This window comes from Leptolyngbya sp. GGD (genome assembly GCF_026735145.1).
GTDB classification, from domain to species: Bacteria; Cyanobacteriota; Cyanobacteriia; order Leptolyngbyales; family Leptolyngbyaceae; genus Leptolyngbya; species Leptolyngbya boryana.
Map to the genome: position 1 here is coordinate 113,259 of NZ_JAPQKE010000008.1, position 57,671 is coordinate 170,929.

Sequence of the window (57,671 nt, forward strand, 5' to 3'; positions counted from 1 at the left end):
ATTGACTTGTATAAATACTCCCCTGCTTTTCGTTACGTGTGCTCCAGTTAAAACTTCAATTTATTTTGCGGTCTCAACAACAAGGAGACTTAGACGGATCAAGCTTACTCTCTACCTGTGTTGCCCCAACAACGGAGCATTATGGCGTACAAAATTTCTGGTGACTGTATGGGATGTGATGTCTGTCGTCCTCAATGCCCGACCGGAGCTATTTGCATTGAGGACACTGGCGCTCTGTGGATTAATCCAGTGCTCTGTAATGACTGCGAAGGATATTTTGACGAGCCTCAATGTTTGTCGGTGTGCACTCAGAATTCGGTGCTTCCTTACCAAGCAATGAAAGGTCGATCGAGAATTGTAGAGACAAGACCGATTACTAGCCCTGAATTGTTTACAAATGGTAAGAATAGCCCGTTTGCTTCTGCGATCGTCATTTGGGAAGCGTGTAATCTACTCGCTCAGCGCAAATCTTTACCCTGGAAAGTTCAAAACGGAACAGTCGAATATCAGCGATCGATTCATCACGGTCAAGGCTTGATCACGCTCAAATTAGCAAATGATCTGGGGGATTCTCCCATCCCTGCGACTAAGCAGGATGCTTTAGAAATTTTAGATGAGATGGATATTCGAGCCGCTTGTTTGCATCTGCTGTATGCCGCTTATGCAACCACTTTAGAGAAGCCTTGGGAAGAAGAATTTGTGATCAGTGATCAACAGATTGAAGCTTATCTAGGGTTAGACAAGCGAAAGGATTTGAGTAAGCCTGTCAAACTGAATTTGATCAAAGATTTAGTCGAAACGCCTTGTTGGTTAACTGCCTCGATCGATTTTCCAAAGCAAGGTAAAGTTCCAGCATTTTCGCTGTCTGATAGTCGCTTATGGCATTTACTCGAAATTCAGCATCACTTTCAAGAAGATGATTTGAAGTGTAAGCATTTAGTTGGCTTGACGTTTAGGATCAAAGCGGGTGCGTGGGCGAAGTACTTTCTGAACAAGCAAGAGTGTAAAGAGCAATCCGCATTTTATCAATACGGTAATCTCCCGAAATCTTTGATTTTTCTGATTATGAGCATTTGGCAGCAGCATGAAGGTGCAGCTCGGATGCTGTTGTGGTTGCTATTTAAGGTGCGAATTGGAAGAGAGCAAAGGGTTACAGTGCCGACCTTGATGCGGATTGCGTATGGCGAAGAAAAAGTTATGCTTGCCAATGCTCAACGGGAGGAACGAAAGCGGATTGTCAGAGCGTTTGAGAATGATTTGTCTGTGTTGGATAACTATGGGTTAAAGCCTGAGTTTGATCCAGTGACTTATCCGCCTGAGATTCGACCGTTATGGTCGAAGTTAGCAGGTTTGCCAGATGATGCGGAAGAAGCGCTTGAGTTCTGGATGAATGATGGCAGCGGAGATTCACGATTAACGGATGCGGCTCCTCGCGGGAAGTGGAATCTATTGATGAATGCTCGAATTTTGTCGTTTGCTTTGCCCGTGGACTGGGAACAGTCTTCAGGGTTGCAGAAGAAGAAAAAGCGGCAGAGTGGGAAACAGCAGAAGTCTAAAAATCGAAGTTCGCAGTCAATGCTATCAAGTGACGAGATTGTGAATGCGAGAAAGAGTATTGGGTTGAGTCAGAGACAGCTTGCTGAGCGGGCTGGAAAGAGCCAGAGTTGGATTCGGGATATTGAGAATGGGCGATTTCAGATTAAAGCTCAGGATCAAGCAGTGTTGAAGAAAGTCTTGGGATTGTGATGTCTGATGGACTGATTATCTGGATGATAGGGTTTTGAGGAGATCTGCGATCGCGTTTGGTTCCATCCCACTGAGTCGCTTTTTCCCAGGCATGAGCATAATGTTGGGAGCCATTGAGCATTTGCCTAAGCAGTCAGATCGTTCAATGGTGGCGACGGTGTGCAGTTCGCGATCGCGGATTGCTGTTTCGAGTTCGCGATGCTGTTTTCGTCCCCCTTTGCGTTGGCATTTAGAGTTTTGACAAACTAAGACCCGGTAGCAAGGTTTATCAGAGCAGGGTTTGTCAGGGCAGGATTTCTCGGACTTGAATTCAATGAGCTTTTCGCCCTTAAATTCAATGAGCTTTTCGCTAGTTGGATGCGATCGCAAAATTTGCTGAGCGGTCAGTTTGACGCTGCCAGATTTGGGGTCAATGCTTTGTTTACCCGTGACTTGAATTGGATCTAGAGGGCGGAGAGGGGAGGAGTGCTCGATCGAGCGAAACAATGCAGCTCGAACCTGTTTTGAGAGTTTGATTTGAATCTCTTCGTTTGCGGAAGACATCCGGAGATATTTGAGTTTTCCACTTTCGACAACGAAAGCTAAAAATTGTCCATCTAAGCAAAATTCGCGGGATTGAGCATCTTCAATGAGCATAATAGGACTCTCGGTGAAGGATACAAGGTAGACAGGTCTTGAACATTAAAGCACGTGCATTTTGAGAGTTAGTTTCAGGACAAGACGAACCTGGAGAAAGAGTTTGAATAGCTTCGTGTTCTTGGTTCAGCGCTAGCAACCCCGGAACACCGATAGTAGTGGAGAATAATAGCTGAGAATCATTGTCAAATTAAAAGCAGTATTTCTCAATAAGGGATTTAAACTAATTAGAGCAAGATAAGTTACAACAACGCAAAGCCCTATCTAAAAGGATGTTTGAAACGTATCGTTCACCGCTTTTATCTGTCCCGGAATGAATTCGGGGCTAGTTGAACGAAGTCCCGTTCACGGGACTAATCACGGGACTAACAGCCAATCAAAATCAGGTCTTCAGTCCCTTTAGTGGACTTCGCACTGTTAGCCCGAAATTTCATTTCAGGGCGAGATAGAACGGAGCGAGGACACTGTTGATATGTTTCAAGTTGATATGTTTCAAACCCCATCTAAGAGAGGCATATCCGCAAGCAGCACAATCAACAGCCTATGATCAAGGGAGACGAAGAGTAACAACTCTCTGTCTCCCCACTCCCTACCCTAAATCCGCCGAGCCTCAACCGTCTGCGGCAACTTCATCGGCTCCTCCATCACGGGCATTGCTAGCTCCCAACCATTCGCCAACGTGTAAATCTTACCGTCCGCAGTTTCCGCTTCACTGACAACTTCTTCTTCTAAATCCTTCTTCGGCACATAAACAACCAAATGCCCGATCGCATTCTTCCGTAACATTACTTTCATAGCACTTCCTCTGCGGATTCTAGTTCTTTACTCCGGCAACCGACTACAAAACCGGACTGCATAAAATGAACAGCGTAAATGTAATAGGTCTGTAGAAACGTTCCAATACTCACGACGTAGCCAGTGTCCCCTTTTTTAGCAAGAGTTACACCGATATCTTGTCCTGGAAAAGTGCCATCATTGCGAATCAAGCGGCGGGTTTTTACTTTATGACCAATTTCATAAAGCGGTTGATCATCAATTTCTACTTCATCGGGTCGCATCGTATCACTCCTATCGAGGGACTAAACTTAAGAGTTCTTCAGTCGTCAAACTTCGCTTCAACTGCATCGACAAATCCCGAACCGAATTCAAAACGGATTGTGTTTCTTCAAGTTCTAGAATGATGCCGTGCTGTGCTAGCAGATTTGCAACGAGATGTTTACCTGAATGTTTACCAGCAACGAGACGACGCTGCCAACCGACTTCTTCAGGCGAGAAAGGCTCATAGGTTTTTGGATTTTTTAGAACGCCATCCCCATGAATTCCAGCTTCGTGAGCAAATGCATTTGATCCGACGATCGCTTTCCAGGGTGGAACTGTACTACCGGATGCTTTGGAAACAACTCGTGACAGGGAAAGCAGTTGTGATGTATCGATTCCAACAGGCGTATGATAGACCTGCTTCAAACCCATGACCACTTCCTCAAGCGCAGCGTTTCCGGCTCTTTCACCTAAACCATTGACGGTTGTATTGACCGAAGTTGCACCTGCTTTGATGCCTGCTAGAGCATTGGCAGTCGCAAGTCCTAGATCATTGTGAGTATGCATTTCGATCGCGATGTCAGACCGATCAACTAAAGCTTTCACTTTGTTAAATGTACTAAATGGATCGAGAATCCCAACCGTATCGCAGAAGCGAAATCGAGAAGCACCCCAATCCTGGGCGTAGAGTGCAACATCGAGCAGGAAGGTTTCATCGGCTCTAGAAGCATCCTCGCCACCGACTGAAACATACAATCCATGATCCACTGCAAAGCAAATGGTATCCCGCAAGCGTTCTAACATCGATCGCCAACGTCCTTGAAACTTGGCAGCAATTTGAATTTCTGAAACGGGAACTGAGATATGAACTCGGCTCAAGCCGCAAGAGAGTGAGGCCGCAATGTCAGAAATGGTGGCGCGATTCCACCCAAGAAGCTTTGCATTTAAGCCAAGTTGGTTAATTGCAGAGATTGCTTCTGTCTCTTGCCTTCCCATTGCGGGGATGCCAATTTCCAGCTCTTGTACACCGATGTCGTCGAGGAATTTTGCGATCGCAATTTTTTCATCGATTGTAAATGCAACGCCTGCTGCTTGCTCTCCGTCTCTCAAGGTCGTGTCATTGATTTGGATCTGGTTCATCGCCTTTGTCCCCCAGGAATGCACAAAAGAAATGCACAAAAGAAATGCACAAAGCAAGAAAGGTGGTGGAAAGACAATCCCACCACCTGAGATCGGCTTTATCGGATCAAGTCATACGAGATGTCGGTCTTCGATGGAATGATTGTGTTGCGATCGAGTTCATCTAACAACGTATTGACGATCCAGTTCAGCAGGTTGATCGTTCCCTTGTACCCGAAGGTTTCGTAGCGGTGTAAGTGGTGACGATCAAAGATGGGATATCCAATCCGAACCATCGGTGTTTTGGTATCGCGCCAGAGATACTTTCCATAGGAGTTTCCAATGAAGAGATCAACAGGCTCAGTGAAGAGTAGTGATCTCATGTGCCACAGGTCTTTTCCACCCCAGATCTTGCCATTGGCACCAAAAGGACTGGAATCAAGTAAGGCTTGCAGTTCTGCTTCAAACTCAGCATTGCTATTGGTGACAACAATGTGAGTCGGTTCTGCACCCAGTTCAAGCAAGAAGCTGACTAAGCCAATGACGAGATCCGGATCGCCGTACATTGCGATCTTCTTGCCGTGAAGCCAAGCTTGTGAATCGGTGATTGCATCAACTGCGCGTCCCCGTTCGTCTTCTAACTCCTTGGGAATGGGCTTGCCTGTGAGTTCAGAGAGTTTCACCAAGAAAGCATCTGTGCCACGAATCCCAATCGGGCGAACAACAGAAATAGGCTGTTTCCAATCCTTGGCGATGTACTCACGGGTTTTGGTGGTGGAGTAGGCTTGTAATGCGATCGTGGCTTCTGCATTGATCGAATCTGCTGCGACATCGAGCGGAGTTCCACCGGGGTACATATTGTACTCGCCGTTGTTGGGTGAATCTAGATAGTCCGAGTTGTCTGCTAAGAGCGTATAGTCAACACCCATGACCTCAGCCAAGCGCTTCACTTCACGCAGGTTGCCAACATAGGTTTCAAACCCTGGAATAAAGTTAATCTTGCCGTTCGTCGTTTCTGCCTTCTTGCCTTCGGTGAGGGTCGTCAAAATGCCCTTCATCATGTTGTCGTAGCCCGTGATGTGGGAGCCGACAAAGCTTGGAGTGTGAGCATAAGGAACTGGGAATTCTTCAGGAACAGAGCCTCTTTCTTTCGAGGTTTTGATGAAGGCTTGTAGGTCATCCCCGATGACTTCTGCCATGCACGTTGTACACATGGCGATCATTTTAGGCTTGTAGAGGCTGTAGGAGTTTGCTAAGCCTTCAACCATATTGTTCAGTCCGCCAAAGACAGCTGCATCTTCTGTCATTGAAGAGGAAACAGCAGAGAAGGGTTCTTTGAAGTGGCGGGTGAAGTGGCTACGGAAGTAAGCTACACACCCTTGGGAGCCGTGTACGAAAGGAAGAGTCTGCTCAAATCCGACTGCTGCGAGAATTGCGCCTAGAGGTTGGCAAGCTTTTGCAGGGTTAACAGTCAGGGCTTCCCGCTCGAAATTTTTCTCGCGGTATTCCCAGGTTTTTGTCCAGTCTGCAATGCGTTGAACTTCTTCGACGGAGTGACCACCTTCGTATTGTTTCTTGTCTGCAAACAACTCCTGATATTCGGGTTGTTGGAATAGTGTTGCGTGGTCTTGGATCTTATCAATGTTGTTCTGAGCCATGAGAGAGTTCTCCAGAGAGAGGATGGAGGGTGAATTTTGAAGAGGGAAAGGTTTGCTGCGATTGGGGATGATTTGCCCCCTAAATCCCCCAAAATGTGGAACTTTGAAGAGTTAAAACTGGATTGATTGAAGAAATAAGCTTGTAGAAAGCTTTCTCACGAAGCGTGCTCACGAAATCGAATCAGTTACTGTTCTCAAAGTCCCCCATACATGGGGGATTTAGGGAGCAGAAGTTGCTCCAAACGCAGCAAAAGACTATTTGCTCCAGGGAGCGCCGATTAAGCTCCAGGTTGGGCTATTCAGCGCCATATCCATATCGCGAGCAAAGATCGCGAAACCATCGTAACCGTGATATGGGCCAGAGTAGTCCCAGGAGTGCATTTGACGGAAAGGAAGTGCCATCTTTTGGAAGACATACTTCTCTTTAATTCCAGAAGCAACCAAGTCAGGCTTCATTTCCTTGATGAATTCCTCAAACTCAAAGGCAGAAACGTCATCATAGATCAGTGTGCCATCTTCGATATAGTGCGTCGTGCGTTTGTAGTCATCGTTGTGACCAAACTCATATCCAGTTCCGATCAATCTCATTCCGAGATCATAGAAAGCAGGAACAACGTGACGAGGACGCAGACCGCCGACCATCAGAGCAACTGTTTTACCTTGTAAACGAGGAAGGAACTTCGCGATTACTTCGTCCGTTTGGGCTTGGTATTTCGCGATCACTTCTTCTGCTTTGGCTTGAATATTTTCGTCAAACTTAGCAGCAATTTCGCGCAACGATTTTGCAATCTGAGTCGGCCCGAAGAAGTTGTACTCCAACCAAGGAATACCATACGTTTCTTCCATGTGCCGACTGATGTAGTTCATCGATCGATAACAGTGAACCAAATTTAATTTCACAGTCGGCGTATTGATCAACTCGTTGATAGTGCCATCGCCTGACCATTGTGCAACGACTCGCAAGCCAATTTCTTCCAGCAGAATCCGGCTCGACCAAGCATCTCCACCAATGTTGTAGTCCCCAATGATTGCTACATCATATTGAGTGGGATCAACATCGATCGTGCCATCTTTTTTCGCTTTATCGGTTCTGGGGAAAATCCAGTCCCGCACCGCATCGTTTGCAATGTGGTGACCCAAGGATTGAGAAACGCCTCGGAAGCCTTCGCATCGAACGGGAACAACTGCTTTATTAATTTCTTTTGCGGATTTCTTAGCAACCGCTTCAATATCATCTCCAATCAAACCAATTGGACATTCAGATTGAATGGAAATCCCGCGATTGAGAGGGAACAGTTCTTCGAGTTCTGTGATCAGTTTTGCTAGCTTTTTGTCACCACCGAATACGATGTCGCGTTCTTGGAAGTCGGAGGTAAATTGCATGGTTCCGAAAGTATCAATTCCGGTTGTACCAATGTAGTAGTTCCGACGACCAGACCAGGAATAGTAGCCGCAACCAACCGGGCCGTGGCTAATGTGAATCATGTCCTTGATTGGGCCCCAAACCACACCCTTCGAGCCTGCATATGCACACCCACGGGTGGTCATGGAACCAGGTAAGGATTTGATGTTGGATTTAACGCCGCAATCGGGTTTGCCTTCTTGGTAGACGTTGAGGTGTTTTTCCCGTTTTTTGCGTCCTTTTTCAGGGTATGCCTCTAGAACGTCTTTGATTAGTTCTTTGGGGTCAACAGCAGGAGCTTCGTTTTCTAGGGTTACAGATTCCGGAGGAGTCATAGGTGTGCCTCGCTGAGAGTGCTGAAGGTTGTGGAATGGGTGAGAGAGAGTAGGGAGTGGGGAGGTGGGGGAGTGAGGGAGTGGGGAGTAGGGGAAGTTTCCCCAATTCCCCTACTTCTAAGTCCTACGCGCCAGCTTTCGCTAGGTCTTGCTTGATCGCTTTTTCGTACTCTTCGTCGCCGCCTAACAGACCGAATTCGACCAAGAGGTCTTCTAATTCGTCCATCGAGATCGGAGTCGGAATCGTGAGATTCGTGTTGTCTTTGATCTTGCGAGCTAGGGTTGCGTATTCTTGTGCTTGAGCGCTGTCAGGAGCGTACTCGTTCACGGTCATCCGGCGCAGTTCTGCGTGTTGGACGATGTTGTCGCGAGGGACAAAGTGAATCATTTGAGTGTTCAGACGTTGTGCCAAGGTTTCGATCAATTCGATTTCTCGATCGACCTTACGGCTGTTACAGATCAAGCCGCCCAAACGGACACCACCGGAGTGAGCATACTTCAGAATGCCTCGTGCAATGTTGTTTGCAGCATACATTGCCATCATTTCACCGGAAGTCACAATGTAGATTTCTTGTGCTTTACCTTCGCGAATTGGCATTGCGAAACCGCCGCATACAACGTCACCTAGTACGTCATACGATACGAAGTCGAGATCTTCATAAGCACCGTTTTCTTCGAGGAAGTTGATGGCAGTGATGATGCCTCGACCTGCACAGCCGACACCAGGTTCTGGACCACCGGACTCAACGCACTTCACATCGCGATAGCCAGTCAATAGCACTTCTTCGAGTTCGAGGTCTTCAACTGCGCCGCGTTCTGCTGCTAAGTGCAGAATGGTGGTTTGTGCTTTACTGTGCAACATCAAGCGGGTGGAATCTGCTTTTGGGTCGCATCCTACAATCATGATGCGTTCGCCCATTTCTGCTAAAGCTGCGATCGTGTTCTGCGAAGTGGTGGATTTACCGATACCGCCTTTGCCGTAGAACGCTATCTGTCTAATATTTTCGTCAGACATGAGAATGGATCTCCTTTGAATTAGGGTGTGTGGTTTGTCAATTCAGGTTGTCGGTGGGGGGTAGAGACGTTCCAATCAAAACTGTTGAATCGAAACGTCTCACTCTCTCGTTTACGGAGGTGGCGATCGTTCGCCCCAAGGCAGAGATTTTTTTAAATTCATTAGGACATTAGGTAGGAACGTTACACCGCTTGGACAACAAGGGTGGGAAGGACTCGAAGCCGCAACTTAGCTTCGACGGCATCTTTGAGTGTGGCAGTACTGCTTGCACAAGATCCACAGGCTCCTTTGAGCGTTACTTTGACGAAATCGCCATCGACATCGTAAAGTTCAACATCGCCGCCATCTGCAATCAAGACGGGTCGAACTTCTTCGTCTAGCACTTTTTGAATCAGTGCAATTTTCTGAACATTGGTCAGAGGTTTACGGGTCTGTGCCTCGGAGATTTCAGCCGCAATTCTGGCAGCCGTGGTTTCTTTCTCATCGATCACCGCAGTGATGATATCTTCAATATCTGCAAGACAAGAACCACAGCCGCCGCCTGCTTTGACATAGCTTGTGACCTGTTCTACTGTCGTCAGTCCGTTCTCAATTACGACTCGACGAATCTTCGGTTCGCTAATGCCAAAGCAACTACAAATCAATGCGCCTTCATCTTCTTCGTGGTGTTCGACTTCGATGCCTCGATATTTGAAGATGGCAGCTTCTAATGCTTCTTGTCCCATAACAGAACAATGCATTTTAGCCTCTGGTAGTCCACCTAAGAATGCTGCAATATCTTGATTACTGACATTCAAAGCTTCATCTAAGGTAAGACCTTTGACCATTTCGGTTAGGGCAGAAGAAGAAGCGATCGCGCTAGTACATCCAAAGGTTTGAAACCGCGAATCGAGAATCTTATCGCTTTCGACTTCGATTTTGAGGTGAAGTCTCAATGCATCGCCACAAGCAATGCTGCCAACTTCGCCATAGACTACAGCAATTCCTTCTTGATTCGGGTCTTCGATCGTGCCTTGATTTTGTGGATTGTAGAACAGATCCAGAACTTTGTCGGTGTATTCCCACATAGCTTTATCTCACTGAAAGGGTTATTTACTGGTAGCAACTGCTTCTTCTCTACCTTGGAGCCATTCTGCTTGGTCGCTATTGAATGGGGAGAGGGCACGAAGTCGATCGACGATTTGGGGCATGAGTTCGAGAACGCGATCGACATCTGCATCTGTATTGAAGCGAGACAGACTAAAACGAATCGAACCATGCAGAATGGTGTAAGGTAAGCCCATTGCTCTGAGAACGTGCGAGGGTTCGAGTGAACCAGAAGTACAGGCAGACCCAGAAGATGCACAAATCCCGTATTGATCCAGTGAGAGGAGAATCGCTTCACCTTCGATATACTTGAAGCCAATGTTGGTTGTATTGGGCAATCGCTCTGTACCACCGCCATTGACTTCGATTTCTGGAATCGTTTTGAGCAAAGTTTTCTCTAAGCGATCGCGCAATTTTTTCTCTTGTTTGACATTCGGCAAATGTTCAAGGGCGAGTTCTGCTGCTTTACCCAAGGCAATTAAACCCGGAACGTTTTCAGTTCCGGCTCTGCGTCCGCGCTCTTGGTGTCCGCCGAGTAGGAAAGGACGGAATCGGAAACCTTTGCGGATGTACAATGCGCCGATGCCTTTTGGAGCATGGAGCTTGTGACCGGAGATTGTGAGCAGATCAATCGTGCTGTCCTGCATGTTGAGTGGAATTTTTCCAGCCACTTGAACCGCATCGACATGCATCGTCGCACCATATTCTTTGGCGATCGCTCCTGCTTGTTCGACGGGGAAGATCACTCCGGTTTCATTGTTCGCATACATCATGGACACGAGCGCAGTATTGCCCGTCATGGATGCTTCTAACTCCATCATGTCCACTTGACCTTTGCGGCTGACAGAGAGATAAGTAACCGTGTAACCTTGTTTTTCGAGTTGCTTGTAAACGTTAAGGACGGCGGGATGTTCAACTTGAGTCGTAATGATATGTTTGCGATCTGGTTGAGCCGCAAGTGCTGCACGAATTGCCGTATTGTTTCCTTCAGTGCCGCAGCTATTAAACACAACTTCAGATTCTTCTGAGTTAAAGAGTGCTGCAACTTGAGCGCGGGCAGTTTTGACAGCTTTTCCGACTTGCCCTCCAAAGCGGTGCATCGAAGAGGGATTGCCGTAGTACTGAGTTAGATAAGGCAGCATTGCCTCAACAACCTGTGGATCAACCTGGGTGGTTGCGTTGTTATCTAGATAAATGCAGGTTTGCATTGCGAGTCCCCGAATGATGAGAGAGCAAGGTGGAAAGTCTTTCTGAATAGCGATCGAACCAGTTTTGCCAGTAAGGGCTATGATTCGGGTCATGGAGATGACAGACTAAACGTTCATACGTTGCGAACCATTTTCTCCAGTACTCATCTGAGTGAAAGAGCGCTCTATGAGTGACTACGGAAGTCGTACCAGGAACACATCCGTAATTAGTCGGGCAGGTTGCTGCACATTGGGCGACGGAGTATGAGTCAGCGCAATTGTTACAGCGATTAGGATCGATCCAATGATGCGTTCCATCATATTGAATGGCTCCTGTCGAGCAAACTGGTAAACAATGATTGCATCCGATACATTGGCTGGTAATCGTGTAGCTCATGGCTTGACTCCCGATTTGCGATAGGCGGATCACCCGATGCTGAGCGAATGAATTCGGGACTCGATAGACAAAGTGTGTGTCTGTACACGGGCAGGAGAAAAGTAGGAGCTAGTCTGCCTGCGTGAGTTTTGTCTGTACAAGGCGCGACTTCATTCGCTCACCTCGTTCGTCTGCTAACTAACCTGTGCCGTCATGAACTCGTCGTAAAACTCTCTCGCAACTTTTTCAATTACGTCGTAAGCTTCTACAACTTGCAGTCCTGCTTTCTTTAACTCTTCTTGAGGACAGCCTCCAATTTTTGATGCGAGAACTGCCTTACAATCTGCGATAGCTTGAATCACATGATCCAAAGTTGCTTCTTCGCCGTATCCACCTTGGCAATACTGATCGATCTTACGGTGTCCAACAAACTTAGCTTCGTTTGCATCCACTTCAAAGATCTGAAACTCTTTCGCATGACCAAAGTGTTGATTCACAATGCCGCCACCTTTAGTCGCAACCGCAACCAAGATTTTCGGGCTGTTCTTCACTCGCTCACTCGGCTTCACTTTCGCTTTTGCAAGCTTGATCTCTTCTTTGAACTGAGCAATGCCTGCATGGACTTCCTGCCGGGTCTCTAAGTCATACTCAGATTCCATTTCCATGAACTTATCTTTGGTGAATTCCTGCGATCGATCTTCACCGAGTAAGCCGACTGCATCTGCGCGACATTGGCGGCAGTGACGCATCATTTTCATGTTGCTATCTGCACATTCATCTTGCAGGGCTTTTAGCTCTTTAGGGTTCGGCCCACGTTGACCTGTTAAGCCAAAGTGTGTGCCATGCTCTGGAGCTGAAATCAGAGGCATGATGTTGTGTAAGAAAGCTCCATTCTGGCGGATCACTTGATCAACTTCAACTAAATGTTTGTCATTGATTCCAGGGATCATAACCGAGTTGACTTTGCAGAGAATGTCCGCTTCTCTCAGCGCTTGTAAGCCTTCCATTTGCCGCTCATGCAGGATACGAGCAGCTTCTAAACCTTTGTAGCGTCTGCGGCGATAGTGAACCCAGGGATAGATTTTCGTGCCAATCTCAGGATCAACCATGTTAATCGTGATCGTCACGTGATCAACATTGAGGGCTTTAATGCGATCGACATGATCTGGCAACATCAATCCATTAGTAGACAAGCATAATTTAATGTCAGGAGCTTTGTCTGCAATCAGATCAAAGGTGCGGAACGTCTTGTCTGGATTAGCCAATGGATCGCCAGGGCCAGCGATTCCTAAGACCGTCATTTGCGGAATCTTACCAGCAATCACCAGCACTTTGTGTGCTGCTTCTTCTGGTGTGAGCAATTCACTCACCACACCGGGTCGGCTTTCATTCGCGCAGTCGTATTTACGATTGCAGTAGTTACATTGAATGTTACAAGCGGGCGCTACAGCAACGTGCATCCGAGCATAGTGATGATGGGCTTCTTCGCTATAGCAGGGGTGCTTTTCGATTCGTTCTCTCAGGCGGTCATCCATTGTGGGGGTAGCATTTGGGTTACTGCTGCAACCACAGCTACTATCGGATGATTTGGGCTGGGGGTTATTCGGATCGGTAGACTTATTAATGGTCAGATCGGTAACGGGTGTTGTAAGCAATGCCGAGGGTGGTGGTGTCATTGAATTTCGGAATAGTCAGTGGACATCGCCACCTGTGGAGGAGTTTACACAGTCACAGTCTAAGGAATGAAAGTCGCTTCTGTTGAGATTGCAAGACTTGTCTAAACAAGTAATAAACCCTAGTTAAGTTAAGGGAGCTGTTTTAGTGAGCAATCCAGACAAAAGCGACTTCATGGTTGGACGGGGACATGGTGTTATCACTTTGCTCCACACACGTCTGCTTCAAGTTAGGAACGGTATAAATCTCAGTTCCAGGTAGAAGCTTCAGTGATTGGTGTTGTGGAAGTTATAGCAGCCAGGTTTTTCTGCATCGTTTGGCTGAGCGCTGATAGGATTTATTGAAATAATTAGAGATGTACTCAACTGCTGAAACCCCGATTTGTAGAGGAGAAAAAATTATTTTGGGGTGCAGGGTGCGAGTATTTTTAACAGAGGGATTGAGTATTAAAGGGGCGGGGGTTGGGTTTTTCTGTACTCTAGTTGAATCCTTGAATTAATTAGGTTTCAAGGATTTTTGAGTTGGTTTTTTGATGAATTAACCTGTACTCAACTCTTGAGTTTTAAGTCGTTTTAGGCGGGGTTAGAAACTGGAGTAGCCGAAGTGTGGTTACTCCAGACAATTCCGAAATTCAAATCTGTATCTAAAATATCACTTTTTTAGATTGAGCGATCGACTTAATATTTTTTTAACGTTCTATATATAGTGAAAAATATCAGTTGCGCATAGCAATAATTGCGAACCGCAATACTGTTGAGCAGTTTTCGTTTCTATTGCTGGAGAATGACTGATCCAGTTCTTCAAGGATTGCAAATGACCTCTAGCAATTTGCGATCGAACACTTGCTTTTTCAAAACTATCAGAATAGAATTCAAACCGTAACCACAGATACAGAAAATCTCGTTTTGCCTCAAACTTCCTCAGCTTGAGTACAGTTGAGTACAGGCAAATTTGTGGCAGAATTTGAACTAGAAATAAGCTGAATAGCTTGCTAGGTAAGGAATAGAAGCTTAGACAAATTGAGTGTAGAAATACTCATCCTTATTCCCATAAATACTAGAGCTAGCCCTGAAAAAAGCTAGTCCCTTCACCCTAAAGAAATTTCAAATTGCTTGTACATCAGGCTTTGCAAGCTGAGTACATTGCTAATAAGTTCAATAAATCCTATCCAGAGCGATCTCCGAATCAGCATTTTGCCTGCCTGTTATAAGCAAAGCAGACCAGGCACACATAGCTTTAATTCCCTCTTGAGAAGCGATGCTCCAGCCCTTAGTTCTCCCCAAACGCTCTTTTAATCCCTTTCCCTCTTTTCTCAGGAACGGCTTGCAAACGCTCCAGGCTGACTTTCAAATCATCTTTGAACGTGATCCTGCGGCGCGTCACTGGTTAGAAGTCTTGGTGTGCTACCCAGGCTTACACGCTCTCGCCTCTCACCGTTTAGCTCACTGGCTTCATCGTTGTGGTGTTCCATTCTTTCCGCGCTTTATTTCTTTTCTGACTCGTTTTCTGACCGGAATTGAAATTCATCCCGGTGCAACGATCGGTCAAGCAGTCTTTATTGATCATGGCATGGGAGTTGTGATCGGCGAAACTGCGATCGTGGGTGACTATACTTTGATCTATCAAGGAGTCACGCTCGGCGGAACTGGGAAAGAGACTGGAAAGCGTCATCCGACTCTCGGGCAGCATGTTGTCGTTGGGGCGGGTGCGAAAGTACTCGGGAACATTACAGTCGGTGATCATGTGCGAGTTGGGGCAGGCTCGATTGTCCTTCGAGATGTTCCTTCAGCCTGTACCGTTGTGGGCATTCCTGGTCGGAATATCTGTCGGGGCTGTAATAAGACCTTTCAGCCGCTTGAACATCATCAATTGCCTGATGCACAAGCAGTTGTCATTCGGAATTTATACGATCGCATCGAACAGCTTGAGGAGCAACTGCAATCGCTCCGCCCTACCCTCACCAATTCCTAACCCTTCAAATCTATGTTTCAGCACACTCGAAGTCCTAGCATCACGGCTGCTCAGGTCATCAACATTTCCCGAACCGATCGCTGGCGAATCTATCATCGCTTACAAGAATTAAGGATACCTGCTTGGTGTCCAGAGGATGGCTCACTTTGGGTCGAAGTGGATGATGCGATCGCTGCCTTTTTAGTTCGGAGTACAGTTCAGCAATTTGCAGCATCCCGGAGTGAATTGCTCGGATGGTTAGAGCGATGCTGGATAGAGAGTGTGTAAGACGAGTTCAGATGAGACGAAGTTTCAACCATCCATTTTCACTTCTTAAGTAAGGGAGCAAAACAATGACAGCAACGCTCGTTCAGTCCTTTGGTCAAGTCGCAGAGAATCCAGTTGGTTTTGGGCAGGATGTAACCGTTCCAATCTGTGAAGGCTTGAATATTGCATTAGCAAGTTTTCAGGCACTTTATCTGCAATATCAGAAGCACCATTTTGTTGTAGAAGGTGCTGAATTCTACTCATTACACGAGTTCTTCAATGAAGGTTACGATGCTGCTGCAGGATATGTGCATCAGATTGGCGAGCGGCTGAATGGACTCGGCGGAACTCCTGCCGCAACGTTCTCTAAATTAGCCGAGCTGTGCTGCTTTACTCCTGAGCCGGATGGAATCTTCTCGGCTCGGCAGATGGTCAGCAACGACTTGCAGGCAGAGCAGGCAATTATCAATGTTCTGCGCCGTCAGGCGGCTCAGGCTGAAAGTGTTGGCGATCGAGCAACTCGATATCTGTATGAGCAGATGTTACTTGCTACAGAAGATCGAGCGTTTCATTTAGCTCACTTCTTAGCTGAAGATAGCTTGACATTTGCGTTCACTCGATAGGTCTTATGGCTTTGGCAACCCCTAAATTCTCGAAGGTTTGGGAGTTTAGGGGGCGAATCTTCAAATTGACGAAAAAACCTATTCCTAATCACCTCACCCATGACGTTGTCCTATGACTGCAACACACCCGTCTCCTCAAAGCCCAAAAGGTCTGCCTGATCTCCTCCTACCTTTGCGCCGCTTGATCAATAACTTCACGATTCGCAGTTACAGAGTTGCACATCTTATCTGTAAGGTGGTTCCCTGTGCTTGTCCTTTTGAGCGTGATGTGACTCTATTTGGGCGAACTTTTCACATTCCAGCGCTTTGTAAGCTCAATCCTCTTTATAACGAAGTCGTTTTACTTCGCTTCCGAGCACTGAGCTACTTAACGGATATTTGCGAAGAAGATGTTGCACAGTATCTTTGCTAACAGTATCTCTGCTAGTTGAACCACCTCACTAAATTACAAGGGCTTGAGCCATGAGAATGACCCAAGGCAAGATCAACGAACTATTGAGTGAAACGGGTTGCGAACACAACCACAAAAAAGACCAAAAAAAGAATAAGTCATGCACTCAAGTCGCTCAGCCCGGAGCCGCTCAGGGAGGATGTGCTTTTGATGGAGCCATGATTGCTCTCGTTCCGATCGCAGATGTTGCCCATCTGGTTCATGGCCCGATTGCCTGTGCGGGCAATTCTTGGGGCAGTCGAGGCAGTCTTTCTTCAGGAAAGACGCTTTACAAGATGGGCTTTACCACTGATATTACTGAAAATGATGTCATTTTTGGAGGAGAGAAACGGCTGTACAAAGCGATCGCTGAAGTTCAACAACGCTACCAACCTGCTGCTGTCTTCGTTTACTCGACTTGTGTGACCGCACTAATCGGAGATGACCTAGATGCAGTGTGTCAGAAAGCTGCTGAAAAGTTTGGCGTGCCAGTTGTGCCTGTCAATTCACCTGGATTTGTTGGCAGTAAGAACTTAGGTAATCGGATCGGTGGTGAATCTCTGCTTGACTATGTTGTGGGTACAGGTGAGCCAGAATATACTACGCCTTACGACATTAACTTAATCGGTGAGTATAACATTGCAGGTGAGATGTGGGGCGTGCTTCCACTCTTTGAAAAGCTTGGAATTCGAGTGCTTGCTAAGATTACCGGAGATGCCCGGTATAAAGAAATTACCTACGCACATCGAGCCAAGCTCAATGTCATGATCTGCTCAAAAGCATTGATCAATATGGGGAGAAAGATGGAGGAACGCTATGGCATTCCTTACATTGAAGAATCTTTCTACGGTATTGCTGATATGAATCGATGCTTACGCAACATTGCAGCCAAGATCGGAGATGCGAACCTTCAAGAGCGAGTCGAATTACTAATCGCTGATGAAACTGCGAAATTAGATGAAGCTCTAGCACCTTATCGAGCACGCCTCAAAGGTAAGCGAGTTGTGCTTTACACAGGTGGCGTGAAAAGTTGGTCAATCATTTCCGCAGCAAAAGATTTAGGCATGGAAGTGATGGCAACCAGTACTAAGAAAAGTACTGAAGAAGATAAATCTAAAATTAAAGAGTTGCTCGGCAAAGACGGCATCATGCTAGAAAAAGGTAATGCTCAGGAATTACTCCGAGTGATTGCTCAGACAAAAGCAGACATGCTGATTGCAGGCGGACGAAATCAGTACACCGCTTTGAAAGCTCGAATTCCTTTTTTAGATATCAACCAAGAGCGTCATCATCCTTATGCAGGCTATGTCGGCATGATCGAGATGGCGAGAGAAATTGACGAAGCTCTGCATAGTCCTGTTTGGCAACAAGTCCGTCAACCTGCTCCCTGGGAAACTCAACGATCGGAGGTTTTGTAATGGCTGTAATCACGACTCCTAAAAAATCTGTAGCGGTAAATCCATTAAAGCAAAGTCAGCCGCTTGGAGCCGCGCTAGCTTATTTGGGGCTGAAAGGTGTAATGCCGCTATTTCATGGCTCTCAAGGCTGTACAGCATTTGCAAAAGTGATGCTCGTTCGTCACTACCGGGAAGCAATCCCGCTCTCAACGACAGCAATGACTGAAGTGAGTACGGTTCTGGGTGGTGAAGACAATGTTGAACAAGCAATTTTGACTTTAGTTGAGAAATCTAAGCCGAGCATCATTGGACTCTGTACCACTGGGCTGACCGAGACTCGCGGGGATGATATGGATGGGATTCTGAAAAACATTCGCAAGCGTCATCCAGAGCTGTTTGATTTGCCGATCGTATTCACCTCGACTCCTGACTATAAAGGTGCATTACAAGACGGATATGCGGCAGCAGTAGAAAGCATTGTGACTGAACTTCCGCAACCGGGAGAAGTGCGATCAGATCAAGTGAATCTCTTAGTGAGTTCTGCCTTTACTCCAGGTGATGTGCAAGAAATCAAAGATATGATCACAGCATTTGGGCTGACTCCGATCGTGGTTCCTGATCTCTCTGCGTCTTTGGATGGACATTTAGACGACTCTTATGGCGCTGTAACTGGCGGTGGCACGACGCTTGCCGAATTGCGCGAAATGGGCAGTTCTGTCTTTACTTTGGCAGTCGGAGACAGTATGACGAAAGCCGCGGAAATTCTGCAAGAGCGATTTGACATTCCGTTTGAAGTGTTCGATCGCTTAACTGGATTAGGTGTCGTCGATGAATTTATTCAATGCTTAGCAGATTTGAGCGGGGCTGAAGTGCCTGCGAAGTTCTCTCATCAGCGTCGGCAATTACAGGATGCGATGTTAGATACACACTTCTACTTTGGGCGGAAAAAAGTCGCGATCGCATTAGAACCTGATTTGCTCTGGTCTACAGCACAGTTCTTAGAGTCAATGGGTTGTGAAATTCAAGCGGCTGTCACGACAACAAAATCGTCCTTGTTAGAACAGCTGGCAATCGATTCAGTCACGATTGGTGACTTAGAAGATTTTGAGCAGCTAGCCGTTGGGGCAGATTTGCTCATCACCAATTCGCATGGAAAAGCGGTGTCGAAGCGGTTAGGAATTCCATTGTATCGGCAAGGATTTCCGATCTTCGATCGCTTAGGGAATGGGCAGTTTAGCAAAGTTGGCTATCAAGGCACAACGCAGCTATTGTTCAACATTGGAAACTTGCTTTTAGAAGTAGAAGAAGCACATGCTGCTGGCGCGTAGCAGCTTTAGTAAATTTTAGGAGTGATCATCATGAAGATTGCTTTTACAACCCAAGATCAAGTTCACATCAATGCTCATTTTGGCTCAGCCAGTAAGATTGATGTGTATGAGATTTCGGCAGATGGATATGAGTTTGTTGAGACGTTGAGATTTGGGGGTGACCTCAAAGAAGACGGTAATGAAGACAAACTTGCTCCCAAAGTAGAAGCCCTAGCAGATTGCACGATCGTTTATGTTTCATCGATTGGTGGCAGTGCGGCAGCCCGACTGATTAAGAAGCGCATTACCCCTGTCAAAGCAAAGTCAGAAGAAGAAGAAATTAACGATGTGCTGACCCGGTTGGTGCAAACGTTGAAAGGCAATCCACCACCGTGGTTACGCAAAGCACTCCAGCAAAAATCACAATCATTTGAAGAACTTGAAGCAGAGGAAGCAATTGTATGAGCGTTACAGAAGTTGAATCGACATTTGAAGTCGCAAGTAGTCCATTTTTGAAAGCGATCGTCAATCAAATCCGCGCCAATGATTCGTATGGAACTTATCGCGCTTGGAGTGATGAGTTGCTCCTGAAGCCCTATGTGGTCACCAAGGCACAAAAGCGTGAGATCTCGGTCGATGGTGAAGTTGACCCGATTACGAAAGGAAGAATTTTAGCGTTCTATCGCGCGATCGCAACTCGTGTAGAAGAAGAAACGGGGCAGCTTTGCCAAGTTGTGATTGATCTGAGTCATGAAGGCTTTGGCTGGGCATTAGTTTTCTGTGGTCGGTTGCTTGTCGTTGCTAGAACCTTGCGGGATGCTCAACGATTTGGATTTGACACGCTCGAAAAGACTGCCCTCGAAGGCGAAAAGATTGTCCAGAATGGCGTGAACGCAATTCAAAAATTCCCTGATGCAGCGAAAGGATAGAGCGATGCCAACGACGACCAGCGTTGAAGAACTCAAGACGCAAATCAAACGCCTCAATAGCAAAGCAGGTCAAATGAAAATGGACTTGCACGATCTCGCTGAAGGGTTGCCAACTGATTATGAAACCTTAATCGAAGTCGCAACTTCAACTTATGAGATTTTTCGAGAAATCCATGATCTCAAGCAACAGTTAAAGCAACAGGAGCAAGCAAAATGACGACGTTAACGCTGGCTGAGTTTAAGAACATTACTGATGCTGAGGCATATTTTGAGTTTTTTCAGCTACCTTATGATGCCAAGGTTGTAAATGTGAATCGGTTACATATTCTGAAAAAGCTCTCGCAATTTATAGCGGAAATTGATGCAAATTTCCCAGAGATTGATGATGCAGAGCGTTTGGTACAGTATCGAGATGCTTTGATCCAAGCTTATGAAACCTTCCTGACAACTTCACCCTTGGAAACAAAACTGTTCAAGGTTTTCAATGAGAAGCCGAAAGGTGTTGTGATGTTGTCGGAACTATCAGCGGATTAAAGCTTCGCTGAGTGTGATCTCTCTGTCTTGCTAATTCAGATGCATTCAGGGGGATCAATAAATAGATCGGCGCAATTCACTTGAAGATAGTTGCTGCGTTTGTGTCTCGCCCTGAACTGGAAGTTCGGGCTAACAGTGCGAAGTGGGTTGAAACCCACTGAAGAAGACGTTGAGATTAGCTGTTAGTTCAGTTCAGTAGAAGACGTTGAGATTGGCTGTTAGTCCAGTTCAGTGGACTGCGCACGGTTAGCCCCAAATTCATTCCGGGGCGGGTGAGCAACGAAGCGAGAGGACTCATCGAATTTCGAGAGGACTCGTCGAACTTAATCTTGAATCACGCTCATCTACTTACTTCTCTAGCCCAATAGATTTGATCCTCCCTAACCCTTGCCCTGTCCTTTTTGAATCTGAAGGTAACTGATCGTGTTAGACCTAACCCCTACAGAACTAGAACGCTATCGCCGTCAGATGATGCTTCCCGGCTTTGACGAAGATGCACAGCGACGACTGAAATCATTTACAGCATTAGTCACTGGAGTCGGCGGACTGGGAGGTACAGCAGCCCTGTACCTAGCAGTTGCAGGCATTGGAAAACTCATTTTAGTTCGTGGGGGTGAGTTGCGACTCGATGATATGAATCGCCAAGTTCTCATGACGCATGACACTGTGGGACAACCGCGAGTGTTCAAAGCAAAAGAAACTTTGGAGAAAATCAATCCCGATGTCGAAGTCGAAGCAGTGTTCGACTATATTACTCCGGACAATGTGGATCACTTAGTTCGATCGACTGATATTACACTAGACTGCGCTCACAATTTTGCAGAACGGGACTTGTTAAACGAAGCTTGTGTGAGATACCGGAAGCCGATGGTAGAAGCGGCGATGGATGGCATGGAAGCTTATTTGACAACCATTTTGCCGGGGCAAACAGGCTGTCTTACCTGTTTGTTTCCAGAAAAGCCAGAGTGGGATCGGCGCGGCTTTGCGGTCGTGGGTGCAGTCTCTGGGACGTTAGCTTGTTTAGCAGCATTAGAAGCGATCAAGCTGATAACGGGGTTCGAGAAGCCTTTGGTATCTGAACTGTTGACGATGAATTTAGGACGATTAGAGTTTGCGAAGCGTCGGATTTATCGCGATCCGCATTGCCCTGTCTGTGGCAATCATGCACCTTGGCGGCAGCACGTTAGCCGATCGTTGGAGTCACAACTTCGAGATTTAGATGTGCGATCGCATTTTCAACTTGTCTAGACCGATTTAGAACAATCAGGAGAATATTCATGACGGTTACTTTGACGGAAAGAGCAGAACTTCGCCTGCGCGCATTCTTGCAAGGCACAGCCAATCCTACAGATACGAAAGGTATTCGAGTCGGGGTATCGGATGGGGGCTGTAGTGGCTATCAGTATACGTTGGATATTGCAAATGAGCCTAAGCCTGATGATGTGATTGAGCAGCAAGGGCGAGTCAAAATCTATATCGATCCACAGGCTGCTGCTTTGATTAATGGAGTCGTGGTTGATTTTGTAGAAGGTTTGATGGATAGCGGATTTAAGTTTAGTAATCCGAATGCGACAGATACTTGCGGGTGTGGACAATCTTTCCAAGCAGGAGATTGCACTCCGGCAGCGGTTCCTTGTAGTTAACTCACTCGATCTCACGATATCGCGAGAAATAGCAATTCGGCGAGATCTAAAAAACAATTGAAGTACTACTCTCTCAGAGGCTCAAATTATGGCTACTTACCAAGTTCGACTGATCAACAAAAAGCGCAACCTCGACATCACACTTCCTGTCGATGAAGATACGACAGTTTTAGAAGCTGCGGAAGAGGCAGAACTCGACTTGCCGTTCTCTTGCCATTCTGGCGCGTGCTCAAGCTGTGTGGGTAAAGTTGTCGAAGGAGAAATTAACCAAGACGATCAAACCTTCCTCGATGAGGAACAAGTTGCTAAAGGGTTTGTCTTGCTCTGTGTGACTTATCCTCGCACCGATTGTACGATTCGCACTCATCAAGAAGCTTACCTAGTTTAGTAGAGGACAGAAGAATGACAGGATTTACGATCGAAGGTTCCTCACTCAAGCTTCTAAAGCCTCAAGAACAAGGAGTTGTGAGTCGAATTGATAGTTCAAGAGGCGATTTTGTAGCTCAGAAATTACGATCGATGAACATCACTTTGGGAACAAGAGTGACCGTTGAACAGCGATCTCCTCGATTTCTTCTGAGAGTTGGAGCGGATCAAGTCGCACTCAGCGATCCGCTTCAAGAAGCAATTTATGTTCGGCTCAATCGATAATCTAGCTTACGAGGAGAACACAGTGGCAACTTTAACGAATGTGACGTTTGGTGGAACGGCTTGGATACCGCAGTTTGTACAATCCATCAATCAGACAAAATGTATTGGCTGTGGTCGATGTTTTAAAGCTTGTGGTCGTGATGTCTTAGCACTCAAAGCTCTGAATGACGAGGGAGAATGGGTCGAGGATGAAGACGATGAAGAGATCGAACGTAAGGTAATGACGATCGCGAATCGCGATAAATGTATTGGTTGTGAAGCTTGTTCGCGGGTTTGTCCGAAGAACTGCTACACCCACGAATCTCTGAATTAATTGTATCAACCGCATCAGCTTGCCCAATTGTACTCAGCTAAGCTCTGAATTCATTATCTTTCTAGTAGGAGTGAGTTTATGCAGATCAGTGCTCGTAATTCCCTAAAAGGAACAGTTAAACAGGTAGTTCCAGGAGCAATCAATACAGAGATTGTAATTGAGATTGCACCCGGAGTTGAAGTCGTTTCAGTGATTACGAAATCCTCAGCCGAGGGCTTAGCTTTAGACATTGGAAAAGCAGTGTATGCTGTGGTTAAATCTTCAGATGTAATGGTTGCGATTGATTAGAGTTGATTGATCCTTTATCGCTTCAATGATTCTTTAGCTAGTTTTAATCTTTTGAACTGTCTCATAGATCCTTCAGCATGGGATAGGGAATTGAAAGTCTTTCAGCCTACCTAGATTGAGTGGATTGTAGATTGAGCTGATTTTTCGAGAAAAATTTTGCTCTATATTTTCTAGTCAACGAATTGAGGTTCAAGAGTTAAAGAATCATTGAAATTCAGTGATCAATCAAAGATACTCTTTAAACATGTTCTATGACTTCGCCATGAATAGAAGACGATTCTTTGCTTTTGCATCGCTACTTCTGCTGTCCTGCACGATTGTAGTAGGTTGCCAATCCAAGCCTGCTGTACAAACTCCGGCCACTATTACTGTTTCAGCAGCAGCAGATCTGAAATATGCCTTTCAAGACTTGGCAACGCAGTGGGAACAGGAGACCGGAAATAAAGTTGTCTTGAACTTCGGATCGACCGGGCAACTTGCTCAACAAATTGAGCGAGGAGCTTCACCCGATTTATTCGCAGCAGCCAACAAATCATTCATTGAAGTATTAGACCAAAAAGGATTAATTCAGTCAGAGACAAAATTACTGTATGGTCGAGGTCGGCTTGTCATCTGGACGAAGCCAAATCGGGAATTAGCACTCAAAGATTTAAAAGATCTGACGCGACCTGAAATTCAACGTATTGCGATCGCCAATCCGAACCACGCACCTTACGGAGTTGCTGCTCAGCAATCATTAGAATCAATTGGGATTTGGCAAGAAATTCAACCGAAATTAGTATTAGCAGAAAATATTCGTCAAGCACAGCAATATGCTGAAACGGGCAATGTTGATGTTGCACTCGTTGCTCTTTCTTTGAGTGTGCATAAATCCGGAAAATGGCAACTGATTCCTGAAGAGTTGCACAAACCACTTGACCAAATGATGGCAGTGCCCAAACGTGCTCAACATCCAGGACTAGGGCAAGAGTTTGCAAAATTCATTGATAGTCAAAAAGGAAGACCAACCATGCAAAAATATGGCTTCGTTCTACCCGGTGAAAAAATCGCAGCAGAATGAACCTCTCCCCTTATCTCTTATCAATTCAAGTCACGATCGTCGCAACTCTCCTAATTTTAATGGTTGGATTAGGTGCGGCGATCGTTCTTGCACGAGTTCGATTTCCAGGTGAAACGATTGTTTCGACAATTCTCAATTTGCCGTTAGTTCTCCCTCCGAGTGTCGTCGGATTTTATCTACTCATGGCATTCGGTCGAGGTAGCCCAATTTATGAATGGTTCGGGATTGATATTCTATTTACTTGGCAGGCTGCCGCGATCGCATCTGCAATCGTTGCGTTGCCGTTGATGATTGAATCGTCTCGATCGGCGATCGCATCGATTCATCCTGAGCTTGAAGCCGTTGCTCGAACTTTGGGATCTTCGGAATTAGAAGTCTTATGGCGTGTGACCCTACCGATGGCGAAACCTGGAATTCTAGCAGGCTTTATCTTATCGGTAGCAAGAGCAATGGGAGAATTTGGAGCCACCTTAATGGTTGCAGCAAGTATCCCAGGACGGACGCAAACGTTACCTTTAGCGATTTATGATGCGGTGCAAAATCAAGAATACGATCGCGCACATCAAATGGTTGCAGTGATGACCTTGTGGACATTTTTCTTGCTGCTCTGGGCACGTCGATTAGAACATTCAAACCGGAGATCTCGCTATGCCGTTGTTCGTAAACATCCAAAAACAACTAACGAGCTATCCGCTTAAGATTGCTTTTGATCTAGACCAGAACACACTGGGAATTTTGGGGGGTTCTGGCTCTGGTAAAAGCATGACGCTGCGCTGTATTGCGGGAATCGAAACACCCGATCAAGGGCGAATTGTCTTGAACGATCGCGTGTTATTTGATTCTAAGCGGGGGATTAATGTTCCGATTCGCGATCGCCGAGTCGGATTTGTGTTTCAGAACTATGCTTTATTTCCCCATTTAACCGTAGCGCAGAACATTGTTTATGGATTGCAGCATTTGAAACGAACAGACCAGCGATCGAGATTAGCAGAACAGATAGAAAAACTCCATTTACAAGGGCTTGAGGATCGCTATCCGCAGCAAATTTCTGGAGGACAACAGCAACGAGTTGCATTAGCGCGAGCATTAGCAATCGAGCCAGAAATCTTGATTTTAGATGAGCCTTTTTCGGCATTAGATACTTATCTGCGAAGTCATTTACAAGAGCAGCTAGCAGAAGCATTAGCAACCTATTCAGGTACGACATTATTTGTGACGCATAACTTAGAAGAAGTGTATGGAATCTGCCAGAAGATTTTAGTCGTCTCAGATGGAAAGCAAATGGCGTACGATCGCAAAGAGGCAATCTTCGATCGACCAGAAACTTACACAGTGGCACAAATTACAGGATGTAAGAACTTTTCTCAGGCGCATCAGATTAGCGCGACTCGGATTGCAGCGCTTGAGTGGGGATGCCAATTAGATGTGGTGGAACCGATTCCAGATGACTTTGCTTGTGTGGGCATTCGTGCCCATCATTTGACGTTTTCAGACGACGCGAATCAGATGAATACGTTTCCTTGCTGGGTAACAAAAACACGGGAAACGCCGCATCGAACAACGATTTATCTCAAGTTAAACAGCCCGCCCCTGCATCCTATGGACTATCATGTGCAGGCAGAAGTCTTTAAGGAGCGATGGGTGATGGTGAAGGATCAGCCGTTGCCTTGGTTTGCGCATCTTGACCCGTTGCGATTGTTTATGATGCGCTCTCACGACGTTGGGGGCGGCTAGGTTAAAAGCGTTTGAGCAAGTAGAATCAGCGAATTTAACCGCGGACTTCCTGCCAATATCGCGTCAGACTCTCCTGATTCTTGGCTAAATCGAGCGCGACAGGCTGAAGCGCGATCGTATCGACATTCAACTCCTCCTGAAGTTGTCTCACCTTATCCTGGCAGGTTTTCACGCTACCAATGATCGAATTTTGAATCAGAAAATCAGCATCAAATGGATTCGATTGTTGGCTCAACTGAGTAAAGTTCTGAGCATTTCCGCTCTTCTGAATCTGAGTTGCTAATCCTTGCATTCGGCTACTAAATTTATCTATAAACGGCAGAGCTTCGCTGATTGCTTCTTCATCTGTTCGTGCGACATAAAAAAATCGAGCTAGCATCAATTTCTCAGAGCCACTGGCATTCAACTGACGGTACTTCGCGAGTGTCGTTTTTAACTTTTGGATCGAGAATGGCGCGCCTCCCATCAATCCAAAATTATGTTTCGCTGCAAACGCGATCGCATCATCATCGCCACTTGCAATCCAGACAGGCATCGGTTGTTGAACGGGTTTCGGATAGATAGTAACGCGATCGCATTGATAAAACTGCCCTTGAAACGACACCTCCGACTCATACAGCAACTTCCAAACTAGCTCCATCGCTTCTAGCGTTTTAGCCCGTGCTTCTGACATCGGAGTCGCAAAATGCTTGTTCTGCTCTGGAAATGGGCCGCCTTTTGCAATTCCAAAAGCAAATCGTCCCTGGCATAAGTTATCTAAGGTTGCGATATCTTCTGCGATTTGAATCGGATGATGGAATGCGAGTAAAACCGCAGCAGACCCTAAGTGAATTCGACTTGTAACCGCAGCTAAATGAGCGAGCAACGGTAAAATTGATGGACTGACATGGAATTCATCAAAATGATGTTCTGTCACCCAAGCTTCCTCAAACCCTAATTGTTCCGCATGTTGAACGATCGCGACTTGATCCGCGATCGCGTGTTGTACATTCTGATGATAGTTCTCGTAAGTGCAAAAAATGCCAGTTTTCATGGAGTTTCATGGAGTTGAGCAGGAAGTAACCAGTGCAATTCCAACCAAAATCGAGGCGCTTCTTTTTTCAATTTCGACATCGGATCGCGGAGTAACCGATTCGCATTGATGCAAACTGGATCTGCAAGTCCCATGTAGCGAGAGATATGCCCAAATGCTTCCTTCTGTTCAGAAACAGTCTCAAACAAAGTATTCGGACAATAAATTGCAAAGTAGTCTAATCGGCTTGGAGGCTGTCCCCAATGAACGGTGACTAGCTTAATGTAGCAATGACGCAACACCTTGCTCGGTTGAGGATAGGTACGCCTCATTAAATGGATGAATTCCTGCACCAAAAGGGGTTCCGATAGCATGATGATGCCGTCAGTCGTGGATATCACTTTATATCATGCGCCTCAAAATGAGTAGGTTTAGCCTACTCCCATTAGAGTTATTAAACCTGTACTCAGCCCGATCATTTGGCACTCACAGCCTCGCGGTAGGACAAGGAGCAAGTATTTTTAGGAAGAGGGGCAAGCATTTTCTACCGGATTAAATTGCTCCAACGGACAAGAGCAAGGTGTTTGTTCTAACCATTGAGTGCCCACTTGATGCAGGGCGATCATCACCGGCTGAATTTGACGACCCTTGGCCGTCAGAGAATATTCAACATGAGGCGGAACCTCTGCGAAAACTTGACGATCGATTAACCCATATTCTTCCAGTTCTCGTAGCCGAACCATCAGAGTCTTAGTACTAATTCCTGGCATCGCCGCTAACAGTTCATGCGTTCGACGGTTGCCTGTAAATAGCTCTCGCAGTACTAAAATTGACCACTTATTCCCCAGGAGATCGACGACGAATTGAATCGGACATGTGACTTCAAGGCAATCTTTAGCGTTATCTATCAAATTCAACTTAGCGTTATCCATCAAATTCAACCTGGTGCAATCCGTCTCTATCTTAAACATCACAGTTGAATCCACTGTACTATTCATTCTAAAAACTTAAGACTTTCTTTACAGTTGTACAAACCGCCGATGGAGAGCGAATCTTTTACTTTCAGTTACTATGCGGTATTGGCTGTAATCACCTTGTAAATCGATTGCAACAGACTAGGATGAGGGTGTTGAGTTTTGCTCAATCGGGGACTGTCGAGTCTGGCAGTCTTTGTGCGTTCGATCTGACGAGGACTGGGAAATAATTTGCCGACCTATGTGTGATTTGGTATTTGGGATTAGTCAAAAAATAGCGATGATTTGATGCCGTATTTCAATGGGCTAGAAACAGTGGCACAATGTCTCTATATCTGACGATTCGGGATGTTTAAAGCATTCAATTGGTTTAAATTCAAGAAAGATGGTGTCATTTACAGCATTCCAAAATCTAAACGAATGCTGTTTTTATTTGAGAATTTATTCCGAATCGATTTTTGTTATGTTTCTATCATGGTTAGCGATTTATTTAACATTTCAGTTGCGATTAACTTTGTGAATTGTAATATACTCAGAGTGCGAGAGAAAAGAGTTGATAGCAATGCTTCAGAGCATTCCTTCTTTTCCAAAATCCTTCACCAGAGGTGAGATAGATATGGTGAAACAATGGCAAGATTTTCAATCAGGCAATTGGATGCAAGAAATTGATGTTCGCAATTTCATCCAAACCAATTACACACCTTACACCGGAGATGATTCGTTTCTAGCAGGTGCAACTGAAACAACACAAAAGATTTGGAATCAAGTCAAAGATTTGATGAAGCTAGAGCGTGAGAAAGGTATTTTAGACGTAGATACAGCAACGGTTTCGTCGATTACAGCTCATGTTCCCGGATATGTCGATCGCGATTTAGAAAAGATCGTCGGTTTACAAACAGATCACCCTCTAAAACGGGCGATCATGCCCTTTGGTGGAATTCGAGTTGTGAAAGCTGCGCTCAAAGCTTATGGCTACGAGCTTGATCCCAACACCGAAGCGATCTTTCATTTCCGTAAGACTCATAATGATGGCGTGTTTGACGCTTACACTCAAGAAATGCGCTTAGCGCGGCATTCTGGCATCATTACAGGCTTGCCGGATGCCTATGGTCGAGGTCGCATCATTGGAGACTATCGGCGAGTTGCTTTATATGGGGTCGATCGCTTAATTGACGACAAAAAAGCTCAACTCAAATCGCTCGAAGTTGATTCGATTGATGAAACGGTGATCCGCGCCCGTGAAGAACTTTCCGAGCAAATCCGCGCTCTGTTTGAACTCAAAGAAATGGCAGCCGCTTACGGCTTCGACATTAGCCAACCTGCACAAACTGCTCAAGAGGCGATTCAGTGGCTTTATTTTGGCTATCTGGCAGCCGTGAAAGAGCAAAATGGGGCAGCGATGTCGATCGGGCGAATTTCGACCTTCCTGGACATTTATTGCGAACGGGATCTGGCTCAAGGACGGGTCACGGAATCAGAGCTGCAAGAACTGATCGATCACTTTGTCATGAAGCTCCGCATGGTGCGTTTCCTGCGGACTCCAGACTATAACGACCTGTTCTCAGGCGATCCCACTTGGGTGACTGAAAGTATCGGCGGCATGGGCGAAGATGGTCGTCCCTTGGTTACTAAGACCAGCTTCCGATTTTTACACACCCTTGAGAATTTAGGTGCTGCACCCGAACCGAATCTCACCGTACTCTGGTCAGAACAATTGCCGAGAGCGTTTAAGGAATTTTGTACTAAAACCTCGATCGCAACAAGCGCAATTCAGTACGAGAACGATGATGTGATGCGCCCGTATTGGGGAGATGACTACGCGATCGCGTGTTGTGTCTCGGCAATGCGCGTCGGCAAGCAAATGCAGTTTTTCGGAGCTAGAGTCAATCTTGCTAAATGTTTGCTCTATGCGATCAATGGCGGAAAAGATGAAAAATCGGGTGAGCAAATTGCTCCTGCTGCTGAACCAATCACGTCGGACTTCCTAGAGTATGAAGAAGTGCTGAGTAAATTCAAGGCAATGATGGCTTGGTTAGCCAAAGCTTACATCAATACTTTGAATGTGATTCACTACATGCACGACAAGTACTGTTATGAACGCCTAGAAATGGCATTACATGACAGAGACATTCTCCGAACCATGGCATGCGGAATTGCCGGACTCTCTGTTGCGACCGATGCGCTTTCTGCCATCAAATATGCAAAAGTCAAAGTTCTACGCAACAATGCCGGACTTGCCGTTGATTATGAAATTGAAGGTGATTTTCCGAAGTATGGCAACAATGACGATCGAGTCGATCAGATTGCGGTCAGTCTGGTAACAGAATTTATGAGCGAACTTCGGAAACATAAAACTTACCGGGATGCTGTTCCGACCCAATCGGTGTTAACGATTACGTCGAATGTCGTTTACGGCAAGAAAACCGGAAACACACCCGATGGTCGAAAAGCAGGCGCGCCGTTTGCACCCGGAGCCAATCCGATGCACGGACGAGATAGTAAGGGAGCGATCGCTTCTTTGGCTTCTGTCGCCAAACTGCCTTATTCAGAGTCACAAGACGGAATTTCTAACACATTCTCGATTGTGCCTACGGCTCTCGGCAGAACTGTTGGGGATCGCGTCAATAACCTGACTGGAATGTTAGATGGCTATTTCCATCAAGGCGGACATCACATCAATGTGAATGTGCTCGATCGTGAAATGCTGCTAGACGCAATGGATCATCCAGAACTGTATCCTCAACTCACGATTCGCGTGTCAGGCTATGCCGTGAACTTCATCAAACTGACGCGAGAACAGCAGTTAGATGTGTTAGAGCGAACATTCCACGATCGCTTTTAGAATGGGATAATCCAGCCGTGTCGCAGATGTCCCAAGGGATTCGTAAAACTGTGCCACCAGAACCATTTATTTGATCCGAGAAAGTAGCACCTATGACGAATACGCTCTCAAAAACAGCAGGCTACATCCACTCAATCGAAACCTGTGGCACAGCCGATGGTCCCGGCATCCGCTTTATTATCTTTACCTCTGGGTGTCCTCTTCGCTGTCTATACTGTTGCAATCCCGACTGTCGCCATCTCGAAGATGGAAAGCTAGTAACGGTCGATGAACTGATCGAGGAGATCCAAAAATATATTCCCTACATGCAGGCTTCTGGCGGTGGAGTCAACGCCTGCGGAGGGGAACCGCTTTTTCAGCCCCAATTTGTTCGAGAGATCTTTAAACGATGTCACGAACTCAAGATCCATACAGCGCTTGATACATCTGGATTTTGTGAGTTGAATGTTGCAAAGCCTGTGCTCGAGTATACCGACCTTGTGTTACTAGATATTAAATCATTCGATGCAAGCACTTACCACAAAGTAACGGGTGTTAATATCGAACCAACTTTAACTCTTGCTCGGTATCTGAATCAGATTCACAAACCGGTTTGGATTCGATTTGTGCTTGTACCTGGTTTAACAGATGATCCCCAGAATATTGCTGGGCTAGCAGATTTTCTAGCAACGCTCACCAATATCGAAAGAGTTGATGTTTTACCGTTTCATAAAATGGGCGAGTACAAATGGGAGCAATTAGGCTATGACTATCAGCTAAAAGACACCCCAAACCCAACTTCAGAGCAAGTTCAAGCCGCGATCGACATTTTCAAAAGTCGCAATCTCAATGCTATGTAACTTGCTCAACCTAAAATAATCGCTACTCTCATCGGGACGGAATTTATGAACATTGTCGCCGAAAAACCACAAGATCTCGAAACTCTGATTCAGCAAGTCAAAGCGGCTCAAGCTGTCTATGCAACCTACACACAAGAGCAGGTTGATCTGATTTTCAAAAAAGCAGCGCAAGCTGCAAACGAAGCGAGAATTCCGTTAGCGAAGCGTGCCGTTGCAGAAACAGGCATGGGAATTGTCGAAGACAAAGTGATCAAGAATCACTTTGCATCGGAATTTATCTATAACAAGTACAAGCACGAGCAGACCTGCGGCATTCTAGAAGATGACCCTGCCTTCGGCTATCAAAGAATTGCCGAACCGATTGGCATCCTCGCTGGAATTGTGCCCGTCACGAATCCCACTTCGACGACGATTTTCAAGGCGTTGCTGGCACTCAAAACCCGCAACGCCATTATTTTTTCCCCTCATCCCAGAGCGAAACAATGTACTGCGGCGGCTGCCAAAATTGTGCTTGATGCTGCGATCGCAGCAGGCGCACCTGAAGGCTTGATCGGTTGGATCGAAGAACCGACGATTGAGCGATCGCAGGCTTTAATGCAGCACCCAGATATTAAATTGATCATCGCAACTGGCGGCCCTGGAATGGTCAAAGCCGCTTATTCATCCGGTCATCCATCGTTAGGAGTCGGTGCTGGAAACACGCCAGCCATCATTGATGAAACGGCAAACATTAAAATGGCAGTCTCATCGATTTTACTCAGTAAGACGTTTGACAACGGCATGATTTGCGCGAGCGAACAATCGGTTGTGATTGTCGATGCCGTGTATGAAGCCGTGAAGCAGGAATTTATCGATCGAGGTGCATATTTCCTCGATGCAGCAGAACGCGATCGCCTCCGAGACTGCGTCCTCGAAAATGGTCACTTAAATCCTAAAATCGTTGGGCAGTCTGTTGCTCGGCTTGCTGAACTAGCAGATCTGCAATTTGAAGCAGGCATTCCGAAAGTGCTCATGGCAGAAGTGGAAGAAATCGGCACTCAAGAACCGCTGTCTTATGAAAAACTTTCGCCGATTCTGGCAGTGTATCGAGCCAGTGATTTTGAAGATGCGGTGCTGAAAGCCGAGAAGATTGTCGAGTTTGGCGGATTAGGACATACTTCAGTTCTCTATACTCAGCCCGCAAACACCGAGCATATTCGACACTTTGAGAATGTGTTGCGAACCTCGCGGGTGTTGATCAATACTCCTGCGTCTCAAGGTGCGATCGGAGATTTATACAATTTCCGGCTTGATCCATCGCTGACATTGGGATGCGGCAGTTGGGGCGGCAATACTGTGTCTGAAAACGTTGCGGCTCATCACTTGCTGAACATTAAAACCGTATCGCAGCGGCGTGAAAATATGCTGTGGTTCCGCGTTCCCCCGAAAGTTTACTTCCGGGATGGGTGCTTACCTGTAGCTCTCAAGGAACTAACCGGAAAACATCGAGCTTTTGTGATTACGGATAAGCCGCTATTTGAACTGGGCGTTTCGGAAAAAGTGACGCAGGTTCTAGAAGGAATTGGCATTACACATCAAACTTTCTATGATGTCGAACCTGATCCATCTTTAGAAACGATCGAGAAAGGCTTAGCTCAAATCAACCTCTTTCAGCCCGATGTGATTATTGCCATTGGTGGAGGTTCGCCGATGGATGCTGCAAAAGTCATGTGGCTGATGTATGAGCAACCGGATACCGAGTTTGAAGGCTTAGCAACTCGCTTCATGGATATTCGCAAGCGTGTCTATGAAGTCCAACCTTTAGGGCAAAAAGCGAGCATGGTTTGCATTCCAACCACGTCAGGAACGGGTTCGGAAGTCACACCGTTTGCTGTTGTTACAGACCAGCACACTGGGATTAAATATCCGCTTGCCGATTATGCGCTCACGCCGAATATGGCGATCGTCGATCCTGATCTCGTGATGCAGATGCCAAAACGCCTGACTGCATATGGCGGTATCGATGCCTTGACCCATGCCCTCGAAGCTTATGTGTCAGTCTTTGCGTCAGAGTTTACGAATGGGCTAGCTTTAGAAGCAATTCGCTTACTTCTGAAGTATTTACCTGCGGCTTACAAAGAAGGCGCAAACAATCCCAAAGCTCGCGAGAAAGTGCATTATGCGTCAACGATGGCAGGGATGGCGTTTGCGAATGCATTCTTAGGCATTTGTCATTCAATGGCACATAAACTCGGTTCGACTTTCCATGTCCCGCATGGGCTTGCCAATGCTTTACTCATCTCCCATGTGATTCGGTACAATGCCACCGATGTTCCGTTCAAGCAAGCAATTTTTCCACAGTACAAATATCCGAATGTGAAATGGCGCTATGCGGTGATTGCTGAGTATGTGGGCATTACGGGCGCAACGGATGAAGAAAAGATTGAGAAATTGATTGCCGCGATCGAAGATCTCAAAGAGCAGCTTGACATTCCAAAAACGATTAAAGCAGCGCTGTCCGAAGACGATCGAGCCTTCTATTCACAAGTGGAATGGATGGCAGAGCAAGCGTTTGATGATCAATGTACAGGTGCAAACCCACGCTATCCACTGATTGAAGACCTCAAAGCTTTGTACATTCAAGCCTATGAAGGCAATGCAACTACGCTAGGACAGGCTGAAAACCAAGCTCTAGTAGCACCGTAAGGGGGATTGCATGACTATTGTTTCTTTCGCAAATTGTCAGAGCGATCGCGTTCATGACATTTGGCGCTCTGGATATCATCCGCTGGATGCAATCTTCTCACCGAAAACGATTGCCGTCATTGGTGCAACTGAGCGAGATGGCAGTGTAGGAAGAACGGTACTCTGGAACTTGATGAGCCATCCATTTGGAGGCACAATTTTTCCAGTAAATCCGCAACGACCGAGCGTTTTGGGAATTAAAGCGTATCCCACGATCGCGGACGTTCCCGAAGCAGTTGATCTCGCGATTATTGCCACGCCTGCGCCGACGGTTCCTGATCTTGTCGGCGAATGTGTGGATGCGAATGTCAAGGGTGTGATTATTCTTTCGGCTGGCTTTCGTGAAGTTGGCTCAGCGGGTGTCGAGCTAGAACAACAAATTCGCGCCCATCTGAAACGAGGTCAGTTGAGATTGATTGGTCCAAACTGTCTCGGTGTCATGAATCCTCATCTGGGTTTGAATGCAACCTTTGCAAATTCGATCGCGAAACCTGGAAAAGTCGGATTTATCAGCCAGAGTGGGGCTTTGTGTAGTGCGATTTTGGATTGGAGCTTTCATGAAAATGTGGGCTTTAGCTCATTTATCTCGATCGGCTCGATGCTCGATGTCGATTGGGGCGATTTGATTTACTATCTCGGTGATGATCCCCACACTGAGAGCATCGTGATCTATATGGAATCGATCGGTGATCCACGATCGTTTCTTTCTGCCGCACGAGAAGTTGCACTGACTAAACCGATTATTGTGATTAAAGCCGGACGAACTGAAGCAGCGGCTAAAGCTGCCACGTCTCATACCGGAGCAATGGCGGGTAGCGATGATGTGTTTAATGCTGCACTGCGACGCTGTGGTGTTCTGAGAGTCGATAGCATTTCTGACTTGTTTGATATGGCAGAAGTGCTAGCAAAACAGCCTCGTCCGAAAGGTTCACGACTGACAATCATTACCAATGCAGGTGGCCCCGGTGTGCTTGCAACCGATGCTTTAGTGACAAATGGTGGAACTTTAGCTGAGCTATCACCCGAAACGATTAAGGCACTCAATCAGCATCTTCCTGCACATTGGAGTCATCACAATCCCATCGATATTCTTGGAGATGCGGAACCTGAACGTTATGCCAAAGCATTAGAGATTGCTGCTCAAGATCCCAATAGTGATGGATTGCTTGTCATTCTCACGCCGCAAGCAATGACCGACCCAACTCGAACGGCTCAGCAATTGCAGTCTTACTCTCAACTGGGTAAACCCATTCTTACCAGTTGGATGGGAAATTCAGAAATTGCAGCCGGAGCAGAGTTGCTCAATCAAGCCAAGATTCCAACCTTTGCTTACCCGGATACTGCGGCGCGATTGTTTAACTATATGTGGCGATATAGCTACAATCTGCGCGGCATCTACGAAACGCCAACTTTAGCCGAAGCTGAGACAGTAAATCGGCTCGAAATTGAACAGATCATTCAAAACGCGAGAACCGCACGAAGAACCCTACTCACAGAGTTTGAATCCAAGCAATTTCTCGCGGCTTATGGCATTCCAACTGTTGAAACTCAGGTGGCTCGGAGTGCGGAAGCAGCAGTTCAAGTGGCTGAAAAGCTAGGCTATCCAGTCGTGCTGAAACTGTATTCAGAAACGATTACCCACAAAACCGATGTTGGGGGTGTGCAATTAAACTTGCTGAATGCAGAGGCAGTTCGTGAGGCTTATCAAGCGATCGCGGCAACCGTTTTACAACGCACCCAGGACTCACAAGCTTTTCTTGGAGTCACCGTACAACCGATGATTCAAAGAGAGGGGTACGAATTAATCATTGGCAGCAGCCTTGATCCCCAATTTGGGTCTGTGATGCTATTCGGCTCTGGAGGGCAACTCGTTGAAGTGTATCGCGATCGCGCGATCGCACTTCCTCCCCTAAATACAACGCTGGCTCGGCGAATGATGGAACAAACGCATATCTATCGAGCATTGCAGGGAGTACGAGGACGTAAAGCGGTCGATCTCGCCGCCCTAGAGCAACTCTTAGTTCGGTTTAGTCAGTTAGTCGTTGAGCAGCGATGGATTAAAGAGATTGAAATTAATCCTTTGCTTGCTTCAGCTGATAAGCTCTTGGCTTTGGATGCAAGGATTGTTCTACATGATCCGGATGTGACTGAAGCTGAACTCCCGAAATTAGCAGTTCGTCCTTATCCTAGTCAGTTTACTTGGAAGTACAAGCTATCTGATCAAAAAGAGGTGACGATTCGCCCGATTCGCCCTGAAGATGAGCCTTTGCTGATTCAATTCCATCAAACTTTGTCAGAGGAAAGCGTATATTTTCGCTACTTCCATATGATTGGGCTAAAACAGCGGATTGCTCACGAACGTCTGACTCGACTGTGTTTTATTGACTACGATCGCGAACTTGCTCTAGTCGCTGAAAGGAAAGATGCTCAAACCGGAGCATCTGAGATTTTAGCAATTGCAAGGCTGAGTAAACTACATGCGACGAATGATGCAGAGTTTGGAATGATGGTCAACGATCGCTATCAGCGTCAAGGGCTTGGAACCATGTTGCTCAACTGCTTGCTGAAGGTCGGACGGCATGAGCATCTTGAGCGCATTCGTGCTGAGATTCTTTGCGAAAACAGAGCGATGCAGCGCGTCTGTGAGAAACTGGGGTTTCAGCTCAGGCGGGATGCAGAAGAAGGCGTGATGAAAGCAGAGATTTCATTCACGATCGACGAGTAAGGAGAAATTCCATGCAAACCACGCAATTCGCTTCAGTGTATGGGCCTGTAAAATCTTGGCGTTTCGGTCGATCGCTCGGCATCGATCCGATTGGTTCAGTTTCAACTTGCTCATTTAACTGTGTTTACTGTCAACTGGGAGAAATCGAGCAGCACAACGCAACTCGCAAAATCTTTGTCCCGACAGAGCGAATTCGGCAGGATCTTCTTGGCTTTCAGCCTTGGGATATTGATGTCATCACGTTGAGCGGAAGCGGTGAACCGACGCTAGCTCAAAATCTGGGCGAAATCATTACGATGGCTCAGATTCTCACTGGTAAATCGGTCGGAGTGCTGACCAATGGCAGCCTACTGGGGGATTTCTCAGTGCGTGCGGAATTAGCGATCGCCGATTTCGTCGCTGTCAAAATTGATGCCGTCTCTGATCAACAATTTCAAGGCATTAACCGCCCCGTTCAAAATTTGACTCTCGACAAAATTTGGTCAGGTTTGAAGCAATTTCGACAACGCTACCGAGGACAGCTTGCCATTCAAACAATGCTGCTTTCTCCCTGGCGCGATCAAGACCAAATCAACTACATTACCCACCTACAAGAACTATGCCCCCAAGAAATTCAACTCAATACGCCCACGCGCCCTAAACCGCTAGAACATCAATTAGATGCGCGGGGCAACCATGAACTGCTTCAGTCTTATCCAGTGCGATCGCTTAAACCCGTGAGCGAAGAAGTGCTGAAGCAGTTTCGCGATCGCATTCAAGCTGTGCTTGATGTTCCAGTTCGGTATCCCGCTTTAATCCATTGAGGTGAAAGACTATGCACACCAAACCTGACGCTTATCAAGAACTGCTCGAGATTCCCCCTGGATATCTCAACATTATGGGCTATGTGGATGAGTCAGCCGTGAACGGTCCTGGATACCGAGCGGTGATTTGGGTGCAAGGATGCTTACGCGAATGTCCAGGATGTTTTAATCCAGCGTCTTGGTCGTTTGAAGCGAATCAACTGGTCACAGTTGAGAGTCTAGTCGAGAAGATTTTGAGCAACGATCGCAATCAAGGTGTGACTTTTTCCGGTGGAGAACCGTTCTGGCAAGCTCCTGCGCTTGCAAGTCTGGCGCGCCAAGTGAAAGCTGCTGGATTGAATGTGATGTCGTTTACTGGATTCACCTTAGAGCAATTGCGATCCGAGTTTGCTCCAGCAGGCGCTCAAGATCTGCTTGCAGAACTCGATTTAATGATTGATGGTGCTTATGTTGAATCATTAGCGATTCACAGTCCTGACTCTCTTGTGTCTTCAAGCAATCAGAGAGTGCATGTCTTTAATCCGGAATTGCATGATCGCTTAACTTGGGCGAGCGATCAAATTGAAATTCACGTCCTCAAAAATGGCGATCGCATTATTACTGGCTTCCAAGGTCAGATGTCTCTCACAGAGTAATTTAAGGAGTAGAAAGCGATGGTAACCACTCCCGCAGCAGAACGGTCGATTAGTCCGTATGGTGAAGCACGATCGACCGTTCAAGGATCGCCGCTCAGTACTGAAGAAGCGCGCAAAATTCATGCGTTTTGGCAAGCCTGCAACTATCTTGCAGTCGGCATGATTTACTTGCGTGACAATCCGCTTCTGCAAGAACCCCTCAAGCCTGAACATATCAAAAACCGTCTGCTCGGTCACTGGGGATCGAGTCCAGGTCTAAGCTTTATCTATACTCATTGCAATCGCCTGATCAAGAAGTTTGATCTCGATATGATTTTCTTGGCAGGTCCTGGGCACGGTGCGCCCGGTGTGCTAGCTCCCATCTATCTAGAAGGAACCTATTCGGAAGTCTTCTCAGATAAAAGCGAAGATACCGAAGGACTGCTGCGCTTCTTCAAACAGTTCTCTTTTCCGGGCGGCATCGGCAGCCATTGCACGCCTGAAACCCCCGGATCAATTCACGAGGGGGGTGAGCTAGGGTACAGTGTCTCTCACGCCTATGGAACTGTCTTTGACAATCCAGACTTGATCAGTGTAGTTGTCGTCGGCGATGGTGAATCGGAAACAGGCCCGCTCGCGACTGCTTGGCACTCGAACAAGTTTATCAATCCGGCACGCGATGGCGCGGTCTTGCCAATTCTGCACTTGAATGGCTACAAGATTAACAATCCCACAATTCTGTCGCGTGTCAGTCACGAAGAACTCGAAGATCTGTTCAGTGGCTACGGCTATAAGCCTTACTTTGTGGAGGGAAGTGATCCCGAAACCATGCATCAGGCAATGGCTGCGACCTTAGAGCATTGTGTGAACGAAATTAAAGCCATTCAGCAACAAGCTCGCAGCAGCGATGTCGCTCAACGCCCTCGCTTTCCGATGATTATTTTTCGGACTCCCAAAGGCTGGACAGGACCTCAGACAGTCGATGGGCATAAAGTAGAAGGATTTTGGCGATCGCACCAAGTTCCCTTATCTGAAATGCAGCACAATCCGGAGCATCTTCAACAGCTAGAAGCTTGGATGAGAAGCTACAAACCAGAGGAACTCTTTGATCAAAATGGCAAGCTACTCGCTGAACTTAAGGATATGGCTCCGACTGGGACGCATCGCATGAGTGCGAATCCTCATGCTAATGGTGGGATTCTGCGTCGGGCTTTAAAAATGCCAAACTTCCGCGACTATGCGATTGACGTGCCCAAACCAGGACAGCTCGAAGTTGGAAATACTGTGCCGTTAGGCAAATTTCTGCGGGACATCATGAAGATGAACCCGAACAACTTCCGAGTCTTCGGGCCGGATGAAACGACTTCTAACAAGCTGAATGCAATTTACGAAGTCAGTAAGAAATTCTGGATTGCAGATTATTTGCCTGAAGACGAAGACGGCGGCGAACTCTCTCCAGACGGGCGCGTGATGGAAATGTTGAGCGAGCATACCTTAGAAGGCTGGCTCGAAGGCTATCTCCTCACGGGACGACATGGATTCTTCTCAACGTATGAAGCATTTGTGCATGTGATCGATTCGATGTTTAACCAACATGCGAAATGGTTAGAAATTTGCAATCATCTCTCTTGGCGCGAAGACATTGCATCATTGAATCTTTTAATTACGTCTACAGTGTGGCGGCAAGACCATAACGGCTTTACTCACCAAGATCCAGGCTTTCTAGATCTCGTTGTTAACAAGAGTCCTTCTGTGACTCGGATTTACTTACCGCCCGATGTCAATTCGTTGCTTTCTGTAGCCGATCATTGTTTGAGAAGTACTAACTATATCAATGTGATTGTTTCTGACAAGCAACTCCACTTCCAGTATATGGATATGGATACAGCGATTAAACATTGTACAAAGGGACTTGGCATCTGGGATTGGGCGAGTAATGACCAGGGAACAGAACCCGATGTTGTGATGGCAACAGCGGGAGACATTCCCACTCAGGAAGCATTAGCTGCGACAGCGTTACTGCGGCAAGAATTTGCGGATGTGAAGATCCGATTTGTGAACGTCGTTGATCTGTTTAAGCTTCAACCCGATACAGAGCATCCGCATGGATTAAGCGATCGAGATTTTGACAGTCTGTTCACAACTGATAAACCGATCATTTTCAACTTCCACGGCTATCCTTGGTTGATTCACCGTCTGGCTTACCGTCGGACGAATCACGCAAATCTGCATGTCCGAGGCTACAAAGAGAAAGGCAATATCAACACGCCTTTAGAACTGGCGATTAACAATAATATCGATCGCTTTAGTCTCGCAATGGATGTTATCGATCGCGTTCCCAGACTCAGAACAACGGGCGCTCATGCGAAAGAAAAGTTCAAAAACATGCAAATTCAATGTCGCCAGTATGCGTATGAACATGGGATTGATCAACCTGAAGTGATTAACTGGAGATGGAATCTTTAGGACTACTCATAGTTCACGACAATTAAGCTGATAGAGAGATAGGGAGTAATCTAAGTTTGGGTTCTCCCCATCTCTCTCCTAACTCTCTCCATTTCGCACGTTCAGAGTCTGCTATGTGTGGAGCAGATTCAAGGATTGTTCTAAAAGAGGGATTGCTTTTGCAGATTGATTTTGCGTGAGATAGAGATGAGCGATCGCAATTAAATTTGCCCGAACAAAATCTTGATGCTGCGCAGACCGAGAAAGTTTCGCTAAAAGGGACTGCGCTACCTCTGGCTGATTTGCTGCAATGGCTTCTAACACAGCAAATTGAATGATGGATGCTTTGAAGGTGCAGTACTGGTCGGGAATCTTTTGGATCAGTTGATCCGCTTTTGTAAAATTGCGGGCGCGACTATAGAAGGTTGCAAAACTGCCGAGGTTGATGGCTGTTGTTCCTGCGATCGAGGGCTGAACTGGAATTGCTGTAACGGGTGGAGTAGGTTTTTCGGGTTGGAAGGATGAGGCACTTAGCCGGACATACTCAAAAAATCGCCATAGAGCGGATTCGTCAGGAGGAGTGGGTGAGATGGGTAGCAAAGGTTCAAACGCTGGAAATTTTGGTTTTTGCGATCGTTGCTCAAAGCTTCGCAATTGTCGATCGAGCAGTTGATTTGCCTGCTCAAAATCACCCGCTTCTGCAAACTGAACTGCAATCGTCGGCAAAAGGGGCTGAATGTTTTGCTGAGTTGCTAAAGATAAGGCTTCTTGCAGTAAGGTGCGTGCTTTCGTTTGGTATCCGACCTGATTGAGTGCGGATGTAGTCTGAAGTAGGCGAATCAGATCTCCGTTGTTGCCGCGCATGGTTGAGATCACACGATCGCTGAGTGCGGATTGATTTGCCAGTGCTGCTTTGTAAGCAACCATCGCTTGTAATTTCGGTTCTGCTAATGATGAAATTGCCGCTGCGGATGCCCATTGTTCTGTTTGAAGAAAACGCTGGATGATCCGTTGAGCCGTCTCTTGTTGTAGCTTCGCATCTTTGATCGAAAGTAGAAATCGTTGGCTTTGTTGAACATTTTTTTGTTCTGCAAATTGTCGCGCGATCGCGGATCGGGTTGAATCTTGACGATGGAAGCTAAAGGAATCCGGATCAGCTTGCACTGGGAGCTTTTGAATCAAGTCTGCAACTGTGGTTAAATCTCCAATGGCAGCATAAGCAAGGCTTAAGTGATGGGTCAAGTCAGGGTTCACAGACAGGCTATTTGATCCTGTTTCGATGTTGAGTTTCATGAGTTCAGCCCGTGCGCGATCGCGCTGTCCGATGCGAGCAAATTCTTGAATCATCCTGAGCCGATTAGATAGGTTGCGAGGTTCCGATCGCGCTTGATCTGCTAGGGATTCGAGTAGAGATCGGGCTGCCTGAAAATCTCCTGCTTGACGATAGACGACTGCTAAATTCACCCATTCGGAAAGTTGATCGTCTTGGGTCAGCACAGAGCGAATCTTTGCTGCAATTTTTAGAGTGATAGGTTGATTGGGATATAACTCCGCTAGTACAATCCACCACAGCAATTTGCCGTTTTTGATCGGGAGTTGATCGACCACGTTCAGTATCCAATCGGCTTGATCTTGAACAGGTAGAGTCCGCGCCGCGAGAAAGATCGCATCAATATCTCCAAATCCAGTCAGGTTGAGCTTAGGCACATGTGCGGTTGCAGCAGCTTGATCTCCAGCGATAAGAGACTGAATCATGACTAAGGTTGAGAGATCTTTAGGGGCGAGCTTGAAGCGCGATCGCATCTGCTCGTTGACCTGAGCAGCGCGTTCTGGTTGACCTGCTTTGAGAAATGCGATCGCAATTTCTGCCATTTCTTTTCCTTGCTGACTTTTCGCCAATTGAGGATCACTTAACGGAATCGCGCGATCGTCTCCACCATAGGGACTGATGCAGGCTGGCTTAGCCTGCGCCAGACTCATCGAAGGCAGACCAACGAGTTGCAGACTGAGAAGTGTGACCGGGAAAAGTTTGTGCATTGGTCGAGGAGATTACGTTGAATCGGTATAGGATTTTGCGATCGTGAGCAAATGCAAACCGCGATCGCGTAACTTTGAATCAGAATAGTCTTCCTCAGCAAAGTGGGTTTAGCCCGTGGATAGAATTCCTAGGCTAAACCGCAACGAACTGAAAACCCAGGGAAATTTTCTCGACTAGCTTGAAATTGCACATCTCACCTTTTCGAGTGCTTGATCGCGAGTCTTCTTCTCTTTCAAAGTATTCGCAACTTTCAAAGCCTGAGCGGGTTGCTTCAATCGAGCGTACTGAACCGCGATCGCTTCAATCAAACTTCCGCGATCATTCTCCATCTCGATCACCGTTCCCCCCTCTGCACCCAATCGATCAAACTGAGATTCTTCTCCTGGAATCGTTTGAGCAACTTTGAAGGCTTGAGCGAGGAAAGGAAGCGCTTTATCGGTCTGTTTGAGTTGGGTGTAGCGTTGAGCGATCGCCAGCAGTAATTGAGTTTGACCACTGGCTGAATTTAATCGAGGCACAATGGAAGTTGCCATATCAAATCGATTTTGCGCTAATGCCATTCCTGCAACTGTCTGTAGGCGTTGAAAGCGCTTTTCAGGCAACACAGAACCGTTTGCAAGCTGAAAGGCTCCATCTATCTGATTGGCTTCTCGAAACAGTTCAAACGGATTGTCTATTCGTCCACCTAGCTGCATATCATTCTGATTCATCTTGCTCTTAACAACGCGATCGAGCAATCTCTGAGTCGTTCCAGTATCTCCTATCTGAGCGTAAGAAAGGGCAAGTACTGCTACCCCAATGTATTCAATGTCATCTGGCTCGTTCGTGTCGCCGCCCTCACGCTGAAGTCGGTCACGGGATGCTTTCATCAATGCGCTAATTTGCTGCTCAGTGGTCTGAAGCAAATTCTTTGCCCAAGCTGTTTGTCCAGATTGATGAGCAGCCAGCGCGATCGTAGATTTCAATCGAATCTGCAACACTGGGCGATTCGCGATCGGCAACTTTTCTGTCCACTGCAAAGCTTGCAGATGCCGACCTTTCTGAGCATGAGATGTCGTGATTCTCTCAACATCTTGATCCGTCAGACCAAAATCAACCTTTGAAATGCGATTCCATTCTTGGATAAACCAATCAAACTGCTCCGCTTCAGTCGCAGTGTTTATCAGATTAACAAGTTCAAATCTGTGCCAACTGCTATCTTGCTGATTCAGGATCTCAGTCAATTGCTGAGAAAGCAGTTTCTTCGCTTTGACTGGCTCATTTGCACGAACATCAGCCAAAAGAATGACCTTGTAAGCTTCTTTCTTGAAAGATGGCATCTCAGAATTGATAGCAAGCTGTCTTGCTGCATCTCTTCGACCTACCTCGACTAGATTGACGACGAGATCTCTTCTCAGCATTTCTGAAGTATAGAAATCGCTGACTAGGTTTGGAGTGGCAGCAATCGCCATTGCCTGATCAAACCGTTTTGTCGCTATTCCTGGTTGTTGAGCACGCTCATAAGCTACGGCAACTTTTCCAAGTGCGATCGCTTTTTGCATCGGATGTGTAATGGTTTGAATCGCTTGATCTGCATTGCCTAATTGCTTAATTCTGATGTAGTTCTCAGCAATTGCTCTGAATACGAGCGCGTGTGATTCTGAATTTTTAGGCAGCTTAGCCGCGATCGCTCTTGCTTTCGTAAAATTCTCATCTTCAGCATGGAGTGTTGCGAGTCGAACGAGTCGGACAGCTCGATCGGATTGCTGAATCTGCTGAATTGCTTTCTCAGCTTGGGTGAGACTGGTTTGAGCGATTTGCGGTTGAGGCAATGCAGCATATCCTGCGGCAATATCGAGTAACCGATCTGCTTTTTCAGTTGTTCCCTGAACAAAACGCACAGCATCCCGAGCTTGATTGAGAGCATTGATCGCAGATGGGAACTGATTGAGAACAATGTAGGATTTTGCGATCGCAGCGAAGGCACGAGTTTTAATTGAGCTATGGTTTGGTTTCAGCCGTTGCGTAATTTGATAAAGCTGATCTAAGATTTGCGTCGTCTGTTTTTTGTCAGAAAATTTCAGCAACTGCTCAATTCGAGTCCCGTTGTTGTCTTCTAAAAGCCACTGCTCGACTGTATTATGAGGATATTGCGTTCGCGGTGTGATCAACAAAGCTTCTCTTAAAGTTCGCACCGTTGTTGCCAGATCACCATTGTCTAGTGCAACACGAGCTTGATCGCGCAGCGCATATTCATCAGTATCTAACGTTTGATCTGGAGTGCAAATAGAAGTTTGAGCAACGGCTGGAAGCTCGATCGCTGGATAAGCCTGCAATCCTGTAACTGTTAGTAGTGTGAGGAGAACAGAGAACCGGGTAAAACGAATCATAAGCAATGAATTTCAATCTACGGATAATAGCTACAATGGCAAAGACTCCGGGTTCTGAATGTCAGCGTAACAAAATCAGAAACAGAAATTGATATACGCGAAGCCCCCTAAAAATCTCAGCACCTAATCGTCTGCCCCGTTGATGATGAGAGGTGAATTTCTGGATAAAGACGCTTGGCATCAGTACTCGTAAAGTGCCAGTCCAGGGTGGCTTTCTGATCATTGAGATTGCCGAGAACTAAGCGAATCTTGATAGCCATGAGAAACTATTCCTCAACTAGGCGTTAAAGCCAACGAGCAAAATCAGCATTCGTCCGGTGTTCGGTGACTTCCACATGTTGCCACCCGACGCGGTGCTGAAAGGCAACAAATATGTTGAAAGGCAACAAATAAGTGCAAGTCCCATTGCGCTCACACTCAGGTGAACTTGACGTTGTGGCATAACGAGATTGCAGGGTGTTGATGCCTAATTCACCTAAATTTGTCTCACCCTGCAAAACTAGTGGGGTCAAACAGGAGTCTCCTAGTTTTCTCCTAGGTTAGTGACTGGTTGATTTGGCTTTGTCTCAGTCGATGCTTTTGTTTGAATTACAGTTGCAAATTGACTAAGATTTTGAACAAGAGAATCCTGGCGAACACGGGCATACCGTGCTGCAAGTCCGCAGAGTTGGCACATAGGGCTATTGCTTGTAAGTGATGTAGTAATCGTTCAGAAAATCTTGGGGCACTTGTTTGAGTTCGACCCGCTTGAATCCCGCTTCAGCTAACATTTTTAATGCTTGCTCATTGCCCCACACCGTTCCCAGACCCATACCGCCATAAGCCAAAGAAACCGTCATACAATGCATACAAGAAATGGTATAAAGCCAGGGTGCGATCGGATGCTCTAGGTTGCCCTCGACCTGGCTGGAAGCATGAATGTCTTGCATCAAGTAAACCCCATCGCTTCGTAGGGCTTGATAGATATTGCGTAGCACGATGTCCGGTCGTGCTTGGTCGTGAATTGCATCAAACGTTGTGATTAGATCGTAGCGATCGTGCTCGTTCAAAGTAGCGGCATCTTGCACTTGAAATCGAATATTGCTGAGATTTTGCGATCGCGCTTCATGGTTTGCAGTCGCGATCGTCACCTCCGAAAAGTCATAGCCCGTAAAGCGACTCTTGGGGAAGTTCGCGGCAAGGGTGCTCAGTGCTCGTCCACTCCCACACCCGAGATCGAGGACATCAATGCCTTGTTCTAGTGCTTCAGTCAGTCCCGGAACGAGCGGTAAGATCTGATCGAATAGTGCTGTTACTGTCGATTGACCACTGTCTTCCGCCATCACCTCGTGAAATCGCTGGAACTCAGAATAGGGAACACCGCCACCTTTATAGAAACACTCGATTACTTGCTCTTCGACCGAGGCAAGCACCGGGATGTATTGAGCAACAAGAGCCAGATTGTTCGGTGTAGCAGATCGCGTCAAAAAAGCAGCATACTCTATAGGCAGCACATAGGTTTGAGTCAGTGGATTGTAGGTTACGAATCCACCTGTGACCATTGCACCGAGCCATTCGCGCACATAGCGTTCGTTCAGCCCAGCAGCCGCAGCAACTTGCTGACTGGTCGAGGGCGGCAATTCTGCCATTGTGTCAAACAATTGAGTCCGATGTCCGATCGACATCATCAGCGACAAAGCGGCACTGTTGAAAATCTCGAACATTCTTCCTGCAAAGGCTTCTGCTTTGGTGGTATCAAAAGTTTGGGTTGTCATCGGACGCTCCTTGAAAATTCATCTGAACTTAAAGGTAGCGATCTCGCCGTTCCTAAACCGTTGCCAAAGCGTTCCAACTCTAAAACCCTTCTGGGTTAGGGCATCAGCAGGTGAGCCGACCAGATGCGATCAAAGGAAGTGCCCAATTTTCGAGAAACGTCGCGAATCGTTTCTGCATCCAATCCCTCTAGTTCATAGACCGCAGAAGTACGATCGAGCGACAAATAGGAGCGTAACCAGTTCACCCCTAACTCTGTGCAGCATTGAGAAAATTGTTGGTGAATTCTGTTCCAGTCTGGTGCGCTCGAAGCAGGAGAGTGTGCTTCGATGACAGAGCGATCCGTCGAGTTGGGTTGAGGGCGAGAACGGTTTGGAATCATTTCCCCTGACCAGATTGCCCGTTTTTGAACTCCTAGATGAGCGTAGGCGTTCCGCACAGTCGCAGCATCGGGCGAATCGTAAAGACAGATCATTTGAGCGCGATCGCGAGACAGGAGGGAATGAAGCCAGGTGATCCCACGAGCTTGTAGACAGGGCAACGCAATTTCAACGGCTTCTTCTAAGTAAGCATCGGTCAGTGGTTGTTCGGCAACAGTTTCAACAATCACGAGTGACATAACGACCTCAACTAGAAAGTTTACGTTTTTTCATTAAGGGCTGTAGTTGTTGCGTCATGCAATCAACCTGAGTTTGAGCGCGGACACTGAGCAAACGGCGATCAATCCGATGGTGTAAGGTTTCAAATACTCCTATTGCCCGTTCGGCGTGCTTTAATGCTAAAACACTTTGAATCAGCAGCGCTCCAGCGATCGCAATCTCGCTCGGATGCTTCATCGTTTGCGCCGCTTGTAAAGCTTCCTCGGCTCGAAGAGCCGCTAATTCAAATCGTTCCTGAGCAAAATCTACTTCTGCTGCTCCAATCAGGATGTAAGCTAGCATTCGCTTGATATCCAGTTGTTGCAGTTTGACGATCGCGGCTTCTAAATTGGCTTCGGGGCGCTGAAGCTGATAATGGGCAAGCGCTGCTAAGGCTGCTGCTATAGCGTTTTCACTCTCTTTGCCTTCAATCTGGGCAACAAGATGCGTCATCGTTGAACAGTAAGACAAAGCAGCGCTTGGATTGCCTGCTTCTAATTCGGTCATGATTAACCCCATTAAACAGTTACATTCTCGCCAACGATCACGATCGCGTTGCGCGAGTTGCAATGCCTGTTGCAAGAAAGTTCGCGCTGCATCATAGTTCGCCTTGTGTAGTTCAATCCCTCCTAATCCACTATGGATATCACACTGCTCTAGTCCGACCCGATTCGCCAAGGATTGGGCTTCTAGGAGGAGTGCTTCTGCCCGAATCATATCCTGTCCCAATTCTGTCAAGCAGGAGCCACTCAGCGCTAACACTCTAGCAGCTGTCGCAGGGCTAGCGGCACGACTCACTTCTGTTGATCGCAGGGAATGTTGATGCAGTTGAACGTAATTGCCCTGCTCGTAATATAGAACGTTTAAAGTTTCGTGTCCGATTGCGGCATCGTCATTCAAGCCTAATCGATTTGCTTCTGCCATCAGTTGATGAACCTGAGTTTCGATCTGCACAGCGAGATCGTGCTTGACACCTGCGATCGCCCAGACTCGGAGTAACCTCAACTGTAAGGGAATACGAGAGCGCTGATCGAGCCATTGACACGACTGCACCCCCCGCTCTGCGAGAACTGTTGCTTCCGCATAAGCAAATAATTTTAAGCAGCGTTCTGCGGCAAGCAAGGCATGAGAGGCAGCGAGTGCATGATCTCCTCCTAGCCCCGCATGATGAGTAATATCTCCTGCAAAAGAATGATCTAGCGTTGCGATTTGGTTGAGCCGGTGAGCAATCTGCCAATGCATCAACTGGCGGCGCGGCTCTGAAATGTGTTGATACACAACTTGGCGCACGACATCATGGGCAAAGTCATAGCCTAGTTCATTTTCACCTGTCGCACTGGGACGGATAATGCTTTGTTGCTCTAGTTGCGCGATCGCGCTGAATAACTCCGGCAACGGATAGTCTGCCACCTGAGCGACCATTGCAGGCTTGAAACTTCGTCCGAGCGCGGCTGCCCAGGGTAAAAGGTCACGCGCTTTGTCCTCTAATTGGTCTAAGCGATCGCGAATCAACGCTGCCAAATCCGTTGCATGAGATTGCCGCTGAGACAATGCTCGTGCTATCTCCAGCACAAAGAGAGGATTGCCGCCACTATCTCGAAAAACTCGATCGATGAGTTCTAGAGACATCTCAAATGGATGATCGGTATTGGCTGCATGAATCAAGGCTGCTGTGTTACCTCGATCGAAGGGTTGGAGTTCAATCGTATTTAAACGTTGCTCCCGTCGAAGCGATCGAAGAACTTGCGAAATCGCGGCATTTTTGGAGAGTTCTCCAGAACGAGCCGTACAAGCAAATTTAACCGGGAGATGAGTCAACAAGCGACTCGCATAGTGCAGTAAGGCGGATGAGCCTTCATCTATCCACTGAATATCATCGAGCATCACCAGTAAGGGGGTTTGTGCTGCCCAGTTTGCTAGCAATTGCACGACCGCATCAAACAAATGGCTTCGATCCGGTGGGGCTTTGCTCGGTTGTCCGATTTCGGGCAGTAAGAAGCCTAATTCTGCTGGGACAGGATTGAGGAGCCGTACCGATCGCAATGCATCGATCCAGATGCCGTAGGGTCGTAGCATTTCAGCCGCAAATCCCCGTCCCCAGAGCGCAAAAGGGGTTGTTTCTCGAAGTTCTTCTAGAAGTCGAGTTTTGCCAATCCCAGGTTCACCAGTGAGGAGTAGAACTTGGGGGTCAGCGATCGCTGACCATTCTTGAATTAAATGCCACTCGTGATTCCGTCCGACCATTGGCAAGGCGGATTGTGACGGCAGCGATAGGGGGAGATGTACCCTTGGCTGAATTGGAGATGTGCCGATGGGTGATTCTTCTTCTAGTAGCAATTGTTCATAGAATCTACGAGTGGTAGGGCTCGGATCAACGCCCAACTCCTCGCGCAGCATCGTCATACAGTGGTGATAAACCTGAAGTGCATTAGCGCGATCGCCACTCAAATCATGCAATTGCATCAAGGTGCAGTAGGTCGATTCGTTGAGCGGATTGACCCGTGATAGCTGTTGTGCGTAGTTTAAAGCTAAACGATAGTCTTGCTGGTTTTTGAGTTGTTCGATCAATTGCTCTAAGGCTCGAACATACAATTGCTGCAATCGATCTCGTTCTGGGAAAATCCAGTCATTGTCGCAACTGGGCAATAATTGACCTCGATAGAGCGCGATCGCACGTTCAAGTTGGTTCTGTGCTACTGCATTCTCAAATTCCATCACATCTAGCGCAAAAGGAATAGTTGGCGACCATGAGAGCGTTTTTGGCTCGATCCGTACAATCTGTTCTACATTGGGTAGGTTTTGCCGCAGATTGTATAACTCTTTACGTAGGTTAGTTCGAGCCTGCGGATTGCTCGAGTCTCCCCAAAATAGATAGGCTAAGTGTTGGCGAGATTGTGCCCTTTGCCGATTCAATGCTAGATAAGCCAGCAAAGACTGAAGCCGTTCTGAAATCGCCCTCGTCCACGACTGGTCGCCGTAGGATAAGTCAAACCCACCAAGAAGTTGAATCTGCAACATGGGTGGCACGATCGTGCTTCCTCCCTAACCTAGAGATCTCGTCTAACCTAAAGGCTCCCAATTCCATAGAATGAACGGATCGGATTTTTTGCAACTTTCATTACATTTCTTTAAATATTGCATCCGAATAATTCATGGTCTTCCGATATCTGAGGTTGCCTGCGGTGAGAACGGCTAGTTGACGATGCTGACTTTGTAGAGTGGAGAGGTGGAACGATGGGGAGCAGGACTATGATTTTAGGTCTTTCTCCGCTCTCCCCATCAGATTGATCGTGGTGAACTCTTAACCTTATGCTCAAGTTGAGTTGCGGATAGTTCAGAGTTCGCAATACTGCTCAACCATCGAATTTTTGAGCTTATATAGTTTCAAAGTAGAGCCATTGTTCTAAGATTTGAGGCTGAGAAACTTCTCCAAAGCACTCGACATGGTTGGCGGCCATCGGCGCACGTTTTTCACCCATTCAATGTCTTTGTACCGCTTATCTAATCCGACTGCTGAAACCCACTGGCTCTCTGCTTCGCCCTGCTTGCCTTCAACCCACAGTGCAGCCGTGAGCGCTGCCCGCATATCGGCAAATTTTGGATACTTGCGAACTAAATTTCGCATTGTCCGAATGGCATCTTCAATGTTGCCAAGTTGGTACTGAGCTAATGCATAGTTGGCACGAGCAAACGCATAGTCTGGAGCAGCATCCGCTGCTTTTTGAAAATCTTTTACTGCCACTTCCCATTGTCCTAATGCGGCTTCAGCACTGCCTCGATTGTTATAGGCAGCCGGATCATTGGGATCAAGTTCGAGAACTTTGTTGTAATCGGCGATCGCGCTTTCAAATTTTCCCAATCCTTCCATTGCAGCGCCCCGATTCAGATATGGATCAGGGGCATTCGGATCAAGCTCGATCGCTTTATTGAAATCCGCGATCGCACTTTCTAACTTGTTTTGACTGACTTTGGAATTGCCGCGATTGCTCCAAATGGCGGGATTATCTGGCAGCAACTCTAGCAGTTCTGACCAATACGCTTCAGCTTTGGTAAAGTCACCTTTGTTTGTCGATTCAAAGGCTTGCTGTTTTAGAGTCGAAAGTTGCTCAAACAGAGTCGCAGCAGTCATGGGTTCTTCTTCAGCAAGAACAGGTTGCCAAGCGATGAAAAACGCGATCGCAACCATCAACAGAGATTTGAGCAAACAGCGAATCATGAACATCTCCTACGGTAAAAGTGTCATTTGATGAGTATCGGGTGGGGTATAGCCCAAATGTTTCCAAGCAGCCGCAGTTGCCACTCGACCCCGTGGGGTACGGCTAAGATACCCGATTTGCATCAGATAGGGTTCGTAAACTTCCTCGATCGTTTGAGCGTCTTCACCCGTGGACGCAGCGAGCGTTTCAAGTCCGACGGGACCACCGTTGTGTCGTTCGATCATGAAACTGAGCAAGCGGCGATCCGTCCAATCTAAACCACAAGGATCGACGTTGAACAGTTGCAGGGCTTCGGCGGCAATGTCTCGATCGATTTCTCGAAAGGCTTTCACTTCAGCAAAGTCGCGGACTCGTTTGAGCAAGCGATTGGCAATCCGAGGGGTTCCACGGGCGCGGCGAGCAATCTCTTCTCCACCCGACTGGGTAATGTTCATTTTCAGCAGTGCAGCCGTACGCAAGACGATTTCAGTCAGTTCATCGATTTCGTAAAATCGCAGGCGTTGGATTAAGCCAAAGCGATCGCGCAACGGCGAAGTCAACGCACCGACTCGCGTTGTGGCTCCTACTAACGTAAAAGGCGGCAAGCTCATCGACTGCATTTTGGCACTTTTCCCTTTGCCGAGGGGAATGTCTACCCGAAAATCTTCCATTGCTGGATAGAGCAATTCTTCAGCGACTTTGGCAAGGCGATGAATCTCATCAATGAATAGCACATCACCGGGTTGCAGGCTAATCAGTAAGCCCATAATGTCGCGCGGGCGTTCGAGGGCAGGAGCGCTGGCAATCTTACATTTCACGCCCATCTCTTGTGCCAAAATCAGCGACATCGTGGTTTTGCCCAGTCCAGGAGGACCGTAGAGTAACAAGTGATCTAACGGTTCTTGGCGAGACTTAGCGGCACGAATCGCAATATCTAAGACATCTTTGAGATCTTTCTGTCCAATATATTCCGTCAGACATTGGGGACGGATTTTTTCTTCTTGTTTGCTGCGTTCTTCAGGCTCCGGCTCAGCTTGAAGAATGGTTGTCTTCTCAGGCTTGCCATTGGAGACAGCTTGGGAGACAGCTTGCGCCATGACGCTCACCTTGTCAGCGGGCGCAGCAGCTTTATCTCGATCGTTGGGCTGTTTTTTAGAGGAAATGATCGCCATAATTGTTGAGAACCATCAACTTTAGAGAGATCGTGAATATGGAGATTCCTTCTCGCTTTGCAATTCCCGACTCGATCTCGTTTGAAGGCGCGATCGAGCTAACCCAATCACTCCTTGCCGAGGTCGAACAGGGTCACGTCTCGGAACCTGAACTTGAAAGGATCATAACTGCGTTAGTACAAACTGAGAACGGCGCACGCGGTTTTTTTGTCACTTATTTAAGCGACGATCGGGAATTGATGGATGAAATTGGCTTTCACGTTGTACTAGGATTGCTTCCTGCTGAAGAGAAAGTCGCGGATCTGCTGACGAAGAATTTAGCCATGTCAACCGCCATGATCTTGACCCATACGCGCAATCAAAAGCCAGAATTGGCAGAGGGTTCAGCCAGAGTACAGCGGCGCAGCACTTATTTAATTCGCCGCATGATGTCGAAAAGCGTCGATCGTCAGCTCATGGAATTAAAAACCTCGATCGAGTCAGATGGAACCTATCGAGATTTTTTACGCCGATGGCAATATGACGATGAGCAACGATCGGCAATTTTGCACGCGATCGAACATGTGCGCCTAAACTGATATCCTGACGAAGACGCAATTGCGTTGAACTAGGGTGAGAGGTGTGAAAAATCCATTGAAAATCGTGGCGCGTAAATTCGTTACTTTCAGCACACGGCAACGCGATCGAGCAGTGCGCCGATTGCCGATTCCTCAATCTTTTTGGATCAAGTTTGATCTGCTCAAAACCTTGGTTAAACGCGATCTAGAAGCAAAATATAAAGGATCAATCCTCGGAAATTTTTGGGCGATCTTAAATCAACTTGCGCAGCTATTAGTATATACATACTTATTTTCGATTGTTCTGCAAATCAAACTCAATTTTCGGGGGTTGCCTGCGAATGACTTTACGTTTGGGCTATGGATGTTTGCGGGGCTGATTCCTTGGACAGCCTTTGTCGCAGGATTCACAGGGGCAACCACGTCGGTGATTAGTCAGCCGAATTTGATCAAGAAAGTCGTATTTCCGCTAGGGCTGCTGCCGCTGGTGCCCATTTGTACAGCATTGGTCGAAAGCTCGTTTGGAATTATCTTACTGATTACATTTGTGGCATTTACCGCCAAACTGATTCACACTTCGGTGCTGTTATTTCCGATCATTTGGATTCCTCAATTGCTGCTCACAGCGGGTTTAGGGTATCTCGTAGCAGGATTGACGGTGTTTTTGAGAGACATTCCGCAAACGATTACGGTGATTCTGAATTTGTGGTTTTACTTGACTCCGATCGTTTATCCATCTTCACTCATTCCTGAAGGATGGCGATTTTTGGTGTTCTGGTTGAATCCGATGACCACGATCGTCGAAGTGTATCGTGATTTAGTGTTGGTCGGTCGGATGCATCATTGGGAAGAATTGGGCGTGTTGTGGGGCGTTTCCATGCTCACGTTTGCCATTGGGCTATTCGTTTATCGGCGATTGCGTCCAGCGTTTGCTGATGTTGTGTAGGATGAACTCTATGGCTGAGGTTGCAATTTCTCTCAAAGGTGTTTCAAAGTGTTTTAAGCGGTATGCGCGTCCGGTCGATCGCTTAAAAGAGATCTTGCTGCCTGGGAAAAGTCGGGCTGTGCCATTTTGGGCAATCCAAGAGATTGATTTAGAAATTTTCAGAGGCGAAACGATCGGCATTGTCGGGCAGAATGGAGCCGGAAAAAGCACGCTGCTGCAAGTGATTACCCAGACCTTGACTCCCACCTCCGGACAGTTAACTGTTAATGGTCGAATTTCCGCATTGTTAGAACTCGGGAGTGGTTTTAATCCAGAGTTTACAGGACGGCAGAATGTCTTTTTTAACGGTAGGATTTTAGGGCTAAGTCAAGCTGAGATTGAGCAGAAATTTGACACGATCGTTGAGTTTGCTGACATTGGAGATTTCATCGATCAGCCCGTGAAAACCTATTCGAGCGGTATGTTTGTCCGGTTAGCGTTTGCCGTGGCTGTCAATACTGATCCGGATATTCTCATTGTCGATGAAGCGCTGGCAGTAGGAGATGTCTACTTTCAGCAGAAATGCTTTATTCGATTGAGGGAGTTACGAGAAGCAGGCGTAACGTTACTCTTTGTCTCGCATGATTCGAGTGCCGTGTGCAAGTTGTGCGATCGCGCGATTTTGCTAGAACATGGCAGAGTCATTCTCGATGCAACTCCCCGGCAAGTCGTTGATCTGTACGAAGCGAAGCTTTTACAAAAACAAGATCAAGCTCCGGAGCGCATTGCGATTCAAATGCCTCAAGCGAGTACCGATGCTGCTATCACGTCAACATCAGTGCAATTGAAGTATGTGCAGTTTCTCGATGCGGACAATCACGCGATCCAATCCGCCTTTAGTGATTCTAAAGTTCAGCTGGCGATCGGACTCACCTTTCTAGAGCGCATGGAAGATCCGCATGTAGGATTCCGAATGCGAAATCGTACAGGAGAAGTCGTGTTTGAGTCGAATACATTCTGCATGAAGCACAGCATTGGAGCGGTCGAAGCAGGTAGCTCGATCGAAGCTCGATTTCAGTTTCATCTACCTCTACTGGCTGGAGATTATACGATTACAATCGGCATCGCAGAGGGTGGCTTCAGTGAACATCAATTCAAACGAGTCTTGACGATGCTTCATAATACTGCTGTGCTAAAAATTCTCCAAAACCCCAATGCGATTCTCTGGGCAGGCATTGTGAATCTCAATCCTACTTTTGAGATTTACCGCTCTAGTTCAACTCCAGACGAAACGCTTATCGAACTCTAATGCTTTATGTCTCTTGACCCATTGTTACTTCAGCAAGTTCAACCTTATACCCTGTGTACTTCCGATCGTCTGACGAATCTGGCTGCACTTTGCGAATACCTGAATTTGAATCAGATCGACGGTGACTTTGTGGAGTGTGGAACTTACAAGGGCGGCTCAGCAGCCGTAATTTCAACGTTTCTGGAAGACCGACATCTCTGGCTGTACGACAGTTTTGCAGGAATGCCACCGACAACTGCAAAAGATGGGGATGATGCGAAGGTTTGGGTCGGGGAATGTGTGGGCACGATTGAGGATCTCAAAACGATTTTGCACACGGTGGGTACGGATGAGCAGTCGTATACGATTAGAAAAGGGTGGTTTGAAACGACTTTCCAAGCGGAATTGCCTGAGAAGGTCGCGTTGCTGCATTGTGATGCGGATTGGTACGATTCGGTGACGTTGGTTTTAGAAACGTTTTATCCTCGCATTGTGACGGGTGGCTGTATTGTTCTGGATGATTTTGGCTATTGGGAAGGGTGTCGAGAGGCGTTTTATGATTTCTGCGACCGACATCATGAGAAGCCTGTTTTAGAGCGAGTCGGACCAGATCAGGCATTTTGGATCAAAGGTCGATCGCATAATCGTCAAGCGATTCCTCAGATTGTCGGACATCAAAATTTTGTGGAACAGCAGATTCAGCGAGAAATGCAGTTGCAAGCGGAGAATGCTGCTTTAAGAACGCGAATTGAAGCGATGGAAAGTAGTAAGTTTTGGAAACTACGATCGCTTTGGTTCAAGCTCAAACATCAACAGACTTAACGTTTGTAGCACGAGTGCTTTCGCACTAAACATACGAATGCACAATGCGAAGCAAGCGGAAAACTAAACTGCGATCGCATCAATTTCTCAAGAATTATAAAATCCCTGTTTTTTAGGTGTATTCTGCTACTGGCAGGGCGCTTCTATCCCGAATCATTACTTAGAGGGAAAGAAGAATGAGAACAGCAGTCGGAATCCTTGCAGGCTTGAGTTTGACACTCGCTGCAACCCAGGTACAAGCACAGACTCTAAATCTATACGATGGTTCACGTAATACCTCATTTGCCAAACAAGGTTGGACAAGCGTGACACCTCCCGGCACTGAAATCGTCAGCAATGGTGGGACAACCTTCAACACCAGAGCATCCAACACTCTCCAAGGCGGATATTCAATTTTTCGCACCCTCGATCGTACCAAAGGATATACATTGGGCTTCAATCTCCAACTATTGTCTGAAGCCCATCAAAATCCTGATCGAGCAGGATTTAGCATTATCGCTTTGAGTTCTGATCGGCGCGGTATCGAACTGGGATTCTG

The 57,671-nt window shown here is 46.8% G+C and carries 55 protein-coding genes (1 of these 55 only partly in view); 32 read left to right on the top strand and 23 right to left on the bottom strand.

All coding sequences use genetic code 11. The annotated features are described in order from the left end of the window. Window positions 1–141: 141 nt before the first annotated feature. Complete coding sequence (locus tag OU814_RS26325) at window positions 142–1,746, top strand: helix-turn-helix domain-containing protein (protein WP_268242624.1); 1,605 nt, start codon at window positions 142–144, stop codon at window positions 1,744–1,746. A gap of 15 nt (window positions 1,747–1,761) precedes the next feature. Here OU814_RS26325 and OU814_RS26330 read toward each other — a convergent pair whose 3' ends face one another. The 11 genes from OU814_RS26330 to nifB form a co-directional block, all read right to left on the bottom strand. Next, complete coding sequence (locus tag OU814_RS26330; RefSeq protein ID WP_268242625.1) at window positions 1,762–2,382, bottom strand: (2Fe-2S) ferredoxin domain-containing protein; 621 nt, start codon at window positions 2,380–2,382, stop codon at window positions 1,762–1,764. 594 nt (window positions 2,383–2,976) lie between these two features. Next, a complete protein-coding gene (nifT, locus tag OU814_RS26335; protein ID WP_017289034.1) occupies window positions 2,977–3,177 on the bottom strand; it encodes a putative nitrogen fixation protein NifT in 201 nt (66 codons plus the stop codon). After that, a complete protein-coding gene (locus OU814_RS26340) occupies window positions 3,174–3,440 on the bottom strand; it encodes a nitrogen fixation protein NifZ (RefSeq protein ID WP_017289033.1) in 267 nt (88 codons plus the stop codon). Before OU814_RS26340 ends, nifT begins: the two co-directional genes overlap by 4 nt. Before the next feature lie 10 nt (window positions 3,441–3,450). Next, the gene (nifV, locus tag OU814_RS26345; RefSeq protein WP_268242626.1) at window positions 3,451–4,560 is read right to left on the bottom strand and encodes a homocitrate synthase; all 1,110 of its coding nucleotides are present in this window, start codon (window positions 4,558–4,560) and stop codon (window positions 3,451–3,453) included. A gap of 98 nt (window positions 4,561–4,658) precedes the next feature. Next, entirely contained in the window at window positions 4,659–6,197 is a 1,539-nt protein-coding gene (nifK, locus tag OU814_RS26350; RefSeq protein ID WP_268242627.1) for a nitrogenase molybdenum-iron protein subunit beta, read from the bottom strand. 255 nt (window positions 6,198–6,452) lie between these two features. Next, window positions 6,453–7,934: a nitrogenase molybdenum-iron protein alpha chain gene (nifD, locus tag OU814_RS26355; RefSeq protein ID WP_268242628.1), complete on the bottom strand. Its 1,482-nt coding sequence runs from the start codon at window positions 7,932–7,934 to the stop codon at window positions 6,453–6,455. Window positions 7,935–8,058: 124 nt separating this feature from the next. Then, complete coding sequence (gene nifH / locus OU814_RS26360; RefSeq protein WP_017289029.1) at window positions 8,059–8,949, bottom strand: nitrogenase iron protein; 891 nt, start codon at window positions 8,947–8,949, stop codon at window positions 8,059–8,061. Window positions 8,950–9,131: 182 nt separating this feature from the next. Beyond that, complete coding sequence (gene nifU / locus OU814_RS26365) at window positions 9,132–10,016, bottom strand: Fe-S cluster assembly protein NifU (RefSeq protein WP_190653243.1); 885 nt, start codon at window positions 10,014–10,016, stop codon at window positions 9,132–9,134. Window positions 10,017–10,037: 21 nt separating this feature from the next. After that, window positions 10,038–11,336 carry a cysteine desulfurase NifS gene (gene nifS / locus OU814_RS26370; RefSeq protein WP_268242629.1) on the bottom strand — a complete coding sequence of 433 codons (1,299 nt, stop codon included), beginning with the start codon at window positions 11,334–11,336 and terminating at the stop codon, window positions 10,038–10,040. Then, window positions 11,218–11,619, bottom strand: coding sequence for a DUF362 domain-containing protein (locus OU814_RS31395; protein ID WP_071596173.1), 402 nt, complete (start codon window positions 11,617–11,619; stop codon window positions 11,218–11,220). The genes nifS and OU814_RS31395 overlap by 119 nt, the downstream gene beginning before the upstream one ends. Before the next feature lie 173 nt (window positions 11,620–11,792). Beyond that, window positions 11,793–13,274 (bottom strand): nitrogenase cofactor biosynthesis protein NifB, encoded by a 1,482-nt coding sequence (nifB, locus tag OU814_RS26380; RefSeq protein WP_026148745.1) that lies wholly within the window; start codon window positions 13,272–13,274, stop codon window positions 11,793–11,795. 1,255 nt (window positions 13,275–14,529) lie between these two features. On the opposite strand from nifB, the gene cysE reads away from it, so the two are divergent. The 19 genes from cysE (at window position 14,530) to OU814_RS26475 (ending at window position 26,398) form a co-directional block, all read left to right on the top strand. Continuing rightward, window positions 14,530–15,243 (top strand): serine O-acetyltransferase, encoded by a 714-nt coding sequence (cysE, locus tag OU814_RS26385; RefSeq protein WP_017289025.1) that lies wholly within the window; start codon window positions 14,530–14,532, stop codon window positions 15,241–15,243. A 12-nt stretch (window positions 15,244–15,255) separates the two neighbouring features. After that, entirely contained in the window at window positions 15,256–15,510 is a 255-nt protein-coding gene (locus OU814_RS26390; RefSeq protein WP_268242630.1) for an Asr1405/Asl0597 family protein, read from the top strand. A 65-nt stretch (window positions 15,511–15,575) separates the two neighbouring features. Further along, entirely contained in the window at window positions 15,576–16,112 is a 537-nt protein-coding gene (locus OU814_RS26395; RefSeq protein ID WP_017289023.1) for a Dps family protein, read from the top strand. Between the two features lie 112 nt (window positions 16,113–16,224). Continuing rightward, window positions 16,225–16,524 carry a Mo-dependent nitrogenase C-terminal domain-containing protein gene (locus OU814_RS26400; protein ID WP_190653241.1) on the top strand — a complete coding sequence of 100 codons (300 nt, stop codon included), beginning with the start codon at window positions 16,225–16,227 and terminating at the stop codon, window positions 16,522–16,524. Window positions 16,525–16,574: 50 nt separating this feature from the next. Further along, on the top strand, window positions 16,575–17,960 hold the full coding sequence (nifE, locus tag OU814_RS26405; RefSeq protein ID WP_268242631.1) for a nitrogenase iron-molybdenum cofactor biosynthesis protein NifE: 1,386 nt from the start codon (window positions 16,575–16,577) through the stop codon (window positions 17,958–17,960). Then, on the top strand, window positions 17,960–19,267 hold the full coding sequence (gene nifN / locus OU814_RS26410; protein ID WP_190653239.1) for a nitrogenase iron-molybdenum cofactor biosynthesis protein NifN: 1,308 nt from the start codon (window positions 17,960–17,962) through the stop codon (window positions 19,265–19,267). Before nifE ends, nifN begins: the two co-directional genes overlap by 1 nt. Before the next feature lie 30 nt (window positions 19,268–19,297). Then, entirely contained in the window at window positions 19,298–19,711 is a 414-nt protein-coding gene (gene nifX / locus OU814_RS26415) for a nitrogen fixation protein NifX (RefSeq protein ID WP_017289019.1), read from the top strand. After that, complete coding sequence (locus tag OU814_RS26420; RefSeq protein WP_017289018.1) at window positions 19,708–20,175, top strand: NifX-associated nitrogen fixation protein; 468 nt, start codon at window positions 19,708–19,710, stop codon at window positions 20,173–20,175. Before nifX ends, OU814_RS26420 begins: the two co-directional genes overlap by 4 nt. Window positions 20,176–20,179: 4 nt before the next feature. Beyond that, window positions 20,180–20,392, top strand: coding sequence for a CCE_0567 family metalloprotein (locus tag OU814_RS26425; RefSeq protein ID WP_026148744.1), 213 nt, complete (start codon window positions 20,180–20,182; stop codon window positions 20,390–20,392). Further along, complete coding sequence (gene nifW, locus OU814_RS26430) at window positions 20,389–20,709, top strand: nitrogenase-stabilizing/protective protein NifW (RefSeq protein ID WP_268242632.1); 321 nt, start codon at window positions 20,389–20,391, stop codon at window positions 20,707–20,709. The genes OU814_RS26425 and nifW overlap by 4 nt, the downstream gene beginning before the upstream one ends. A gap of 423 nt (window positions 20,710–21,132) precedes the next feature. Beyond that, complete coding sequence (locus OU814_RS26435) at window positions 21,133–21,957, top strand: HesA/MoeB/ThiF family protein (protein ID WP_017289015.1); 825 nt, start codon at window positions 21,133–21,135, stop codon at window positions 21,955–21,957. 29 nt (window positions 21,958–21,986) lie between these two features. Next, entirely contained in the window at window positions 21,987–22,352 is a 366-nt protein-coding gene (locus tag OU814_RS26440; protein ID WP_017289014.1) for an iron-sulfur cluster assembly accessory protein, read from the top strand. A gap of 88 nt (window positions 22,353–22,440) precedes the next feature. Continuing rightward, window positions 22,441–22,740, top strand: a complete 300-nt coding sequence (fdxH, locus tag OU814_RS26445; RefSeq protein WP_017289013.1) for a ferredoxin FdxH — start codon at window positions 22,441–22,443, stop codon at window positions 22,738–22,740. A gap of 14 nt (window positions 22,741–22,754) precedes the next feature. After that, window positions 22,755–23,003 (top strand): FeoA family protein, encoded by a 249-nt coding sequence (locus OU814_RS26450; protein ID WP_190653237.1) that lies wholly within the window; start codon window positions 22,755–22,757, stop codon window positions 23,001–23,003. Between the two features lie 22 nt (window positions 23,004–23,025). Beyond that, on the top strand, window positions 23,026–23,316 hold the full coding sequence (gene fdxB, locus OU814_RS26455; RefSeq protein ID WP_026148743.1) for a ferredoxin III, nif-specific: 291 nt from the start codon (window positions 23,026–23,028) through the stop codon (window positions 23,314–23,316). A 78-nt stretch (window positions 23,317–23,394) separates the two neighbouring features. Then, complete coding sequence (locus tag OU814_RS26460) at window positions 23,395–23,604, top strand: TOBE domain-containing protein (protein WP_017289010.1); 210 nt, start codon at window positions 23,395–23,397, stop codon at window positions 23,602–23,604. A 262-nt stretch (window positions 23,605–23,866) separates the two neighbouring features. Beyond that, entirely contained in the window at window positions 23,867–24,664 is a 798-nt protein-coding gene (modA, locus tag OU814_RS26465; protein WP_268242633.1) for a molybdate ABC transporter substrate-binding protein, read from the top strand. Beyond that, window positions 24,661–25,362, top strand: coding sequence for a molybdate ABC transporter permease subunit (modB, locus tag OU814_RS26470; protein ID WP_268242634.1), 702 nt, complete (start codon window positions 24,661–24,663; stop codon window positions 25,360–25,362). The genes modA and modB overlap by 4 nt, the downstream gene beginning before the upstream one ends. Continuing rightward, on the top strand, window positions 25,313–26,398 hold the full coding sequence (locus OU814_RS26475) for a sulfate/molybdate ABC transporter ATP-binding protein (protein ID WP_268242635.1): 1,086 nt from the start codon (window positions 25,313–25,315) through the stop codon (window positions 26,396–26,398). The genes modB and OU814_RS26475 overlap by 50 nt, the downstream gene beginning before the upstream one ends. Window positions 26,399–26,432: 34 nt before the next feature. On the opposite strand, the gene OU814_RS26480 is transcribed toward OU814_RS26475, so the two are convergent. The 3 genes from OU814_RS26480 to OU814_RS26490 all read right to left on the bottom strand — a co-directional run bounded on the left by OU814_RS26480 (window position 26,433) and on the right by OU814_RS26490 (window position 28,342). After that, window positions 26,433–27,431: an LLM class flavin-dependent oxidoreductase gene (locus OU814_RS26480; RefSeq protein WP_268242636.1), complete on the bottom strand. Its 999-nt coding sequence runs from the start codon at window positions 27,429–27,431 to the stop codon at window positions 26,433–26,435. Further along, window positions 27,428–27,784, bottom strand: coding sequence for a hypothetical protein (locus tag OU814_RS26485; RefSeq protein WP_268242637.1), 357 nt, complete (start codon window positions 27,782–27,784; stop codon window positions 27,428–27,430). The genes OU814_RS26480 and OU814_RS26485 overlap by 4 nt, the downstream gene beginning before the upstream one ends. 147 nt (window positions 27,785–27,931) lie before the next feature. After that, on the bottom strand, window positions 27,932–28,342 hold the full coding sequence (locus OU814_RS26490; RefSeq protein ID WP_017289004.1) for a winged helix-turn-helix transcriptional regulator: 411 nt from the start codon (window positions 28,340–28,342) through the stop codon (window positions 27,932–27,934). Window positions 28,343–29,000: 658 nt separating this feature from the next. On the opposite strand from OU814_RS26490, the gene pflB reads away from it, so the two are divergent. From pflB to OU814_RS26525, 7 genes are all read left to right on the top strand, one after another. After that, complete coding sequence (pflB, locus tag OU814_RS26495) at window positions 29,001–31,226, top strand: formate C-acetyltransferase (protein ID WP_268242638.1); 2,226 nt, start codon at window positions 29,001–29,003, stop codon at window positions 31,224–31,226. A 92-nt stretch (window positions 31,227–31,318) separates the two neighbouring features. Continuing rightward, window positions 31,319–32,065 carry a pyruvate formate-lyase-activating protein gene (gene pflA, locus OU814_RS26500; protein ID WP_017289001.1) on the top strand — a complete coding sequence of 249 codons (747 nt, stop codon included), beginning with the start codon at window positions 31,319–31,321 and terminating at the stop codon, window positions 32,063–32,065. Between the two features lie 45 nt (window positions 32,066–32,110). After that, window positions 32,111–34,750: a bifunctional acetaldehyde-CoA/alcohol dehydrogenase gene (gene adhE, locus OU814_RS26505; RefSeq protein WP_268242639.1), complete on the top strand. Its 2,640-nt coding sequence runs from the start codon at window positions 32,111–32,113 to the stop codon at window positions 34,748–34,750. 10 nt (window positions 34,751–34,760) lie between these two features. Continuing rightward, on the top strand, window positions 34,761–37,514 hold the full coding sequence (locus tag OU814_RS26510) for a bifunctional acetate--CoA ligase family protein/GNAT family N-acetyltransferase (RefSeq protein WP_268242640.1): 2,754 nt from the start codon (window positions 34,761–34,763) through the stop codon (window positions 37,512–37,514). An 11-nt stretch (window positions 37,515–37,525) separates the two neighbouring features. After that, window positions 37,526–38,317 (top strand): radical SAM protein, encoded by a 792-nt coding sequence (locus OU814_RS26515; protein ID WP_268242641.1) that lies wholly within the window; start codon window positions 37,526–37,528, stop codon window positions 38,315–38,317. A gap of 11 nt (window positions 38,318–38,328) precedes the next feature. Then, window positions 38,329–38,952, top strand: a complete 624-nt coding sequence (locus OU814_RS26520) for a 4Fe-4S single cluster domain-containing protein (protein ID WP_268242642.1) — start codon at window positions 38,329–38,331, stop codon at window positions 38,950–38,952. Window positions 38,953–38,970: 18 nt separating this feature from the next. Beyond that, complete coding sequence (locus tag OU814_RS26525; RefSeq protein WP_017288996.1) at window positions 38,971–41,397, top strand: phosphoketolase family protein; 2,427 nt, start codon at window positions 38,971–38,973, stop codon at window positions 41,395–41,397. Window positions 41,398–41,508: 111 nt separating this feature from the next. Here OU814_RS26525 and OU814_RS26530 read toward each other — a convergent pair whose 3' ends face one another. The 9 genes from OU814_RS26530 to ruvB form a co-directional block, all read right to left on the bottom strand. Further along, window positions 41,509–43,413 (bottom strand): tetratricopeptide repeat protein, encoded by a 1,905-nt coding sequence (locus OU814_RS26530; protein ID WP_268242643.1) that lies wholly within the window; start codon window positions 43,411–43,413, stop codon window positions 41,509–41,511. Window positions 43,414–43,587: 174 nt separating this feature from the next. Then, entirely contained in the window at window positions 43,588–45,783 is a 2,196-nt protein-coding gene (locus tag OU814_RS26535) for a hypothetical protein (RefSeq protein WP_268242644.1), read from the bottom strand. 116 nt (window positions 45,784–45,899) lie between these two features. Continuing rightward, window positions 45,900–46,043, bottom strand: a complete 144-nt coding sequence (locus OU814_RS26540; protein WP_154660836.1) for a hypothetical protein — start codon at window positions 46,041–46,043, stop codon at window positions 45,900–45,902. Between the two features lie 24 nt (window positions 46,044–46,067). Next, window positions 46,068–46,295: a hypothetical protein gene (locus tag OU814_RS26545; protein WP_144056231.1), complete on the bottom strand. Its 228-nt coding sequence runs from the start codon at window positions 46,293–46,295 to the stop codon at window positions 46,068–46,070. 168 nt (window positions 46,296–46,463) lie between these two features. Beyond that, entirely contained in the window at window positions 46,464–47,537 is a 1,074-nt protein-coding gene (locus OU814_RS26550) for a class I SAM-dependent methyltransferase (RefSeq protein ID WP_268242645.1), read from the bottom strand. A 95-nt stretch (window positions 47,538–47,632) separates the two neighbouring features. Beyond that, the gene (locus OU814_RS26555) at window positions 47,633–48,154 is read right to left on the bottom strand and encodes a nickel-binding protein (protein ID WP_268242646.1); all 522 of its coding nucleotides are present in this window, start codon (window positions 48,152–48,154) and stop codon (window positions 47,633–47,635) included. Window positions 48,155–48,161: 7 nt separating this feature from the next. Continuing rightward, window positions 48,162–51,191, bottom strand: a complete 3,030-nt coding sequence (locus OU814_RS26560; protein WP_268242679.1) for a BTAD domain-containing putative transcriptional regulator — start codon at window positions 51,189–51,191, stop codon at window positions 48,162–48,164. A gap of 385 nt (window positions 51,192–51,576) precedes the next feature. Then, window positions 51,577–52,389, bottom strand: coding sequence for a tetratricopeptide repeat protein (locus OU814_RS26565; protein ID WP_017288990.1), 813 nt, complete (start codon window positions 52,387–52,389; stop codon window positions 51,577–51,579). Between the two features lie 9 nt (window positions 52,390–52,398). Further along, window positions 52,399–53,541, bottom strand: a complete 1,143-nt coding sequence (gene ruvB, locus OU814_RS26570) for a Holliday junction branch migration DNA helicase RuvB (RefSeq protein WP_190653223.1) — start codon at window positions 53,539–53,541, stop codon at window positions 52,399–52,401. 38 nt (window positions 53,542–53,579) lie between these two features. On the opposite strand from ruvB, the gene OU814_RS26575 reads away from it, so the two are divergent. The 5 genes from OU814_RS26575 to OU814_RS26595 all read left to right on the top strand — a co-directional run. Beyond that, entirely contained in the window at window positions 53,580–54,119 is a 540-nt protein-coding gene (locus OU814_RS26575) for a hypothetical protein (protein ID WP_017288988.1), read from the top strand. 43 nt (window positions 54,120–54,162) lie between these two features. Beyond that, window positions 54,163–55,044 (top strand): ABC transporter permease, encoded by an 882-nt coding sequence (locus tag OU814_RS26580; RefSeq protein ID WP_017288987.1) that lies wholly within the window; start codon window positions 54,163–54,165, stop codon window positions 55,042–55,044. A gap of 10 nt (window positions 55,045–55,054) precedes the next feature. Further along, the gene (locus tag OU814_RS26585) at window positions 55,055–56,332 is read left to right on the top strand and encodes an ABC transporter ATP-binding protein (RefSeq protein ID WP_017288986.1); all 1,278 of its coding nucleotides are present in this window, start codon (window positions 55,055–55,057) and stop codon (window positions 56,330–56,332) included. A gap of 6 nt (window positions 56,333–56,338) precedes the next feature. Continuing rightward, window positions 56,339–57,133 carry a TylF/MycF/NovP-related O-methyltransferase gene (locus OU814_RS26590; RefSeq protein WP_017288985.1) on the top strand — a complete coding sequence of 265 codons (795 nt, stop codon included), beginning with the start codon at window positions 56,339–56,341 and terminating at the stop codon, window positions 57,131–57,133. 176 nt (window positions 57,134–57,309) lie between these two features. Next, window positions 57,310–57,671 carry the start of a PEP-CTERM sorting domain-containing protein gene (locus tag OU814_RS26595; protein WP_268242647.1) on the top strand. Its footprint extends 454 nt past the window's final position, so 362 of the gene's 816 nt are visible here — the first part of the coding sequence; the start codon lies at window positions 57,310–57,312; its stop codon lies beyond the right edge, outside the window.

Bases quoted from the DNA above. Each gene is read 5' to 3' on its own strand.
- OU814_RS26325 (WP_268242624.1), top strand. From the start codon at position 142: ATGGCGTACAAAATTTCTGGTGACTGTATGGGATGTGATGTCTGTCGT.
- OU814_RS26330 (WP_268242625.1), bottom strand. From the start codon at position 2,382: ATGCTCATTGAAGATGCTCAATCCCGCGAATTTTGCTTAGATGGACAA.
- nifT (WP_017289034.1), bottom strand. From the start codon at position 3,177: ATGAAAGTAATGTTACGGAAGAATGCGATCGGGCATTTGGTTGTTTAT.
- OU814_RS26340 (WP_017289033.1), bottom strand. From the start codon at position 3,440: ATGCGACCCGATGAAGTAGAAATTGATGATCAACCGCTTTATGAAATT.
- nifV (WP_268242626.1), bottom strand. From the start codon at position 4,560: ATGAACCAGATCCAAATCAATGACACGACCTTGAGAGACGGAGAGCAA.
- nifK (WP_268242627.1), bottom strand. From the start codon at position 6,197: ATGGCTCAGAACAACATTGATAAGATCCAAGACCACGCAACACTATTC.
- nifD (WP_268242628.1), bottom strand. From the start codon at position 7,934: ATGACTCCTCCGGAATCTGTAACCCTAGAAAACGAAGCTCCTGCTGTT.
- nifH (WP_017289029.1), bottom strand. From the start codon at position 8,949: ATGTCTGACGAAAATATTAGACAGATAGCGTTCTACGGCAAAGGCGGT.
- nifU (WP_190653243.1), bottom strand. From the start codon at position 10,016: ATGTGGGAATACACCGACAAAGTTCTGGATCTGTTCTACAATCCACAA.
- nifS (WP_268242629.1), bottom strand. From the start codon at position 11,336: ATGACCCGAATCATAGCCCTTACTGGCAAAACTGGTTCGATCGCTATT.
- OU814_RS31395 (WP_071596173.1), bottom strand. From the start codon at position 11,619: ATGAGCTACACGATTACCAGCCAATGTATCGGATGCAATCATTGTTTA.
- nifB (WP_026148745.1), bottom strand. From the start codon at position 13,274: ATGACACCACCACCCTCGGCATTGCTTACAACACCCGTTACCGATCTG.
- cysE (WP_017289025.1), top strand. From the start codon at position 14,530: ATGCTCCAGCCCTTAGTTCTCCCCAAACGCTCTTTTAATCCCTTTCCC.
- OU814_RS26390 (WP_268242630.1), top strand. From the start codon at position 15,256: ATGTTTCAGCACACTCGAAGTCCTAGCATCACGGCTGCTCAGGTCATC.
- OU814_RS26395 (WP_017289023.1), top strand. From the start codon at position 15,576: ATGACAGCAACGCTCGTTCAGTCCTTTGGTCAAGTCGCAGAGAATCCA.
- OU814_RS26400 (WP_190653241.1), top strand. From the start codon at position 16,225: ATGACTGCAACACACCCGTCTCCTCAAAGCCCAAAAGGTCTGCCTGAT.
- nifE (WP_268242631.1), top strand. From the start codon at position 16,575: ATGAGAATGACCCAAGGCAAGATCAACGAACTATTGAGTGAAACGGGT.
- nifN (WP_190653239.1), top strand. From the start codon at position 17,960: ATGGCTGTAATCACGACTCCTAAAAAATCTGTAGCGGTAAATCCATTA.
- nifX (WP_017289019.1), top strand. From the start codon at position 19,298: ATGAAGATTGCTTTTACAACCCAAGATCAAGTTCACATCAATGCTCAT.
- OU814_RS26420 (WP_017289018.1), top strand. From the start codon at position 19,708: ATGAGCGTTACAGAAGTTGAATCGACATTTGAAGTCGCAAGTAGTCCA.
- OU814_RS26425 (WP_026148744.1), top strand. From the start codon at position 20,180: ATGCCAACGACGACCAGCGTTGAAGAACTCAAGACGCAAATCAAACGC.
- nifW (WP_268242632.1), top strand. From the start codon at position 20,389: ATGACGACGTTAACGCTGGCTGAGTTTAAGAACATTACTGATGCTGAG.
- OU814_RS26440 (WP_017289014.1), top strand. From the start codon at position 21,987: ATGACGGTTACTTTGACGGAAAGAGCAGAACTTCGCCTGCGCGCATTC.
- fdxH (WP_017289013.1), top strand. From the start codon at position 22,441: ATGGCTACTTACCAAGTTCGACTGATCAACAAAAAGCGCAACCTCGAC.
- OU814_RS26450 (WP_190653237.1), top strand. From the start codon at position 22,755: ATGACAGGATTTACGATCGAAGGTTCCTCACTCAAGCTTCTAAAGCCT.
- OU814_RS26460 (WP_017289010.1), top strand. From the start codon at position 23,395: ATGCAGATCAGTGCTCGTAATTCCCTAAAAGGAACAGTTAAACAGGTA.
- modA (WP_268242633.1), top strand. From the start codon at position 23,867: ATGAATAGAAGACGATTCTTTGCTTTTGCATCGCTACTTCTGCTGTCC.
- modB (WP_268242634.1), top strand. From the start codon at position 24,661: ATGAACCTCTCCCCTTATCTCTTATCAATTCAAGTCACGATCGTCGCA.
- OU814_RS26475 (WP_268242635.1), top strand. From the start codon at position 25,313: ATGCCGTTGTTCGTAAACATCCAAAAACAACTAACGAGCTATCCGCTT.
- OU814_RS26480 (WP_268242636.1), bottom strand. From the start codon at position 27,431: ATGAAAACTGGCATTTTTTGCACTTACGAGAACTATCATCAGAATGTA.
- OU814_RS26485 (WP_268242637.1), bottom strand. From the start codon at position 27,784: ATGCTATCGGAACCCCTTTTGGTGCAGGAATTCATCCATTTAATGAGG.
- OU814_RS26490 (WP_017289004.1), bottom strand. From the start codon at position 28,342: ATGGATAACGCTAAGTTGAATTTGATAGATAACGCTAAAGATTGCCTT.
- pflB (WP_268242638.1), top strand. From the start codon at position 29,001: ATGGTGAAACAATGGCAAGATTTTCAATCAGGCAATTGGATGCAAGAA.
- pflA (WP_017289001.1), top strand. From the start codon at position 31,319: ATGACGAATACGCTCTCAAAAACAGCAGGCTACATCCACTCAATCGAA.
- adhE (WP_268242639.1), top strand. From the start codon at position 32,111: ATGAACATTGTCGCCGAAAAACCACAAGATCTCGAAACTCTGATTCAG.
- OU814_RS26510 (WP_268242640.1), top strand. From the start codon at position 34,761: ATGACTATTGTTTCTTTCGCAAATTGTCAGAGCGATCGCGTTCATGAC.
- OU814_RS26515 (WP_268242641.1), top strand. From the start codon at position 37,526: ATGCAAACCACGCAATTCGCTTCAGTGTATGGGCCTGTAAAATCTTGG.
- OU814_RS26520 (WP_268242642.1), top strand. From the start codon at position 38,329: ATGCACACCAAACCTGACGCTTATCAAGAACTGCTCGAGATTCCCCCT.
- OU814_RS26525 (WP_017288996.1), top strand. From the start codon at position 38,971: ATGGTAACCACTCCCGCAGCAGAACGGTCGATTAGTCCGTATGGTGAA.
- OU814_RS26530 (WP_268242643.1), bottom strand. From the start codon at position 43,413: ATGCACAAACTTTTCCCGGTCACACTTCTCAGTCTGCAACTCGTTGGT.
- OU814_RS26535 (WP_268242644.1), bottom strand. From the start codon at position 45,783: ATGATTCGTTTTACCCGGTTCTCTGTTCTCCTCACACTACTAACAGTT.
- OU814_RS26540 (WP_154660836.1), bottom strand. From the start codon at position 46,043: ATGGCTATCAAGATTCGCTTAGTTCTCGGCAATCTCAATGATCAGAAA.
- OU814_RS26550 (WP_268242645.1), bottom strand. From the start codon at position 47,537: ATGACAACCCAAACTTTTGATACCACCAAAGCAGAAGCCTTTGCAGGA.
- OU814_RS26555 (WP_268242646.1), bottom strand. From the start codon at position 48,154: ATGTCACTCGTGATTGTTGAAACTGTTGCCGAACAACCACTGACCGAT.
- OU814_RS26560 (WP_268242679.1), bottom strand. From the start codon at position 51,191: ATGTTGCAGATTCAACTTCTTGGTGGGTTTGACTTATCCTACGGCGAC.
- OU814_RS26565 (WP_017288990.1), bottom strand. From the start codon at position 52,389: ATGATTCGCTGTTTGCTCAAATCTCTGTTGATGGTTGCGATCGCGTTT.
- ruvB (WP_190653223.1), bottom strand. From the start codon at position 53,541: ATGGCGATCATTTCCTCTAAAAAACAGCCCAACGATCGAGATAAAGCT.
- OU814_RS26575 (WP_017288988.1), top strand. From the start codon at position 53,580: ATGGAGATTCCTTCTCGCTTTGCAATTCCCGACTCGATCTCGTTTGAA.
- OU814_RS26585 (WP_017288986.1), top strand. From the start codon at position 55,055: ATGGCTGAGGTTGCAATTTCTCTCAAAGGTGTTTCAAAGTGTTTTAAG.
- OU814_RS26590 (WP_017288985.1), top strand. From the start codon at position 56,339: ATGTCTCTTGACCCATTGTTACTTCAGCAAGTTCAACCTTATACCCTG.